Annotated in this window: 34 protein-coding genes and 1 other RNA gene (1 of these 35 running past the window's edge); 17 read left to right on the top strand and 18 right to left on the bottom strand. The window is 70.7% G+C overall.

Annotated features, from left to right (window positions below; all coding sequences use genetic code 11):
• Nucleotides 1-326: 326 nt before the first annotated feature.
• A complete protein-coding gene (ileS, locus tag MKK68_RS03200; protein ID WP_244028641.1) occupies nucleotides 327-3,302 on the bottom strand; it encodes an isoleucine--tRNA ligase in 2,976 nt (991 codons plus the stop codon).
• Nucleotides 3,303-3,702: 400 nt separating this feature from the next.
• On the opposite strand from ileS, the gene MKK68_RS03195 reads away from it, so the two are divergent.
• Nucleotides 3,703-3,975 carry a hypothetical protein gene (locus MKK68_RS03195; RefSeq protein WP_147841093.1) on the top strand — a complete coding sequence of 91 codons (273 nt, stop codon included), beginning with the start codon at nucleotides 3,703-3,705 and terminating at the stop codon, nucleotides 3,973-3,975.
• Nucleotides 3,976-4,161: 186 nt separating this feature from the next.
• A complete protein-coding gene (locus MKK68_RS03190; RefSeq protein WP_147841094.1) occupies nucleotides 4,162-4,434 on the top strand; it encodes a hypothetical protein in 273 nt (90 codons plus the stop codon).
• A 32-nt stretch (nucleotides 4,435-4,466) separates the two neighbouring features.
• Here MKK68_RS03190 and MKK68_RS03185 read toward each other — a convergent pair whose 3' ends face one another.
• On the bottom strand, nucleotides 4,467-5,423 hold the full coding sequence (locus MKK68_RS03185; RefSeq protein WP_244028665.1) for a DMT family transporter: 957 nt from the start codon (nucleotides 5,421-5,423) through the stop codon (nucleotides 4,467-4,469).
• 584 nt (nucleotides 5,424-6,007) lie between these two features.
• A complete protein-coding gene (locus MKK68_RS03180) occupies nucleotides 6,008-7,315 on the bottom strand; it encodes a murein L,D-transpeptidase (RefSeq protein ID WP_244028639.1) in 1,308 nt (435 codons plus the stop codon).
• Between the two features lie 232 nt (nucleotides 7,316-7,547).
• Between MKK68_RS03180 and MKK68_RS03175 the strand changes: the two genes are divergently transcribed.
• The 3 genes from MKK68_RS03175 (at nucleotide 7,548) to MKK68_RS03165 (ending at nucleotide 11,149) form a co-directional block, all read left to right on the top strand.
• Nucleotides 7,548-7,916: a hypothetical protein gene (locus MKK68_RS03175; protein WP_244028637.1), complete on the top strand. Its 369-nt coding sequence runs from the start codon at nucleotides 7,548-7,550 to the stop codon at nucleotides 7,914-7,916.
• 43 nt (nucleotides 7,917-7,959) lie between these two features.
• Entirely contained in the window at nucleotides 7,960-8,928 is a 969-nt protein-coding gene (locus tag MKK68_RS03170; RefSeq protein WP_244028635.1) for a DUF1775 domain-containing protein, read from the top strand.
• A gap of 118 nt (nucleotides 8,929-9,046) precedes the next feature.
• Nucleotides 9,047-11,149: a TonB-dependent receptor family protein gene (locus tag MKK68_RS03165; protein ID WP_244028633.1), complete on the top strand. Its 2,103-nt coding sequence runs from the start codon at nucleotides 9,047-9,049 to the stop codon at nucleotides 11,147-11,149.
• Between the two features lie 6 nt (nucleotides 11,150-11,155).
• On the opposite strand, the gene MKK68_RS03160 is transcribed toward MKK68_RS03165, so the two are convergent.
• A complete protein-coding gene (locus MKK68_RS03160) occupies nucleotides 11,156-11,554 on the bottom strand; it encodes a DUF2306 domain-containing protein (protein WP_244028631.1) in 399 nt (132 codons plus the stop codon).
• Between the two features lie 67 nt (nucleotides 11,555-11,621).
• Between MKK68_RS03160 and MKK68_RS03155 the strand changes: the two genes are divergently transcribed.
• Together MKK68_RS03155 and MKK68_RS03150 are read left to right on the top strand one after the other, a co-directional pair.
• Entirely contained in the window at nucleotides 11,622-12,194 is a 573-nt protein-coding gene (locus tag MKK68_RS03155; protein ID WP_244028629.1) for a TetR/AcrR family transcriptional regulator, read from the top strand.
• A gap of 148 nt (nucleotides 12,195-12,342) precedes the next feature.
• Entirely contained in the window at nucleotides 12,343-12,873 is a 531-nt protein-coding gene (locus MKK68_RS03150) for a DUF1465 family protein (RefSeq protein ID WP_147728573.1), read from the top strand.
• Nucleotides 12,874-12,969: 96 nt separating this feature from the next.
• On the opposite strand, the gene rpmE is transcribed toward MKK68_RS03150, so the two are convergent.
• Nucleotides 12,970-13,221 (bottom strand): 50S ribosomal protein L31, encoded by a 252-nt coding sequence (rpmE, locus tag MKK68_RS03145; protein ID WP_147728574.1) that lies wholly within the window; start codon nucleotides 13,219-13,221, stop codon nucleotides 12,970-12,972.
• 261 nt (nucleotides 13,222-13,482) lie between these two features.
• On the opposite strand from rpmE, the gene MKK68_RS03140 reads away from it, so the two are divergent.
• Both MKK68_RS03140 and MKK68_RS03135 read left to right on the top strand, forming a co-directional pair.
• Complete coding sequence (locus MKK68_RS03140; RefSeq protein WP_244028627.1) at nucleotides 13,483-15,327, top strand: ABC transporter transmembrane domain-containing protein; 1,845 nt, start codon at nucleotides 13,483-13,485, stop codon at nucleotides 15,325-15,327.
• A gap of 65 nt (nucleotides 15,328-15,392) precedes the next feature.
• Nucleotides 15,393-16,418: a D-cysteine desulfhydrase family protein gene (locus MKK68_RS03135; RefSeq protein WP_244028625.1), complete on the top strand. Its 1,026-nt coding sequence runs from the start codon at nucleotides 15,393-15,395 to the stop codon at nucleotides 16,416-16,418.
• Nucleotides 16,419-16,524: 106 nt separating this feature from the next.
• On the opposite strand, the gene MKK68_RS03130 is transcribed toward MKK68_RS03135, so the two are convergent.
• The 6 genes from MKK68_RS03130 to MKK68_RS03105 all read right to left on the bottom strand — a co-directional run bounded on the left by MKK68_RS03130 (nucleotide 16,525) and on the right by MKK68_RS03105 (nucleotide 21,808).
• The gene (locus tag MKK68_RS03130) at nucleotides 16,525-17,538 is read right to left on the bottom strand and encodes a peptidoglycan -binding protein (RefSeq protein ID WP_244028623.1); all 1,014 of its coding nucleotides are present in this window, start codon (nucleotides 17,536-17,538) and stop codon (nucleotides 16,525-16,527) included.
• Complete coding sequence (locus tag MKK68_RS03125; RefSeq protein ID WP_244028663.1) at nucleotides 17,538-18,446, bottom strand: MotA/TolQ/ExbB proton channel family protein; 909 nt, start codon at nucleotides 18,444-18,446, stop codon at nucleotides 17,538-17,540. The genes MKK68_RS03130 and MKK68_RS03125 overlap by 1 nt, the downstream gene beginning before the upstream one ends.
• 268 nt (nucleotides 18,447-18,714) lie before the next feature.
• On the bottom strand, nucleotides 18,715-19,533 hold the full coding sequence (locus MKK68_RS03120; protein ID WP_244028621.1) for a TIGR00282 family metallophosphoesterase: 819 nt from the start codon (nucleotides 19,531-19,533) through the stop codon (nucleotides 18,715-18,717).
• 2 nt (nucleotides 19,534-19,535) lie between these two features.
• Nucleotides 19,536-20,123, bottom strand: a complete 588-nt coding sequence (locus MKK68_RS03115; RefSeq protein WP_243983554.1) for a 5-formyltetrahydrofolate cyclo-ligase — start codon at nucleotides 20,121-20,123, stop codon at nucleotides 19,536-19,538.
• Nucleotides 20,113-20,269, bottom strand: a non-coding RNA gene (gene ssrS, locus MKK68_RS03110) — 6S RNA. The genes MKK68_RS03115 and ssrS overlap by 11 nt, the downstream gene beginning before the upstream one ends.
• 63 nt (nucleotides 20,270-20,332) lie before the next feature.
• Entirely contained in the window at nucleotides 20,333-21,808 is a 1,476-nt protein-coding gene (locus tag MKK68_RS03105; RefSeq protein ID WP_313899212.1) for a formyl transferase, read from the bottom strand.
• A 353-nt stretch (nucleotides 21,809-22,161) separates the two neighbouring features.
• Between MKK68_RS03105 and MKK68_RS03100 the strand changes: the two genes are divergently transcribed.
• Together MKK68_RS03100 and MKK68_RS03095 are read left to right on the top strand one after the other, a co-directional pair.
• Nucleotides 22,162-24,264, top strand: a complete 2,103-nt coding sequence (locus MKK68_RS03100; protein ID WP_244028618.1) for a GumC family protein — start codon at nucleotides 22,162-22,164, stop codon at nucleotides 24,262-24,264.
• A 10-nt stretch (nucleotides 24,265-24,274) separates the two neighbouring features.
• Complete coding sequence (locus tag MKK68_RS03095; RefSeq protein WP_244028615.1) at nucleotides 24,275-25,609, top strand: VpsF family polysaccharide biosynthesis protein; 1,335 nt, start codon at nucleotides 24,275-24,277, stop codon at nucleotides 25,607-25,609.
• On the opposite strand, the gene MKK68_RS03090 is transcribed toward MKK68_RS03095, so the two are convergent.
• Together MKK68_RS03090 and MKK68_RS03085 are read right to left on the bottom strand one after the other, a co-directional pair.
• Nucleotides 25,563-26,816 carry a glycoside hydrolase family 5 protein gene (locus tag MKK68_RS03090; protein WP_244028613.1) on the bottom strand — a complete coding sequence of 418 codons (1,254 nt, stop codon included), beginning with the start codon at nucleotides 26,814-26,816 and terminating at the stop codon, nucleotides 25,563-25,565. The two genes, MKK68_RS03095 and MKK68_RS03090, sit on opposite strands and share 47 nt — an antisense overlap.
• 2 nt (nucleotides 26,817-26,818) lie before the next feature.
• Nucleotides 26,819-28,042, bottom strand: a complete 1,224-nt coding sequence (locus MKK68_RS03085; protein WP_244028611.1) for a DUF1972 domain-containing protein — start codon at nucleotides 28,040-28,042, stop codon at nucleotides 26,819-26,821.
• Between the two features lie 223 nt (nucleotides 28,043-28,265).
• Here MKK68_RS03085 and MKK68_RS03080 point away from each other — a divergent pair, with 223 nt between their 5' ends.
• The 3 genes from MKK68_RS03080 to MKK68_RS03070 all read left to right on the top strand — a co-directional run bounded on the left by MKK68_RS03080 (nucleotide 28,266) and on the right by MKK68_RS03070 (nucleotide 31,934).
• A complete protein-coding gene (locus tag MKK68_RS03080; protein WP_409567148.1) occupies nucleotides 28,266-29,426 on the top strand; it encodes a glycosyltransferase family 4 protein in 1,161 nt (386 codons plus the stop codon).
• Nucleotides 29,427-29,814: 388 nt separating this feature from the next.
• Nucleotides 29,815-30,810, top strand: coding sequence for a sterol desaturase family protein (locus tag MKK68_RS03075; RefSeq protein ID WP_147841108.1), 996 nt, complete (start codon nucleotides 29,815-29,817; stop codon nucleotides 30,808-30,810).
• On the top strand, nucleotides 30,807-31,934 hold the full coding sequence (locus MKK68_RS03070; protein ID WP_244028609.1) for a GNAT family N-acetyltransferase: 1,128 nt from the start codon (nucleotides 30,807-30,809) through the stop codon (nucleotides 31,932-31,934). The genes MKK68_RS03075 and MKK68_RS03070 overlap by 4 nt, the downstream gene beginning before the upstream one ends.
• A gap of 21 nt (nucleotides 31,935-31,955) precedes the next feature.
• On the opposite strand, the gene MKK68_RS03065 is transcribed toward MKK68_RS03070, so the two are convergent.
• Together MKK68_RS03065 and MKK68_RS03060 are read right to left on the bottom strand one after the other, a co-directional pair.
• The gene (locus tag MKK68_RS03065) at nucleotides 31,956-33,266 is read right to left on the bottom strand and encodes a hypothetical protein (protein ID WP_244028607.1); all 1,311 of its coding nucleotides are present in this window, start codon (nucleotides 33,264-33,266) and stop codon (nucleotides 31,956-31,958) included.
• A 253-nt stretch (nucleotides 33,267-33,519) separates the two neighbouring features.
• A complete protein-coding gene (locus tag MKK68_RS03060; RefSeq protein WP_187274645.1) occupies nucleotides 33,520-33,693 on the bottom strand; it encodes a hypothetical protein in 174 nt (57 codons plus the stop codon).
• Between the two features lie 52 nt (nucleotides 33,694-33,745).
• On the opposite strand from MKK68_RS03060, the gene glp reads away from it, so the two are divergent.
• Together glp and MKK68_RS03050 are read left to right on the top strand one after the other, a co-directional pair.
• Nucleotides 33,746-34,996 carry a gephyrin-like molybdotransferase Glp gene (glp, locus tag MKK68_RS03055; protein ID WP_244028605.1) on the top strand — a complete coding sequence of 417 codons (1,251 nt, stop codon included), beginning with the start codon at nucleotides 33,746-33,748 and terminating at the stop codon, nucleotides 34,994-34,996.
• 110 nt (nucleotides 34,997-35,106) lie between these two features.
• On the top strand, nucleotides 35,107-36,381 hold the full coding sequence (locus MKK68_RS03050) for an efflux RND transporter periplasmic adaptor subunit (protein ID WP_147842863.1): 1,275 nt from the start codon (nucleotides 35,107-35,109) through the stop codon (nucleotides 36,379-36,381).
• A gap of 6 nt (nucleotides 36,382-36,387) precedes the next feature.
• On the opposite strand, the gene MKK68_RS03045 is transcribed toward MKK68_RS03050, so the two are convergent.
• Nucleotides 36,388-36,777 (bottom strand): plastocyanin, encoded by a 390-nt coding sequence (locus MKK68_RS03045; protein ID WP_313899211.1) that lies wholly within the window; start codon nucleotides 36,775-36,777, stop codon nucleotides 36,388-36,390.
• Nucleotides 36,778-37,057: 280 nt separating this feature from the next.
• On the opposite strand from MKK68_RS03045, the gene MKK68_RS03040 reads away from it, so the two are divergent.
• Entirely contained in the window at nucleotides 37,058-39,880 is a 2,823-nt protein-coding gene (locus MKK68_RS03040; RefSeq protein WP_244028603.1) for an EAL domain-containing protein, read from the top strand.
• Between the two features lie 59 nt (nucleotides 39,881-39,939).
• Here MKK68_RS03040 and MKK68_RS03035 read toward each other — a convergent pair whose 3' ends face one another.
• The gene (locus MKK68_RS03035; protein ID WP_147727864.1) at nucleotides 39,940-41,322 is read right to left on the bottom strand and encodes a class II 3-deoxy-7-phosphoheptulonate synthase; all 1,383 of its coding nucleotides are present in this window, start codon (nucleotides 41,320-41,322) and stop codon (nucleotides 39,940-39,942) included.
• Between the two features lie 172 nt (nucleotides 41,323-41,494).
• Nucleotides 41,495-41,714, bottom strand: the 3' portion of a protein-coding gene (locus MKK68_RS03030) for an RNA polymerase sigma factor region1.1 domain-containing protein (protein ID WP_244028601.1). Its footprint extends 164 nt past the window's final position; 220 of the gene's 384 nt are visible here — the last part of the coding sequence; its start codon lies off the right edge, out of view; the stop codon is at nucleotides 41,495-41,497.

Here is a 41,714-nt window from a genome sequence, read left to right as displayed (position 1 = left end):
AAGCCGGGGGAAGGATGAAGGAGAGCGAGGACAGCGGGAGTAGAGGCCAGCCCCGCGACGGGGCCGACCTTGTTGGGGCGGCTGCTGCCCGAGACCGAGATGCGCTTCGGGCGGGTCAAGGCCTGCCCGAACACGACCATGGCCTTGCCGGCCGAGGCGTTCTGAGGGTGTTCTACCCTCCCCCCCTCTGCGGGGGAGGGTGCGCCTCGCGTCAGCGAGGGTCGGGAGCGGGGAGCGACAGTGCCGGATGCGGCGCTCCCCTCTCCCGAAACGCTGCGCGGGCCACCCTCCCCCGCAGAGGGGGGAGAGAGACGGTTCCGATCCGCTCACGCCGCGCTCGCGGCCGCGTGCGCCGCGTCCCACTCCCGCAGGGCGCGGGCGTCGCGGGGCGTGACGTCGGGATAGTCCGGATCGTTGCCGACCTCCGGCGTGACGCGCCAGGATCGCGCGCATTTCCGGCCCTCGGCGCGCGACGGCACCACGGCGACGCCCTTGACCTCGTCGAGGCGGAACGCGTCGGCCTGTCCCTCCCCGGCCTCGACCCGGATCGCGGAGGTGATGCAGACGTCGGCGAAGTCGACGCCGTCGAGGGCGGCCAGAAGCTCCGGATCGGCGATGGAGACCACGGGGGCCGCCTCCAGGCTCGCGCCGATGCGCTTGGCGGCCCGCTCGATCTCCAGCGCGCCGGTCACGACCCGGCGGACGCGGCGGATCTTCTGCCAGCGCGCGGCCAGCCCGTCGTCGCGCCAGGCCTCGGGCGTCTCCGGCAGGGTCTGCAGGTGGACCGACCCGGTCTCCGACGGGAACCGGTCGAGCCAGGCCTCCTCGGCGGTGAAGGCGAGGACCGGGCTCAGCCAGATCACGACGCGGCGGAAGGCCTCGTCGATCACCTGAAGCGCGGCCCGGCGGGCGACCGACGAGGCCGGGTCGCAGTACAGGGCGTCCTTGCGCACGTCGAAGTAGAACGACGACAGGTCGCCGGTCAGGAAGTTGTTCAGGAGCGCGACCACCCGCTTGGTGTCGAAGGTGCGGTAGGCCTCGCGGATCTCGCCGTCGAGCTCGAGCAGCCGATGCAGCACGAAGCGCTCGAGTTCCGGCATCTCCGCCACCGGCACGTCGTCGCCCGCCACGCGGTGGGCGAGCGAGCCGAGCATCCAGCGCAGGCTGTTGCGCAGCTTCCGGTAGGTCTCGGCGAAGGTCTTGATGATCTCCGGGCCGATGCGCAGGTCGTCGGTGTAGTCCGACGCCGCGACCCACAGGCGCAGGATGTCGGCGCCGGAATCCTTGATGATGCTCTGCGGCGCGACGACGTTGCCCTTCGACTTCGACATCTTCAGCCCCTTGGCGTCGAGGACGAAGCCGTGGGTCAGCACCGTGTCGTAGGGCGCGCGGCCGCGCGTGCCGGCCGATTCGAGCAGCGAGGACTGGAACCAGCCGCGGTGCTGGTCCGATCCCTCCAGGTACATCACCGTGTCCTGCCCGCCGTCGCGCCGGCGCACGACGTTGGCGAGACCCGGGAACGCCTCCGGGTCGTCGAGGACGAAGGCGTGGGTCGAGCCGGAATCGAACCACACGTCGAGGACGTCGGTGACCTTCTCGTACGCCGCCGGGTCGTGGTCGGGAGCGAGGAAGCGGGCACCGTCGGCATCGGTGAACCACGCGTCCGCGCCTTCCGCCGCGAAGGCGGCGACGATGCGGGCGTTCACGCGCGCGTCGCGCAGCACCTCGCCGGTGCCCTTCCTGACGAACACGGTGATCGGCACGCCCCAGGCGCGCTGGCGGGAAACCACCCAGTCCGGCCGGTTGCCGACCATGCCGTTGATCCGGTTCTTGCCCTGCGGCGGCACCCACTGGGTGTCCTCGATCGCCTGCAGGGCCACCTCGCGCAGCGTCCGGTCGCCGAGCGACTCCACCGCCTTGTCCATGGCGATGAACCATTGCGGCGTGTTGCGGAAGATCACCGGCTTCTTCGAGCGCCAGGAATGCGGGTAGCTGTGCTTGAGCCGGCCCGACGCCACCAGCGTCCCCGCTTCCTGGAGCGCGGCCATCACGGCCCTGTTGGCGTCGCCCTTCTCGCCCTTGTCGGTGAGGACGCGCTTGCCCTCGAAACCCGGCGCATCCTTGGTCAGCGCGCCGTCGGCATCGACCGTGTAGGGGATCCGGGTCTCGATGCCGCGCTCGGCGAGCGCGCGGCCGTTGGCCATCCAGACCTCGAAATCCTCGCGGCCGTGGCCCGGCGCGGTGTGGACGAAGCCGGTGCCGGCCTCGTCGGTGACGTGGTCGCCGTCGAGCATCGGCACGGCGAAGTCGTAGCCGCGGCCGGCGAGCGGGTGGGACAGGGTGAGGCCGGCGAGCTCGGCCGGGCTCACGTCGCGCAGGCGCTCGTGGCCTGCGACGCGCGCGGCCTCGAAGACGCCCGCGGCAAGACCGTCCGCCAGCAGGTAGGTCTGGCCGACCTTGGCCCAGTTGTCCTCGGCGGCCTCGGTGACGCGATAGAGGCCGTAGGCGACGCGCTTGGAGTAGGCGACGGCGCGGTTGCCGGGCATGGTCCAGGGCGTCGTGGTCCAGATGACGACGCGGGCGTCGGTTAGGTCGGCGACGGCACCTTCGCGCACCGGGAAGGCGGCGAAGATGGTGTCGCTGACGTGGTCCTCGTACTCGACCTCGGCCTCGGCGAGCGCGGTCTTCTCGACCACCGACCACATCACCGGCTTCGAGCCGCGATAGAGCTGCCCGCTCATCGAGAACTTGATCAGCTCGGCGGCGATCGCCGCTTCCGCCGGATAGGCCATGGTGGCGTAGGGATGGTCCCAGTCGCCGGTGACGCCGAGGCGCTTGAACTCCGCGCGCTGCACGTCGAGCCAGTGGCCGGCGAAGGTCCGGCATTCCTGGCGGAACTCGATGACCGGCACGTCGTCCTTGTTGCGGCCCTTGGCGCGGTACTGCTCCTCGATCTTCCACTCGATCGGCAGGCCGTGGCAGTCCCAGCCCGGCACGTAGTTCGCGTCGAAGCCGAGGCCGCCCATGGAGCGGACGATCACGTCCTTGAGGATCTTGTTCAGCGCCGTGCCGATGTGGATGTTGCCGTTGGCGTAGGGCGGCCCGTCGTGCAGCACGAATTTCGGCCGTCCGGCGGCCTGCGCGCGAAGCTGGCCGTAGAGGTCGGTCGTGCTCCACCGCTCCAGCAGCAGCGGCTCGCGGGTCGGCAGGCCCGCCCGCATCGGAAAATCGGTCTGCGGCAGGTAGAGGGTCTTCGAATAGTCGCGGCCGGCCGGGGCTTCGGCTTGGGTCTCGTCGGTCATGGGGTCGGGCGTCCTGGATACGGGCGGCGCGCGTGCGGGCTCTGCGGAGGTCCGCGCCTGTCACGGCGCTAGGGGCGAAGGAAGCGGTGGCTCCCGTGACGATCCCGGCCTCCGCGCAGCCGCGCGGGCGCGGCGCTCACGCGGCGGCCGGGCCCATAATTCGAAGACGGAGACAGGCGTCGGCGCTGCGCATGGGCGGCGTTCTAGCAGCGGGCGCGAGCGGAGGCCAGCGGATGCGCGCGTGCCGCGAAGCGATGCCGATTCACCACATCGCCACGCCGCATCCCGAGCCGCTGCCACCAAATCGCGGCGCGTTCGTTGCCATCCCACGCGATCCGCCGCGCCGGCCTGCCCGGCGCAGGTCCGAGACGCGACGGACCATCAAGACAGGGTGCACGCCATGAGACATCTCCTGATCGCCGCGACGCTCGCCGTTTCCGCCTTCGCCATCGCCGGCCCCGCGCAGGCGCAGGGCCTCGTCGGCGGCGTGCAGCGCGGCTCGGCCGAGGGCAACCGCGTCGGCGGGCCGGTGGGCGGCGTGGTCGGCGGAGCGGTCGGCGGTGCCGTCGGAACGGTCAACGGCGCGCTCGGGATCGATCCCGGCCGGCGCGCCTACCGCACCGACCTGCGCTCGCGCCGCGCCGTCCGGCATCATCGCCGCCACCGCCGCTGAGACGTCGGGGTCCGGCCCGGACTGAAAGCGTCCGGCCCGGATTGAAAGCCGTTTCCGCCTCGATCCGGAGCCGGATCTAGGAAAATTGCGACCTTTCGCGGTTTCGCCCGTTGACCCGTCACGGACCCGGAGCCAGCCGATCGCGCGGCCGGGACATTCTCGAAACTCGATCAAGGATCCGACACCATGAAGACATTGCTGATCGCCACGACCCTCGTGCTCTCGCCGCTGGCCCTCTCCGCCACGGCGCAGGCCCAGGGCACCGTCCGCGGCGCCGAGCGCGGCGTCGAGGACGGCAACCGCGCGGCCGGCCCGATCGGCGGCGTGGTCGGCGGCGCCGTCGGTGCGGCCACCGGCACCGTGGGCGGCGTCCTCGGCGTCGATCCGGAGGCGGATCGCCGCGATCGCGAGGACCGCCGCGAGGAGCGGATGGAGCGTCGCGAGCGCATGGGCCGCTAAGCCCGACGCAGCGTCGTCTCGGAACGGGCCGGTCACCCTCGGGTGGCCGGCCCTTTTCGTTGCGCCATCGCGTCGTGGGCGAGCAGGTAGAGGCCCGAGCCGACGATGACCGCCGCGCCGAGCACGGTCCAGCGGTTCGGAACGTCGCCGAACAGCAGGTAGCCGAGCGTCAGCGACCAGAGCAGCTGCGTGTACAGGAACGGCGCGAGCACGTTGGCCGGCGCCCGCGCATGCGCGAGAATCAGCAGCCAGTGCCCCATCGTCCCGAACAGGCCGATGCCGACCAGCAGCGCCCACACCGTGAGGGAGGCCGGGCTGGTCCAGATCCACGGCAGCAGCGGCGTCATCAGCCCGAGGCCGGCCAAGCCGGAATAGACCATCGTCGTCGCGGTCGAATCATGCGCAGCGAGCTTGCGCGTCGCGAGGATGTAGAGCGCATAGCAGAGCATGTTGCCGAGGCTGAGCAGGACCGCCGGGTGAACCTGGCCGAGGCCGGGCCGCACGATCACCAGCACGCCGAGGAAGCCGACCGCAATCGCCGCCATGCGCCTGGGCGACGACCATTCGCCGAGCAGCGGGCCGGCGAGCAGCGCGACGGTGAGCGGTGCCGCGAACTGGATCGACAGGGTCTCGGCGAGCTGCAGGTGGCGGAGCGCGAAGAAGTTCAGCGCCGTCGATCCGAACAGCAACAGCGAGCGCACCACCTGCAGGCCGAGGCGGCGGCTGCGCATGACGGCCGGGGTCGTCACCGGGTTGAGGAACACCGAGATCAGCGCCACGCTCACGCCGTAGCGCATGAAGGTGGTGAGCAGCGGGTCGACGCCGGACCGGGCCAGCACCTTCGCCGATGCGTCGAGGCAGGCGAAGAACGCCAGCGTTCCGCACATCAGCGCGATGCCGACGAGGCGCCGCCTGTCCGGCCGCGTCCCGCGTTCGCCGGCGGGGCCGGCCGCCGCCTCGCGCGACGCGCAGACCGCGTCGGCTCGTATCGCCTTGCTGGAGGAAATCGCCTTGGACCTTCGGGCCGCCGAGTTCAGCGGATCCTAGCCGGTCGTCGCGTCGGCGGGCACCCGTCCGTCCGCACCCGCGCCGTGTCGCCGACGCGGGGCCGCCGGCGTCACCTGTCTTGCGCCCGCTGCCGACGCGGGGTCGGCTCGGTTCGATTCTGCTCGCGTGAGAACGGCAGGATCGTCGCGCTCGCGACCTGAGGTTCGGTGGGCTCGGCGGCCGAGCGGTTGCCCTTGGGCTTTCGATCGAGCCACAGGCGGACCCAGACCCGGTTTCTCCGGCTCCAGCCGCGACGGGCGACCCAGGCCGGAATCGATGCCGTATGCTGCATTCGACGTCTTCTCACTCATCATGCGGACGTAGCGCCTGATGAAAGTCCTAGAGTGAGCGTGGGCCTGCCCGCGATGGCTGTGCGTCCCGAATTTTTGTCTCTGCGTCCAGGCTCTCAGAATCATCGACCCACGTGGCAAACGAGAACGGCCCGCATCCGGTGGGATACGGGCCGCGCGTCGATCGTGTTCGCGGGTTTCGTTCGCGGGTCTTGCCGGCGCCCGAGGCGTCGGGGCTAGTTCTCCTCGTCGCCCGGCTCGAAGCTCTGCGGAGCGGTCGATTCGGCGCTGGCGACCGGCGTCGGCGCGCCGATCGTCGAGGGCACGTTCACGCCGTCGCGCTTGTAGATGTCGTCGCGGAACTGCACGAGGCCGTCCGGCGTCGCCCAGGCGGTGATGTAGGTCCAGTAGACCGGCACCGGCGAGGACAGCGTGGCGTCGACGCGCTTGCCGCTCTCGATCGCCTGCTCGACCTGCTCGCGACCCCAGCCGGGCGTGTCCTTCAACAGCCAGGTGATGTACTCGCGCACGTTCTGAACGCGGACGCAGCCTGAGGAGATGAAGCGGAAGTCGTCGCCGAACACGCCCTTGGTGTTCGTGTCGTGCATGAACACGCCGTATGGGTTCGGGATGTTGATGCGCACGATGCCCATCGAGTTGAAGTCGGCGCCCGAATCCTGGCGGTAGCGGTAGCGCGTGCCCTCGTCCGAGTTCCAGTTGACCTGGCTCGGCTGGATCTCGGCCTCGCCGGAGAAGATGCGGATCTTGTTGTCGGTGAGGTAGTTCGGATCCTTCTGCATCTTGGGGATGAGGTCCTTCTTCACGATGGAAGCCGGGACCGTCCAGAAGGGGTTGAAGTTGATCTGCGTCGCCTTGGTGTTCATGATCGGCGACTGGCGGTCGATCTTGCCGACGCCGGCGGCGTGCAGCGTCACGACCTGACCGTTCTCGACCGTCTGAACCAGGGCGGCCGGGATGTTGGTGATGACGAAGCGCTGCCCGAGGTTGCCCGAGTAGGAGCGCAGGCGCACCGCGTTGATCTCGAGCTGGCGCAGGCGGATGTCGGCCGGCACGTTCATGGCCTGCTGCGTCGCCATGCTCATCGTACCGGTCTGGCTCAGGCCGTGGCGGGCCTGGAAGCGCTTCACGCCGGCGGCGACGTAGGAATCGTACACGCCGGAATTGCCGGCCACCGGGTCGATGTCGCCGGTCACGATCAGGCGCTGGCGCACGGCCCCGACCACCGCGCCGCGGGCGCCGATGCGCAGGCGGTCGGCACCGGAGACCGGCTTCCAGCCGCCGCGGGAGACGATCTCCTTGTAGCGCTCGACCATCTGCTCGGTGGCCGCCACCGTCTGCGGCGACAGGATCGGCGTCGACGAGCGCTGGACCTGCATCGCGGCGGGCGAGGCGTAGTCCTGCGCCCACTCGGCCTGGGCATAGCCGGCGCCGGCCTGCTCGCGCGCCGAAGCCGGGGCGACGAGGGCGACGGTTCCGAGGAGCGCCAGTCCCAGGGTCGCGCGGGTGGTAGCCTGAATGAGCATCGTGGTGGCTCTGGTCCATGGATGGGCGAGGTGGAGCGGGCGCTGTGCCGCCGTTTCCCTTGGGCCCAAGGTGTCCGGGTACGGTTAAGACTCCATGGCGACCGGGCTTTATTGTGGCGTGCCGGTGCGTGCCCGCACATCACGGGTGCGTGCGTCCTCCGTGCCACAGCGGAGTCGGCCCAGCCGTGCCAAGGAATCGGAAGACGCGACGCGGTCGCCGGACAGGGTCGGCATGACGCCCGGGAGCCACAGGACGAGACCTCTGCGCGCGATCACCGCCGTGATCGCGCTCTACGCGTTCGTCCTGCAGGGCTTCCTCGGCGGCCTGATGCCGACGCCGATGGCCGGCGACGTCCATGCCCTGTGCCTATCGGGCGCTGCCGCCGCCGGCGATCCCTCGCCGGACACGCCTCACGTCCACGCCGATTGCTGCACCGCCGCCCACCACGTGGCCGACGCGTTGGCGCCTCGCGACACCGCCGCGACGATCATCTGGCCGCAAGGCCGCGTCGCCACCACCGCGTTCTGGCGGGCCGCCGCGAACGGCCCGCGTGCGCCGCCCCGCGCCATCGCCCATCCGCGAGGTCCGCCCGTCGCCTGAACCGATCGCCGCCCGATCCCTTCAGCCAGACGGTAGCTTTGCCATGTCCCGAATCACGCGTGCCGGCCTCTGCGTCGCGCTCGGCTTCGTCCTGCCCGGCCCGGGCGCGTTCGCCCACGCCACCCTCGACCGCAAGGAGGCCAGCCCCAACGCGGCCTATCGCGGCGTCGTGCAGATCAACCACGGCTGCGACGGCCGGCTCACCACGCGGGTCAGGGTCACCATCCCGGAGGGGATGGTCGGCGCCAAGCCGATGCCGAAGCCCGGCTGGCAAGTGACGACGACGCGGGGCGCCTACGCCAAGCCCTACCAGTCCTTCCACGGGATGGTGTCCGAGGGCGTCACGGCGATCACCTGGACCGGCGGCGCCCTGCCGGACGACCAGATCGACGAGTTCACCTTCTTCGCCCGGGTCTCCGACACCTTCGCGCCGGGCGCGACCGCGTACTTTCCGGTCGAGCAGGATTGCGATGGCGGCGGCTACCGCTGGAGCGAGATCCCCGGTCCCGGCCAGACCGCCCGGGACCTGAAGTCGCCGGCGCCGTCGGTGCGGATCGTCGCGGCGGCCCAGCCCGACGCGGCGCCGGCCGCGATCAAGGCCGGCGACCTCACCATCGCCACGCCCTGGCTGCGCGCGACGCCCGCCGGCGCCACCGTCGCCGGCGGCTACGTCAGCATCGCCAACGCCGGCACCGTGCCCGACACCCTGACGGCGGCCGCGATCCCGCTCGCGCGGCGCGGCACGATCCACAGCATGTCGATGGACGGCGGCGTGATGCGCATGGCGCCGGTCGAAGGCGGCCTGACGATCAGGCCCGGCGAGACCGGGACGCTGGCCCCCGGCGGCCTGCACCTGATGTTCGAAGATCTGACCGCGAGCCCGAAGGTCGGCGAGACGGTCGCCGGCACGTTGACCTTCGCGCGCGCCGGCACCGTGCCGGTGACGTTCACGGTCGCGCCGATCGGCGCCCAGGCGCCCGCCGCACCGCCGGCGGGTCACGCCCACCACTGATCCGCGCCGACGCCGCGCGCATCCGCTCGGGATCCGCGTCGGCGTCGCCCTCTCCATCCAGTCCGGACGTGCCTGCCCGCGCCGACGCGCGCCCGGCGGCCGTCGGAAGGTGTCTCGCATGTCCCGTCCCTTCGAAACGGGCGCCCTGGCGCTCGCCGTCCTGCTGTCCGCCGCCCTGCCCTCCCGGGGGCAGGAGCCGTCGGATGCCGTCGTGCTGCCCGAGCTTTCGGTCAGCGGTGCCGCGGCGGGTTCGGTCACCGTCCCGAGCGTCGCCGAGCAGCGCGCGGCTCTGAACGCGACGGTCGGGTCGGTGGCCTTCGTCGACGCGGCGAGCTTCCAGGACCGCTACGCCAACACCCTGCGCGACGTGCTCAAGGACACGCCCGGCGTCGCGGTCCAGGAGCGCTACGGGCAGGAACTTCGTCTGTCGGTGCGCGGGTCGGGCATCGCGCGCGGGTTCCACCTGCGCGGCATCGAGCTTCTGCAGGACGGCATCCCGTTCAACCTCGCCGACGGAAGCGGCGACTTCTACCAGATCGATCCGTTGGCGCTGCGTTCGGTCGAGGTCTACAAGGGCGGAAACGCCCTCACCTTCGGCGCGACGACGCTGGGCGGTGCGATTAACGCCGTGACGCCGACCGCCTACACCGCATTCGCGCCCAACATCGTCCGGATCGACGGCGGCAGCTTCGGCACGATCCGCGAGAACTTCCAGGCCTCGCGGATCTCGGGCCCGGTCGATGTGCTGGTGAACGGCACCATCACCAATGCCGACGGCTTCCGCGACCACGAGACCCAGCGGACGCAGAACTTCAACGCCAACCTCGGCTACCAGCTGGCGCCGGGCGTCGAGACGCGGTTCTACGCCGGCATCTACCTGACCGACCAGAAGCTGCCCGGCACGCTGAGCCTGTCCGACGCGCTGAACAATCCGACGATGGCCAACGCCGCCGCGATCGCCGGAAACCAGTCGCGCAAGGTCGAGACCGAGCGCATCGCCAACCGCACCAGCTTCGTCCTCGACGTGGGAAAGCTCGACGTCGACACCTGGGCGATCCACAAATCGCTCTACCATCCGATCTTCCAGGCGATCGACCAGGACGGCTGGACCTACGGCATCAGCCCGCACTGGGCCGGCACGTTCGACCTCGGCGGCTTCCGCAACGACACGATCCTGGGCCTGCGTGCCTTCGCCGGGCAGAACTCGGCGCTGCAATTCGTCAACGTCCAGGGCCAGCGCGGCGCGCAGACGCTCAACGCCCTGCAGAGCGCCTCGAACCTCGAGGCCTATGGCGAGAACCGGTTCTGGTTCCTGCCGGACGTGGCCCTGATGACCGGCGCCAAGGCGTTCTCGTCCAACCGCACCTACAGCAACAAGGGCGGCCTGGCGGCGAGCCCGAACGTGCAGTTCGCCGACGAGACCTACGAGGGGGTGAACCCGAAGCTCGGCCTGCTGTGGCAGCCGTTGCCCGAGATCCAGGTGTTCGGCGACGTTACGCGCTCGCGCGACGTGCCGGATTTCGGCGACCTCGTGCAGACCAACATCTTGCGCACCACCTTCGTCCCCCTCCAGGCCCAGCGCGCCTGGACCTACGAGGCCGGCTCTCGCGGACGGATCGACCGCCTGACCTGGGACGTGACCCTGTACCGTGCCGACATCCGGGACGAGCTGATCAACTTCAACACCGCGCTCGGCGCGGCGATCAACCTGCCGGCGGCGACCTTCAACGCGCCACGCACCCGGCACCAGGGCGTCGAGGCCGCCTTCGGCCTCGACCTCGCCCGCGACCTGTCGGGCGTCGGCGACCGGCTGAGCCTGTCCCAGATCTGGACGCACAACGACTTCCGCTTCGTCGGCGATCCCGTCTACGGCAACAACCGCATCGCCGGCCTGCCCCAGGACGTGCTGCGCACGGTGGTGAGCTACGTCCACCCGAGCGGCTTCCACATTGCCCCGTCGGTCGACTGGGTGCCTCAGGGCGCGTTCGCCGACCACGCCAACACCTTGAAGGCGCCGGGATACGCCTTGCTCAACGTGCAGGCCGGGATCGACTTCGCGAACGGCGTCTCGCTGTTCGTCGACGCCCGCAACCTGCTCGATGCCCGCTACGTCTCCGACATCACCGTGGTCGCGAACGCCGGTGCCGTGGCCGGCGGCCCGGTGGCGTTCTATCCGGGGGCCGGGCGGTCGGTGTTCGGCGGCGTGCGCGCGGCGTTCTGAGGTTTCTCAACCGTCGAAGAGCACGGCGTGCATCAGCCGGCCCGGAACCAGGGTGAACAGGCCGGTGATCAGGAGGGCGCCGGCGAACAGGCCGATCATTGTCCAACGATGGGCGAAGATGCGCCCGGCGTGCGCATGCTGGACCCCGACGACCAGCATGACCAGGGTGAAGACGGACAGTCCGTGGATCCAGCTCCACGGGTCGAACTCGCGCATGCCGTGGATGCCGAACGAGCTGAGGGCCGCGGCGGCCAGCAGCGCGACCCAGGCGCGCCCGAGCCGTCGATGCCGGCGATCTCCCTTCGGCAGGATGAATTGCGCCGACCCGAGGACGATCGCGAGCAGCGCCGCGAGCGTGTGCGCCTGAACCACGAGACCGGCCGACGCGAGCGGTGCCACGTTCATCACCATCACCCCCGGCCGAAGGCGTGCGTCGGACGACGCCGACGTGACGCGATGATCTGACACGCCTATGTTGGCGATAGCAACATCATGGGAAAATGTGTTGGCAATGTCAACATCTCCGCCTTCAGGCGCTTATCATCACGGCGATCTCCATCGCGCGCTGCTCGCGGCGGCGGCGCGGCTGCTGATGGCGAACGGCGCGGCCGAACTCACCCTGCGCGAGGTCGCACGGGCGGCCGGCGTGTCCCACAATGCGCCCTATCGGCATTTCGCCAGCCGACAGGCGCTGCTGGCCGAGCTCGCGACCGAGGGCTTCGATCGCCTGCGTCGCCGCCTCGACGACGTCGCGCCGCTGACGGAGGAGCGCGTGCGCGCACTCGGCCGCGCCTACCTGAGGTTTGCCGTCGAGGAACGGCCGTATTTCCTGCTGATGTTCGGCGGCGAGAGCGAGAAGTCAGCTTTCCCCGCGCTGGCGGACGCGGCCCTGGCTGCGTACGCGATCCTCGAAGGCGCGGTGGAGGCCGAGGGCGGGCGCGACCCGGGCGAGGCGTTGCGAGCTTGGGCCTTGGTTCACGGCTTGGCCCACCTCGTGGTCGAGCGGCAGATCCCTCCCGAAGCGGCGTTCGCAGCTCTGGGGTGAGCCGAGCGACGAGCGGCGTTAAGGTTACCTTTCGGTTGTCGCGGCGGGACCTCCGTTCGGCGCTAGGATTGCGGCAAGGGTCGCGGACAGGCCGGGAGCGTTCCAAGACGGAACGACGACGGGCCCCGGCAGCGACGCAGGAGGCAGGATGAACGGGTACGACGTCACGTTCCGGGACGAACGGGATTGGGTCGATTTCGGACGGACCTACGTCACGTCCGACGCCTTCCGGACGCTCTTCCACGACGGCATGGCGCTGGTGGAGGAGACCGCGGCGTATCTCGACGGCGAGGGCCGCGACGAGTCGCGCCTGATCTCGCGGGACGCAACCCTGTCCTACGCCTCGGAGAGCATGCGGCTCACCACCCTGCTGATGCAGATCGCGTCCTGGCTGCTGGTGCAGCGCGCGGTGTCCGAGGGCGAGCTCACCGCGAGCCAGGCCTTGCAGGAGAAGAACCGGGTGCGGCTCGCCGCGACCGAGGCGCCGAAGGCCGAGAGCTTCACGCTCCTGCCGGTCCGGCTGCAGAACCTGATCCTGCGCGCCCGCCGGCTGCACGCCCGCATCCTGCACCTCGACGGCCTGATCTCCGACGACCGCCCGACGCCGGCCGCCGTCGAGAGCCCGGTCGCCGTCCAGCAGAACCGCCTGCGCTCGGCATTTCCCGGTCTCCAGGCCTGAGCGGAACGCCCAGAACGCAAGAAGGGCGGCACCGCGGTGCCGCCCTTCTTGCGTTGATCCGGCCCCGGCAGCACGCCGAGGCCGGGATCGAAACCCTTACTTGCGGCCGACGAGGTTGCCGAAGCGCGAGGTGAAGCGCGAAACGCGGCCGCCGCGATCAAGCATCTTCTGCTCGCCGCCGGTCCAGGCCGGGTGGGTCAGCGGATCGATGTCGAGGTTCAGGGTGTCGCCTTCGCTGCCGTAGGTCGAGCGCGTCCGGTACTCGGTGCCGTCGGTCATCACGACCTTGATGAAGTGGTATTCGGGGTGCTCGGTCCCCTTGGCCTTGTCGGCCGCGCTCTTTGCCATGACGTCTCGTCCTCGACGGTGCACGAACTCCGGGAGCGCGGAGGGCGCGGCCCGTAAGATCCGTGGGTTGAAACTCTGTGATCGGACCGTTGCCACGAACCTCACGTTCGTGCGAACCGCTCATGCGAAGCCGACGGCCCGTCTTGGCGGCCCGCGGCCATTGCACACGCGCAATCGGAAGAAGGCGCGCGTATACCGCAGGCTCCGGCCGCTCACAAGCATGCTTGTCGCGCGGACGAGGGACGAAACACCAGAGGCGTGATGGCCCGCAAGAAGAACCCGCCCGCCGAAGGTCGCGACAAGGCCCCGCTGAGCTCGCTGCGGCCGCTGATCCCCTTCGCGGCGGCCTATCGCGGGCGGATCGTCGCCGCCTTCCTGTCGCTGCTGGCGGCCTCGGCCGCGACGCTGACGGTGCCGATCGCCATGCGCCGGGTGATCGATCACGGCTTCTCGCCCGAGGGCGAGAGCATGATCAACGCCTACTTCCTGGCGCTGCTCGGCGTCGTCGCGGTGCTCGCCCTGTCGAGCGCCGCCCGGTACTACACGGTGGTGACGCTGGGCGAGCGCGTGGTGGCCAACCTCCGCAGCGCCGTCTTCCGGCAGCTGACGCTGCTCGATCCCGCCTTCTTCGACAAGACGCAGTCGGGCGAGATCGTCTCGCGGCTCACCGCCGACGCGACCCAGGTCAAGGCGGTGTTCGGCGTCTCGATCTCGATCCTGCTGCGCAACCTGTTCCTGTTCGTCGGCGCCGTCGCGATGATGGTGATCACCAGCCCGAGGCTGTCGGTGCTGGTGCTGGTCGCGATCCCGCTGATCGTGTTCCCGCTGATCGTCTCCGGCCGCGGCGTCCGACGCCGCTCGCGCGCGGCGCAGGACCGCCTCGCCGACGCCTCCGCTTACGCGGCGGAAGCGGTCGGCGCGGTCCGCACGATGCAGGCCTTCGGCATGGGCCGGGCCACCGCCGACCGCTTCGCGCAGGCCTCCGAGAACGCCTATTTGGCCGCCGGCGAATCGATCCGCGCCCGCGCGCTGCTTACCGGCGTGGCGATCTTCCTGATCTCGGCCTCCGTCGTCGGGGTGATGTGGTACGGCGCGCAAGGGGTGCTCGCCCACACCATGAGCGCCGGGCAGCTGTCGCAGTTCGTGCTCTACGCCGTCTTCGGCGCCAGCGCGCTCGGGCAGCTCTCGGAGGTCTACGGCGAGCTCGCCCAGGCCGCGGGCGCGGCCGAGCGCCTCGGCGAGATCCTAGCCGCCGTGCCCGCGATCAAGCCGCCGGCCGATCCGGTGCCGATGCCGGTGCCGGCCCGCGGCGCCGTCGCGTTCGAGGCGGTGCGCTTCGCCTACCCGACCCGGGACATGACGGCCGCCCTCGACGGCATCGCCTTCACCGCGGCGCCCGGCGAGCGCATCGCCATCGTCGGCCCCTCGGGCGCCGGCAAGAGCACGGTGCTGCAGCTGCTGCTGCGCTTCTACGATCCGCAATCGGGCCGGGTACTCGTCGACGGGGTCGACGTCGCGCGCGTCGACCCGGAGGCCCTGCGCGCCCGCATGTCGCTGGTGCCGCAGGACCCGACCGTGTTCTCGGGCTCGGTCGCCGAGAACATCCGCTACGGCCGGCCGCAGGCGAGCGACGCGGAGGTGCAGCGCGCGGCCGAGCTGGCCCATGCCGACGGCTTCATCCGCGCCCTGCCCCAGGGCTACGCCACGCCGGTGGGCGAGCGCGGCGTCACCCTGTCCGGCGGCCAGCGCCAGCGCGTCGCCATCGCCCGCGCGATCCTGAAGGACGCGCCGATCCTGCTCCTCGACGAGGCGACCTCGGCGCTCGATGCCGAGAGCGAGCGCGCAGTGCAGTCGGCGCTCGACGGGCTGATGCGCGGGCGCACGACCCTGGTCATCGCCCATCGCCTCGCCACCATCCGCGCCGCCGACCGCATCCTCGTCCTCGACGACGGCCGCATCGTCGAGGACGGCACCCACGAGAGCCTGCTGGCACAGGGCGCGCTCTACGCGCAGCTCGCCGCCCTGCAGTTCACCGATGCCCTCGACGAGACCGCGCGGGGCAAGGAGCCGCGCCTGCGCGGGGTGAGCGTCTCCGCCGCGGAGTAGCGTCGCGATCGCGCAATCGGAGGTTGCCGGTTCAACCCGGCAGCGCGACGCAGTAGACCCGTAGCATGAGTCGTCTCGACCTTGCCCGCTTCCCCCGTCTCGCGCTCCTCGAGCGTCCGACGCCGATCCAGCCGCTCGACCGGCTCTCGGCGGCCCTGGGCCCGGCGCTAAACGGGGTCCGCCTGTTCGTGAAGCGCGACGACCTGGCGCCGATCGGCGGGGGCGGCAACAAGCTCAGGAAGCTCGAGTTCCTGCTCGGGGCGGCCCGCGCCGAGAACGCCGATACCGTGATCACGGTCGGCGCGCTGCAATCGAACCATGCGCGCCTCACCGCCGCTGCCGCCGCGCGCGAGAACTTCGCTTGCGAACTCTTCCTGACCCGGAGCGTGCCGCGCACCGACCCGGACTACGTCGGCAACGGCAACCGCTTCCTCGACGACCTGTTCGGCGCCCGCGTCCACGAATTGCCGGCCGACGCCGACTCGCTCGCCGCCGCCGAGGTCCGCGCGAACGCGCTGCGGGCCGAGGGGCGGCGGGTCTACGTGTTCCCGTCCGGCGGTTCGAGCCCGGTTGGCAGCCTCGGCTACGCCGCCTGCGCCGAGGAGATCGCCGGGCAGGCCGAGGCGATGGGCGTGACCTTCGCCCACATCCTCACCGCCAACGGCAGCGCCGGCACCCATGCCGGCCTCGCCGCCGGGCTATTCGCGATCGGTCGCGATCCGAGGCTCGCGAAGTCCTACGCGGTGCTCGCGGCGCAAGACCACGCCGAGGCCGAGACGCTGGCCAAGGCCAATGCGACCCTGGGGCTGCTGAAGCCCGACGCGGCGCTGTCCGCTTCCGACATCGTGATCGACGGAAATCATCGCGGCCCGGGCTACGGCATCCCGACCGATGCGATGCGCGAGGCCGTGCGCCTGATGGCCCGCAGCGAAGGCGTGCTGCTCGATCCGGTCTACAGCGGCAAGGCCTTCGCCGGCCTGCTGCACGACGTCCGCGCCGGCCGCTACCGGCCGGGCGAGGCGGTGCTGTTCCTGATGACCGGCGGGGTGCCGGGGCTGTTCGCGTATCGAAGCGCGTTCGCCGAAGCGTAAGCCCCTGGAGCATTTCCCTGATCCCCAGGTCACGGAAAATGCTCTATCGTGTCGTGGGATCGCATTGTCTTCCCGCGAGCCGGGATCAACCTCGCTCGACAATGCTCTAGCGCTCGGTCAGCTTCAGCTCGATCCGGCGGTTCTTCGCGTAGGCCTCGTCGGTGGTGCCGGCGTCGAGCGGCTGGAACTCTCCGAACGCGCCGGCGAGCAGCCGCTGCGGCGGCAGGCCCTTGCTCGCGAGGTACTGCACGACGGCGATGGCGCGCGCCGCAGAGAGCGACCAGTTCGACGGGAACTGCGCGCTGGCGATCGGGCGCGAATCGGTATGGCCGTCGACCCGCAGCACCCAGGGCAGGTCCGCCGGGATCTGCTTGGCGAGGTCGAGGATCGCCCCCGCGATCCGGTCGAGCTCCGGGCCGGCCTCGGCCTTCAGCGAGGCGGAGCCTGCCGGGAACAGCACCTCGGATTGCAGCACGAAGCGGTCGCCGACGACGCGGATGTCGGTGCGATTGCCGAGGATCTGCCGCAGGCGGCCGAAGAAGTCGGAGCGGTATCGGGCAAGCTCCTGCACCTTCTGCGCAAGTGCGACGTTGAGGCGGCTGCCGAGGTCGGCGATGCGGGCCTGGCTCTCGCGGTCGCGGCTCTCGGAAGCCGCGAGCGCATCCTCGAGCGCCGCGAGCTGGCGCTGCATCGCGCCGATCTGGTCGTTGAGCATGTCGATCTGCGACTGCGCCCGGCCGGCCGCGCCGCGCTCGGCCTGGAGCTGCCTGTCGAGGTCGCTTGCCTGGCCCTTGCTCGAGGCCGTCGCCGCGGCCTCGGCGCGGGCCCGGTCGCGCTCGGCCTCGGTCGCGAGCAGGGTGTTGCGGAGCGCCTGCGCCGTCTCCTCCTGCCCGCGCCGGTTCGAGCGCTCGAGCGCCAGCAGGTCGGTGAGGTCGACGATCTGGCGGTTGAGCTTGGCCAGCACCGTGTCGCGCCCGGTCAGCTCCTGCGACAGGAAGAACTGGCCGACGACGAAGATCGTCAGCAGGAACACCACCGACAGGAGCAGCGTCGCCAGCGCGTCGACGTAGCCCGGCCAGACGTTGACGCCGCGGTCGCGGCGGACGAGGCGGGAGGCCATCAGACCCGCTCGCGGCCGAGCCGGTCGAGCACCTGCTTCATCTCGCGCTCGCGGCCGGCTTGGGCCTCGACCCAGTCGCGGATCATCTGCTGCTCGGCGCGCATGTGCTGGACGAGCCCCTGGATGCCCTCGGCGAGGTTGGTCATCGCCAGCGTCGCCGCCCGCCCGTTGGCGCCTTCCGACACGACGGTGGTCAGGCGGTCGACGGCTTCCTGCAGCGCCTCGACCGCGACCGGCTCCTGCCGCGCCTGAACCGGCGCGGGCGCGGCCGCCTCCTCGCCCGAGACCAGCCAGTCCTCCAGCTCGTTGTGGAAGCGGGCATGGGCCTGGCTCGCCTGCAGGTCGAGGAAGCCGGTGATGAGCGAGCTCGCCAAGCCGAACAGCGACGCCGAGAACGCCAGGCCGATGCCGCCGAGCGGCACGGCCAGCCCGTTCTTCAGCTCGTCGAACATCACGCTGGCCTCGCCGCCGCCACGCATCGACTTGATCACCGAGCCGACCGCCGAGAGCGTGTCGATGAGGCCCCAGAACGTGCCGAGCAGGCCGAGCAGGATCAGGATGCCGGCGATGTAGCGCAGGGTGTCGCGGCCCTCGTCGAGGCGCGCGGCGACGGTGTCGAGGAAGGCCCGCACCCCCGGCAGCGTCGTGCCGTCGCGCCGGGCCTGGATCGCCGGCACCAGCGGGACGACGAGGCGCGGCGGGCGCTTGGCCGCCTCCCCCGAGGCGACCGCGTTGACGTAGGACGCCTCGCGGTAGAGCCGGATCACCTGCCCGAAGGCCAGCAGCACCGCGATGAGGAGCACGCCGAGGATCAGGCCGTTGAGCCCCGGATTGGCCTGGAAGGCGGGCGTGATCTGGCGAAACAGGATGAAGGCGAGGAACCCGACCAGGATCAGGAAGACCAGCATCCGGACGAGGTAGATGCCCGGCTTCGCGATCGGTCTCCTAGCCGCCGGAATCTTGCCTGCCGGACTCTTGCCGATCGGCCTGTCCGCACTCGGCTGTGCGGGAAACGCGGTGTCGGAACGGGCGGCCATCGGTCGCGACTCTTCGGAAGGTGGCGCGAGGTCGTCTTCCGAAGATGATCGGCGGCCTCGATCGAGCAGGCCGGCACTGTGGCGTCAGCCTCCGATGCGATCAAGCCGCACCGCGCGCGTTCACATCGTTCAGTGCGGACTAATCCCAATCCCGCGGCCAGGTCTCCTCGAGATGAGGCCCGAGGCGAACCGCCGAGACCGCGACGGCGAGGCCGTCCGCATTGGTCTCGACGGCGATGCCGCACAGGGTGCCCTCCCCTTGCGCCGCTTCGAGGCGGGCGCCCGGCGTCTTCTGCAGGAAACGCCGCAGCGGCTCCTCCTTCTGCATGCCGAGCACCGAGTCGTAATCGCCGCACATCCCGGCATCCGTCAGGTAGGCCGTGCCGCCGGGCAGGATGCGGTGATCGCCGGTCGGGACGTGGGTGTGGGTGCCGACGACGAGGCTGGCGCGGCCGTCGAGGAACACGCCGAAGGCCTGCTTCTCGCTGGTCGCCTCGGCATGGACGTCGACGACGACCGCATCGGCGGCCTCGCCCAGCGGGCAGGCGGACAGCTCGCGCTCGACCGCGGCGAAGGGGTCGTCCAGCGCGTCGATGAACAGCCGACCCATCACGTTGACGACCAGGACGCGGGCGCCGGCCCGGGTCTCGACGATGGTGGCGCCCCGGCCCGGCGTGCCGGGCGGGTAGTTCGCCGGCCGGACCAGCTTCGGCTGGCGGGCGATGAAGACCAGCGCCTCGCGCTGATCGAAGGAGTGGTTGCCGAGCGTCACCGCGTCGGCGCCGGCTCCGAGGATCTCGTCGCAGATCGACTCGGTGATGCCGAACCCGCCGGCCGCGTTCTCGCCGTTCACGACCACGCAATCGAGCCGCCAGCGCTCGCGCAAGGCGGGAAGCCGGTCGGTGACGGCCTTTCGGCCGGGACGCCCGACCACGTCGCCGAGAAAGAGAAGCCGCATCGTCAGAGGTCTTTGGTGAGGGGAACGAACCCGGCCTCGGTCACGAGGTGGTCGAGGGGGCGATCGTGCGGCTCGGCCGGGACCCGCTGGATCTCCTGGACCGAGAAGGCGATGCCGATGGTCAGCACCGGGCCGCTGCGCGACAGTCGGCTGATCGCCTGGTCGTAGTAGCCGCGGCCGTAGCCGATGCGCTGGCCGCGCCGGTCGAAGGCGGCGAGCGGCACGATCAGGGCGGTCGGGTCGAGGGCCGGCAGGTCGTCGCGCGGCTCGCTGAGGCCGAAGCGGCCGGCGACCAGCGTCTCGCCCGCGCGCCACTCGCGGAACACCAGGCCGTCCGGCGTGACCTTCGGCAGCGCGACGCGCTGGCCGCGGGCGAACAGGCGCTCGATCAGCGGGCGCGGGTCGGCCTCGCTGCGGATCGGCCAGAAGGCGCCGACGAGGGCGGCCTCGGCGAGGCCCGCGACCGTGAGGGCATGCTCGGCGATCGCCAGCGATCCGGCGCGCCGGATCTCCGGGTCGAGGGCGTCGCGCCGTGCGAGCGCGTCGCTTCGCAGGGCGGCCTTGTCGGAGGAGGTCGAGTGCGGAGCCACGTGAGCCGTTGGAGGATCGATCCCGGGAAACCTACAGTGTAGGTGGGCGCCGTGTTGGCCAAGTCCAGGGACGAGGCCAGGGACAGCTCCCGGGGGAGTCGATAAGGCCCCGGGGAAAGTGCTCCTGACGGACTCTGCAGCCCCGCCCGACACATGTAGCGGTGCGCCCCCGTCCGCGCCAGGGGGCGCGAGCGCCGAGCGTCGCGAAATCAGCGGCCGAGCAGGGTGCGCAGGCGGGGCGAGCGCGCCGACCCGTCGATGCATTCGAGCGTCGCCGACCGGTTGAGGGTGTGGAGGCGGGTGCCGGGCCAGGACGGCCCGGCGGTCAGCCTCGTCTCGACGGTCTGCGCGTAGCCCTCCGCGTCGAGGCGGTCGATCCGGGCGAGCGCCAGCGCCCGGCCGTAGCCCTCGGTGCAATCCTGGATCGGGCGGATCAGGGCTCCGTCGCGCGCGACGATGCGTCCGGCCGGCCGCGCCGAGGCGACGTCGACCAGCACCGGGTTGTGGGCATGCGGCGTCCAGGGCCCGCGAAAATCCGGTGCCGACCAGAGATGGAGCGCATCCGAGTACGAGCCGCTGCCGAGCGCCGCGCCGAGCGGCGCATCACGGACGGTCGCGAACATCCACCACAGGCCGCCATGCTCGACCAGGGTCGCGTCGCTGGCGACGACGTCGGAGACCAGCGTCGCCTCCTTCACCCAGCCGCCCGGAAAGGCGGTGGCGCGGTAGAGGTCGATCGTGCCGGCGCTGCCGGTCTCGGGCACCATCCAGGCCTCGCCCGCGCGCTCGAACACGAACGGATAGGAGAGGTGATGGGCCTCCTCCAGTACCGGAACCGGCACGCCGATCGGGCCGTCGGCCGAGAACCGTACCGCCGAGACGATGCCCTTGGCCGTCGCGTGGACGAAATCCTCGACGAACAGCCAGGTCTCGCCGCGATGATCGAGGGGGAACGGGTCGGCGTAGAAGCGCCGGCCGTCGTCGGGCAGGGTGGTCCAGCCGGTGTCGGGGTGCCGGCGAAGGTCGATCACGTCCGGCCCGTCGAGCCGGCGCCAGCCGACCCGCCAGTGCGGGGCATGGTAGCACAAGTGGTAGAGCCGCTGCGCGACGGCGTGGGCGAGGATGCGCCCGGTGCGTGACAGGATCTGGGGGGCCGTGAGCTCGGCCGGTGGTGCCGCGATCCCGGGGCGTCCCGTCGCGGGGCCGCCCTCGTGGCGCCCGGCGAGCGCTGCCGCCAGCAGGGACACCGTGCGGATCAGCGCGTCGTCGAAGGAGGTCAGCATCACCCCGCGGCGTTCGGTGCCCGCGCGACCCGATGCGACGAGCCGGCTCCCGTCGGCGAGCGCCATCATCGGGGCCCGCCCGGCCAGGAGGCTCGCGAGCAGGCCGGCCTCGCCCGGCCGGCCGTCGTAGGACAACCGCCAGATCGAGCCGGCCTCCGCGGCGGCGACGTCGCCGCAGAGGTCGACGATCAGATCCGGCCGTGCATGCCCGGTCGGCCGCCACGCGGACAGGTCGCGATCCTGCGCCGGCGACGAGGCGCCCGATCGCGGCAGGCGGTGGATCAGCGTCTCGAGCGAGAACAGCAGGTCGGCGTTGGCCGGCCACGCGTCCGGCCCGGGGCGCGCATCGATCTCGATCGCGTCGACGCCCGGCAGGACGGCGATCCGACGGAGCAGGTGCACGTGCCAAAGGCGCGGCCTCCGACCGTCGAGACGCAACCTGAGACGCATGCCGCCGACCGATCCCTCTCGAACGTCCCGGCGAACGCCGCGTCCCCGCCCGTCGCATTCGGCGCCAGGAACCGGGATACCCGGTGCAATCCGTCGTTGCGATCTATCACCAATTTCGTGACCGAGAAGATAACCTTGAAGACAGAGGCCGCCGACCGATCGACATTAACCCTTACCCGAAGAAGCGATGTCCGAACCCGGGGTGCTACGCAGTCTTGAGGGATTTTCATTCAGTTGCGCGCACCTTGCAGTATCCGGTCAGGCGTCTGTAAAACTGACCCAATTTGACACGACGGTGGCCCACGGTGGCACAGCTGAACAGAAACCTTGCCGTTTCGGCCTGGATCGAGCCGGTCGCGCCCGAGCGCGTGGTCACATCCAAGCCCGAGACCACGGCCGAGCTCGGCGACCTGTGGCGCATCCTGTTCCGGCGCTGGAAGCTGATCCTCGGCACGGCGAGCGTGCTGGGCTTGGCGGCCCTGGCCTACGCCGTCCTCACGCCGTCCCTCTACACGGCGACCGCGCAACTCCTGATCGATCCGCGCGACCGCGTCGTCGTGAACAACGACGTCAATCCCGGAGCGCTGTCGCCCGACGGCGGCGTGACGCAGGTCGAGAGCCAGGTCCGCGTGATCGAATCGGACACCGTGCTGTCGCGCGCCATCGCCGAGACCGGGCTGGACAAGGATCCCGAGTTCGGTGCGGCGAGCACCGGCATCGTCGGGCGCGCCGTGCGCTCACTCCGCGAGATGATCGCCGGGCCGCAGCCGGACAAGGTCGTCGACGCACGCGGGCAGTCCCTCGACCGGCTTCGGCGCAAGCTCGCGGTGAAGCGTGCCGACAAGGTCTTCGTCGTCGACGTGATCGTCACCACCACCGATCCGGACAAGTCGGCGCGGATCGTCAACGCCATCGCCAAATCCTACCTGTCCGACCAGACCGAGGCCCGGGCCGAGGGCGCCATGCGCGCATCGGGCGAGCTGCGCGCCCGCCTCGACGACCTGCGCAACGCCGTGAACCAGGCCGACCTGCGGCTGGAGGACTACAAGGCGAAGAACGGCCTGATCGCGTCCAGCGGGCGCCTCGTCGGCGAGCAGCAGCTCACCGACAGCAACGCCCGCGTGGTGGCGGCCCGAACCCGCACGGCCGAGGCGCGCGCCCGCCTCCAGGGCGTCAAGGACGCGCGCGGCCGGCCCTTCGCCGCCGGCGCGACGCCCGAGGCGATCCAATCCTCGGTGATCGACCGCCTGCGCGGCCAGTACGCCGAGCTGGCGAGCAAGGAGGCGGACCTGCGCACCAATCTCGGCGAGCGGCACCCGTACATCGCCGCGACGCGGGCGCAGATGCAAGACGTGAAGCAGCTGATCGACGGCGAGCTCGGCCGCATCGCCCAGGCCGCGGAGTCTGAATATCAGCGGGCGCAGGCCAACGAGCGCACGCTCACCGCCGACCTCGAGAAGCTCCAGAAGCAATCCGCGGTCAGCGCCCAGTCGAGCATCCGCCTGCGCGAGCTGGAGCGCGACGTCGACGCGAGCCGCACCGTCTACAACAACTTCCTCGTGCGCTCACGCGAGCTGAAGGAGCAGACCGGGATCGACAGCACGAACGCCCGCGTCATCACCTGGGCGCGCCCGCCGGCGGACGCCTCTTGGCCGCCGCGGCTGTTCCTGGTGCTTGCGGCCTCGCTCGCCGGCCTCGGCCTCGGCACCGGCTTCGCCCTGGTTCGGGAATATGCCGAGCCGACGGTGCTGTCGCAGCGCCAGCTCGAGCGCCTGTCGAACGCGCCGGTCGTCGCGACCCTGCCGCGCCTGCGCCGCCGGAGCGACGGCGCCAGCGCGTCGGCGGCGGGCTTCACCCTCGACCACCTTCACGAATCGACCGATGGCGGCCGCTCGATCAGCATCCTCGTCACCTCCGGCGAGGCGGACGACGCCGACCGCAAGGCGGTGATCGACCTGCTCGCCTCCGTCGCGGTGGCGCGCGGCGAGCGGGTGCTGATCGTCGACGCCGACATGCGGATCGACGATTCGAGCGTCGGCGGCCTCCTCGACGTGCTCCGCGGCGAGCAGAGCCTGAACGCCGTCACCCGCCTCGACCCCGCGACGGGCGCGCGTCGGATGGGCATGGGCGACGCGCAGAAGCCGGTGCGCCACGCGTTCCTGCGCACCAACGTCGAGCGCTTCCTCGCCGGGGTGAAGGGGCGCTACGAGCTGGTCATCCTCGACGGCGGCGTCTTGTCCGAGAACCTGCGGATCGGGCCGGTCGCGGCGGCCGCCGACCGCCTGCTGCTGATCGTGCGCAACGGCGCCACCCGCCAGCGCGACCTCCTCAGCCTCGTCGGCACCTCGGAGGCCCTGGGCCGGCCGGTCTCCGGCTCGCTGCTGCTCGACGCGCGCGCGGCGAGCTGAGGAACCGATCGTGACGCAGGCGTACCGCCCGACGACGCCGGCGCACGCGGCCCGGCGGCAGCCGCAGGCGTTTCCGCTGCCCTCCCTCGCGCGCTTCGAGTCCTGGGCCCTGGTCGTGCTCGCTCTGATCACCTGCGGCCTGTCGGGCGGCATGCTCTGGGCCGTGGGCATCAACTACGACGGCATCACCGGCTCGGCGGCGCAGAAGGTCCATCCAGCGACCTACCTCGCGGTGTTCCTGTTCGGCTGGACGATGCTGCGGGCCGGCAACCCGGTGATCCCGATGGCGGCGGCGGCCGAGCGGCGTCCCGCGAGCGTGCTGCTCTGCCTCGTCGGCTTCGGGCTGCTTGCCTTCATCGCCTCGCGGAACGGGACCGGGCTCGCCGGCTCGCTCGACACCTACGTGCTCACCGGCCTCGTCGTGATCCTGATGGCCGACCGGGACGCGATCACCATGCGGCACGTGGAGATCGTGGTGCACGCGGTCATGGTCGCCAACGCCGCGCTCGGCCTCGTCGAGTTCGTGAGCGGCCAGCGCTTCTTTCCGTTCCGCATGGACGGGCAGGCCTTCGACACCGACACGCGCTCCGCGGCGCTGCAGGGCCATCCGCTGGCCAACGCGACGTTGACCGCCTGCTACATCCTCGCCCTGTTCAACGGCGGCGGCCAGCTCCGTCCGATCACCCGCGCCGGCTTCATCACCCTGCAGCTGGTGGCGCTGATCACCTTCGGCGGACGCTCGGCGACGGTGGTGACGCTGTGCTTCGGCAGCGTCTTCGCGGTGGTCGCCCTTAACCGGGCGCTCCGCACCGGGCGCGTGCCGCTGCTCGGGGCGGCGATCGCCGTGCTGATGCTGACGATGGTGCCGATCGTCGTCGGCGGGCTCGCCGTCGGCGGCTTCTTCGACGCGCTGCTCGAGCGCTTCGTCTCGGACGGCGGCAGCGCCAATGCCCGCGTCGAGATGCTGGCGATCTTCGATGCGATCCCGTTCCGCGATCTCCTGGTCGGGCCCGATCCGTCGATCGTCGACACCCTGCGTCGGATGTACGGCCTCGAATGGGGCATCGAGAACCCGATCGTGCGCAGCCTGCTCTACAACGGCGTCGCGATGACAGTTCTGCTGATCGTCGCGATCGCGCTGTTCCTCTACGAGGTGGCGCGGCAGTGCCGGCACGGCGTGTTCCTGCCGATCCTCGCCTTCGTCGTGCTGATCAACACCTTCGAGAGCATCGGCGGGAAGACGACCCTCCTCGCCAAGTTCGCGCTGATGCTGCTGGTGCTGTACCCGCGCCGCCCGCTCAGCGCCTCGCCGTCCCCGGCATCGTCAGGCCCAGCGCGGCGATGATCGCGGGATCGATGCGGTGGGCGTCGTCCATCAGGCCGAGCCCGTCGAACAGGTTCCAGAACGCCCAGGCGAAGCCCGCGGCCTCCGCCGCCTCGCGGACGTCGCGGATGTAGCGGGCGCGATCGGGGGCGCGCGACGCGACGTAGCGCGCATCGCTCCTCAGGGCGCCGAACTCCCCCATCAGGATCCGTCGCGGCGCGACGCCGTAGAGGTCGGCCCAGGTTCGGATGTCGGCGAAATTGCGATCGAGGTAGCCGCGGTCCGGGGCGGCAGCGAAGTACTCCTTCATCTTCGTCTCGGTGACGGCGTAGGCCGCCGCCTTGTCCGCGTCGGAGGTCGCGGTGTCGGCGCGCATGCGGGCGCGGACCGCCGCCAGCGTCGCGTCGAGCGTGCCCGCGCGCGCCGGCCACGGCACGTCGTTGAGCGCCCGATAGATCGGCTCGTCCTTCATCCAGGGCGCGCCCTGGTGCGAGAACAGGTAGGGCTCGTAGAAGTGGAAGGTGAAGAGCACCGGAGCGAGGGCGGCGAAGGAGGCGGGGTCGAGGGCGGTGAGGCCCGAGCCCATGCCGCCGCAGGCGCCGGTCGCGACCAGCGTCATGGCGGGCGCCGCCTTCCGCGCCGCGCCGAGGAGCGCCGCCTGCACCCGGTTCCAGGCCACCGCCCCGCAGGCCTGCGGCGGCTCGTTGACCGGTTCCAGGGCGATGCGGCCGGGCGCCCGCCCGCCGAAGCGCCGGGCGAGCTCGACGACGACGTCGCGGTAGGCGGGAAGCAGCGGCGCCGTCGCCGTCCCGTAGAACCGATCGGGGTTGTAGTAATGGGTCGCGGCGTTGGCCTGGACGTTCAGCACCAACGACAGCCGGCTCGCGAGGATCAGGTCGACCGCCTCGGACAGCATCGCGAACAGCCGCTCCCGCTGCGCGCCGGCGAAGGCGGCGAACGGGCCGGGATCGATCGGCAGGCGCACGAAATCGAACCCGGCCTCCGCCAGGTGCCGCAGGTCGCCGGCATTCGGCACCGGGCGGTCGGGCTGGAACGGCGGCCAGGCGTAGTCGGTGCGCGGCGCGGGATATTCCCGGGTCAGCGAGAACCACGGCCACAGGCTGATGCCACGGCGCAGCACCACCGGCTCGGGCGTCGCGGCTGCGACCGGCCCGGCGAGCGTCATGGCGAGCGCGCCGCCGATCACCGTACGGCGGTCCGTCGCCATCGTCAGGCGACCGGATCCGCCGCGGCGCCGGCCGTCCGGCGGAGCGGCAGGCCGCCCGCACCCGGGCGCATCGCCGGCACATCGTCCGTGATCGGCTCGGACATCGGCGGATATCCGCCGAGCCGGCGCGCCTCGCGCTCGTAGGCGGCCAGGATGTCGTTCCACGAAAAGGCGGCGGACCTCCGCCGGGCCGCTGCACGGGCGGCCGCGACGGCCGCGTCGTCGCCGAGAACGGTCTCGATCGCCCGCTCGCATCCGTCCACGTCGGAGAAGTAGAACTGGCCGTCGCCCGCAGTGCCGCGATTGAAGGCGTTGTCGTGCGCGATCACCGCATTGCCGGCCCACAGGGCCTCGACCAGCGAAGGGTTGGTGCCGCCGACCGTGTGCCCGTGCAGGTAGGCGCGGGCATGGTGGCGCAGCGCCTGGACCGTCTCGGCCTCGTAGATCGCGCCTGGGAACACCACGCCCTCCCCTGCCGCTCGCCGCAACGCCCGGTGGTAGGCGTTGCTCGGGTCGAACGTGCCGAGCACCACCAGCTTGGCAGAGCGCGGCTTCCTTGAGAACGCCTCGACGAAGGCCAGCACGTTGTTGTCGGGCTCGATCCGCGCGATCGAGACTAGGAATCGATCGGGTTCGAGCCCGAGCGTCCGGATCGGCGCTTCCTTCGGCGCGCGGATCGGGTCGCCGCCGTAGGGGATCGTCGCGATCGCCCGGTGCGGACGGCGGGTCGCGAGATGGTCGGCGATCGTCGGGTGGTCGGCGATCAGCCGGTGCGAGCTCCAGGCCGCGATCCACTCGCTCACCCAGAAGAACGCCCGCACCGCCAAGGACCATTTCGGGCGCCGCCACTCGATGCCGTCCATGTTGGTCAGGATCTTGGCGCCGCGCAGCCTGAGATACGGCAGGAAGATCGCCCCGTTGTAGCCGAGCACGAGGCAGACGCCGCCGCGCGTCACCGCGTCGTGCGCGCAGAACGCGTCGAAGGCCAACGTCGCCGCCGGGCCGGTCGCGGCGACCTCCACGGTGATCAGCTCGATCCCCCGCCACATCGTGGTGGAGACGCGCCGCCCGACCCGCTCGACATCCCGCTCGCAGTAGACGCCGACGCGCCAGCCGCGCGCGGCGAGATGCAGCGCGAGCCGTTCCGCGAACGTCTCGAACCCGCCATGCGACGCAGGGATGCCGCGCGTCCCAAGAATTAGGAGCGCCGGCGCAAGTTCCCGCATACGCGAACCCCTTCCGATTTCAGTCAACTTCCGGTATGCGAGAAGACTTACTAACGAAGCGTCTCCGGAATACAACCATTAGTTGTTGTGTCAGTGGTTAATTCAACTTATGCGTGCTGATCCAATACTTCGGACCGGGTATTCTTTCACGGACGGGAATGTTCGGGCGCCGGGCGGGTTCCTCGCCGCGCGGGACGGACGCGCCGTCCGCCGCATCACCTGCGTGCATCAGGGCTACGAGCTCTACGGATCGGATCGCAGCTTCTGCGAGACGGTGCGGACGATCCGTGAGGCCTATCCGCAGGCCTGGATCGACGTGGTGCTGCCCAAGGCCGGCCCGATCGTCGCGATGCTGGAGGACGCCGCGTCGCGGATCGTGATCGAGCCGATCTGGGTGCTGCGCCGGCGCAACCTGCTGCGGCTGGCGACGCTCGGCATGGCGGCCCTGCCCTTCGCCGTCGCCCGCGCGCTCCGGCGCATCCGGGCCAGCGATCTCGTCTACGTGAACACCACCGTCGTGGCGGACTACCTGCTGGCCGCGCGGCTCCTGCCCGGCCGAACCGTCGTCCATGTCCATGAGATTCCGGAGGGGGCGACCCTGACGGTGCTGCGCAACCTGATCCGCTGGAGCCGGGCGAACATCATCTTCAACTCGCGGGCGACGCAGGCCGCCTTCGCGATGCCGAAGGATGCGACCGCGCGTGTGGTCTACAACGGCATCGCCGGCCCGGCCCTGCCCAACACCGCGCGCTACGACGGCAGCCGTCCGCTGCGCCTGCTGATGCTCGGCCGGATCAGCCGCATCAAGGGCCAGGAGGTCCTGGTCGAGGCGATCCGGCGGCTGCCGGAGCCGATCCGGTCGCGCATCGAGCTGAAGATCGTCGGCAGCGCCTTCGAGGACGACGCCCGCGAGGCGGCGCTGGCCGCACAGGTCGCCGAGGCCGGACTGTCGGGGCAGGTCACCTGCTCGCCGTTCGTAGCCGACCCCGCTTCGCTCTACCGCTGGGCGGACGTGGTCACGGTGCCGTCGCAGCTTCCCGAGTCGCTCGGACGCGTCGCGATCGAGGCGCTGGCCTACGGCATCCCGCCGTTGGTCTCCGGCATCGGCGGCCTCACCGAGATCGTCGAGGATCGCGCGACCGGATGGGTCGTGCCCCCCGGCAACGTCGAGGCCTTGTCGCGGGCGCTCGCCGAGATCGTCACCCGCCCGGACCTGTGGACGGGGTATCCGGCGGCGGCGCGCGCCCGCTACGAGCGCATCTTCGACGAGAAGCTCGCGGCCGAGGGGATCGCGGCGATGCTGCGCCTGACCTTCCAGGGCGAGCCCGCCCGTGCGCCCGGCACCCGCACGCCGGCGAACGCCCCGTCGAACTCCGCCGGCTGACGGGGGCGGTCCGCCCGACCGCCGGACCTGCGAAGCCCGCCGGCATCGGCCCTCTTGTGCGTGCTCTGCGCAACGCTCCGTTAGCGAAGACCGAAGCCGGTCGCCGGCATGCTCGACCCGGCCCGGAACCGGTTTCGAAACGAAGTCTTGACGATACGGTCGAGCTTACAGCCTCCGGTGATCGCTTCGTAAGTATTCTCCTGCGATCGTTTCGGCGGACGTTGTTCCATCGTTCGACCGCACGCGGTATTGCTGTTCCTCATCCACTGCACATCGCGCCTGCGGTTGCGACACTCACACGATCTCGCCGGATCGCGTTCGCGCTCCGGTCTTCCGTGCTTCGACCCGCTTTCGGCCCCATGGCCGGCACGGGCATGAGAGATGGGATATGATCAGCACCTTCATCGAGCAGATCCTCGATCGGATCTCGGCCGCCAACCTCCTCGCCGCCGGCCTCCTGCTCGCGACCGCCCTCGGTTGCGCCGTGATCGCCTATTGGCGGACCGTCGAGGAGAAGTCTTTCGCAGAGTTCTTCGAGTTCCTGCTGCCGCACGAGGTGATCACTCACCCGTCCGCGCGCGCCGACCTGCTGTTCTACATCACCCGCAAGGCGATCATGCCGTTCCTGCTGATCCCGGCGGGCGTGACCTTCGTCGTCGCGGTCGGCTACGCGACCAACAAGATCGTCGGCACGATGTTCGGCATCGATGCGCCGCTGATGGGCGGGTCGCCGGGCCCGATCACGGTGATCGTCTTCACCGTGACCATGCTGCTCGCCTACGACATCTCCTACTACCTGTATCACACCGCCCAGCACCGGTTCCCGTTCCTGTGGGAGCTGCACAAGGTCCACCATTCGGCCGAGGTGATGGTCGGCATCACCAAGGATCGCGTCCACCCGCTCGACGAGCTGATGAACCGCGCCTGGGACGGCGTCATCCCCGGCATCTGCTTCGGGTTGTGGACCTTGATCGCACTTAACCCGGTGGAGGTCACGGTGTTCGGCGTCAACGTCTACATCATGCGCAACATCCTGATGATGGACTTCGTCCGGCACACGCACTTCAAGATCTCGTTCGGCAAGCTCAACAACCTGATCCTGTGCCCGCACTGGCACCAGCTGCACCACAGCACCAACCCGCGCCACTACGACAAGAACTTCGGGCTGCTGTTCTCGTTCTGGGATCGGGTCTTCGGAACCCTGTGCGTTCCCGAGCCGAACGAGAGCTTCAAGTTCGGCCTCGTCGACCGCGACGTGCGCGACTACCAGTCGCTGAACGGCCTCTACATCCTGCCGCTCAAGAAGATGTGGCGGGTCGTCAAGCGCCGCTTGAAGCCGCGTCGCGCCGCCCCGATCCAGGCCCGGGAAGGGTCGCAGCCGTGAGCGCGGAGCGTTTCGAGATCGTCCGCACGGGCGAGCGGCTCGCCGAGGTCGGCCCGGCCTGGACCGCCCTGTGGCGTGAATCCGGTGCGCTGGTGTTCCAGAGCCAGGCCTGGATCGCCGCATGGTGGGCGACGGTGCCGGATCGGGAGCGGCGCGCCTTGCAGATCGTGCTGGCCTGGCGCGGCGACGCCCTGGTCGCGGTGCTGCCGATGGCGACCTGCCGGCGGAAGGGGCTGCGCCTGCTCGAATGGGCGGCCAAGGACCACACCGATTACGGCGACGCCCTCCTGGCCGGCGACGATCCCGGGCTCGTGCGGCGGATGTGGGGGCATCTCTCGGCCGCCGGCGGGTTCGACCTGGTCTACCTGAACCGCCTGCTTCCGGGTGCGAAGGCACGGGCGCTGCTCGATCCGAGCCAGGCGGCCGGCGTGCGCCTGCGACCGAACCATCGCAGCGAGGTCAGCTTCCGCGTCGCCGGCGATTGGCCGACGGGCGAGGCCTGGGTCGCGGCGCAATCGAAGAAGACCCGCCAGAATTATCGTCGCGGCCAGAAGTTCATCGGCGAATCCGGTCCGTTGCGCTTCCGCCTGCTGCCGCCCGACGCGCCGATGGAGCCGGTGCTGCTGCGGCTCGCCGACCTGAAGCGCAAATGGCTCGCCGGCAACCAGCTCGAATCGAACCTCTACGACGAGGGGTCGCCGGCGCTCTCCGCCCTGGTGCGGGTGCTGGCCGAGACCGGCCTGCTGCGCGCCTTCGTGCTCGAATGCGACGGCGTCATCGTCGCGGTGTCGATCAACTTCGTCCAGGCCGGCACGATGATGGCCTTCGTCACCACCTACGATCCGGCGTTCGAGCGCGGCTCGCCCGGCATGGTGCTGATGATGGACTACATCCAGTGGTCGATCGACCAGGCGCTGCACACCGTCGACTTCCTCTGCGGGGCTGAGGCGTTCAAGAGCCGCTTCGCCACCACCAGCGTCACGCTCGACGCCTTCATGGGCCGCAGGACGCTGCCGGGCGCCGCCGCGATGATGCTCGATTCCTGGAACCTCGTGGTCCGCGAGATGCGCCGCCGCAGCGGCACGCCGCCGCCGCAGGTTGCAGCGGCGAGCGAAGCCGCCTGAACCCAGAACGCCGGCGTCCGTTCAGGCGGCGGCCGCCGGTGCCGACGTGCCGGCCGCGAAGCGGTCGGCGGCCTCGCGCAGCCGCCCGTCGGGATGGCGGGACCGGTCGCGGAACGCCTTCGCCGACCACAACGCGGTGACGCATTCCGACACCGCGAGGCCGATCAGCGCGAAGGGCGGCGCCAGGGTGAGCAGCAGCGGCACCATGATCAGGAAGCCGATGCCGGCGCTGACCAAGGCGCCTGCGGCGATCACCCGGAACGCGGCCGACGCTTCGAGGAACGCCCGCGGGATGGCGTAGAGCAGCGCGATCGTCACCACGCACCAGACGCCGAAACCGATCGCGGCCATCGGCTCGCTTGCGAAGCGCCCGTTGAACAGGTGCCGCTCGATGATCGGCAGCGCCGTCCACATCGCGACCCCGTAGGCGAGGCAGGCGAGGCCGATCAGGGCCGTGCTGCGCACGACGAGGCGCCGCGCCTCGCGCCGGCGGCCCGCGGCGAGCAACGCCGAGATCTCCGGCAGGACCATGTTGTTGAGGGCGTTGGTCGGGATCCGCAGCGGCGCGAACAGCACCAAAGTCGCGGCGATCGGCGCATAGGCCGCGGGCCCGGCCAGCAGCGCGAACAGCAGCGTCAGCCCCTGGCCCTGGACGGTCGTGCCGGTGACGCCCAGCAGCGACCAGGCCAGCGTGCGCCAGATCTCCAGGTAGCGCCGCCGCACGCTGGCACGGAACGAGACCCGGACCGGTCGCCCGATCGCCGCCAACGCCACGGCGATCCCGGCCGCGTGCGCGGCCGCGATGCCGAGGAAGGCGTGCTCGAGCAGAGCGTCGTCGCCGGCATGGAGGAAGACGACGAGCGCCAGCCCGCAGGCCGAATAGACCATGTCGCTCGCGCCCGCGACCCAGGGCGCGCGGCGCGCCAGCAGCACGATCCGCAGGTAGCTGCGGAAGGCGTAGAGCCCGACGAAGGCGCCGCCGGCGAGCGCCGTGACCCCGAGCACCGGCGCGAGCCCGACCGACACAGCGGCGGCCATCAGCAGCGCGACGGCGGTCGCTCCGGAGCCGAACACCATGTCGTGGCCGCGTTCCGCCGGGCGGCCGAGACTGCGCGCGAGAAAGAGCGTCGCCGGCACTGCGACGAGGGCCCGGATGTACGTGACGCCGACGGCGCCGATCGTGAACACGATCGCGAACAGGCCGTACCCGTGGGCGCCGAGTTCCCGCACGAGCACGATGTTCAGGACGAAGTGGAACAGGCTCTGGATCAGTTCGCCGGACAGGATCACGGCGAAGCGCCGGCCGAAGCGTCCGATGTTCGGAAGCCTCATGCGCCGCGTCCCCGACCGTCCGAGAGCGCGCTGCACCGTGCAGCAATCACGCGCGCGACGCGAGTCCGTGTCTGAATGTTTCCGTGTCCGGCCATGATATCGATCTGACGAGGTGAAGGTGTCTTCGAGACGAACGATCGCCCTGTGCGATATCCGAATCAACGAATGATCACGTGTTTGCCTAGGACGAATCTCGCATATCTTTTTGCAACGCACCATGCGGTCGCGGGTTACGTAGATCGTCGCCGGCCGACTACGCATGCGGATCGTCCTGCCCGCGAAACGTCATGCGCCCGGCTCGCGGTTCCCCTACGTTGGGAACGCCGTTTGGTTTCAGCGGGGCTTGATCGGCCGGCCGCGATGCCGCAAGCCCGACACCCATCGATCCATCGGCCGCCCGTGACGCCTCGCGCAGCACCTGCTTCATCCGCACGATCCGGTTCGGCACCGCCAGAGGGGCGGCACGGGCGCGGCGCACGATGACGCGCCTCAGCGACGACTGCTTCGATCCGTCGGTGCCGGTGATGACCGTCGCCGAGGCGACGGCGATGATCCTGTCGCGGCTCCCCGTGGTGGCCGGCGTGGAATCCGTTCCGCTGTTGCAGGCCGACGGCCGCATCGCCGCCGAGGATGTTTCGGCGGCGATCGACGTCCCGCCCTTCGACAATTCGGCGGTCGACGGTTACGCGGTGCGCTTCTCCGACCTGTCCGAGACCGGATCGACGCTGCTGCCGGTCCGCGGGCGCCTGCCGGCCGGCGCCGCGCCGTCGGCGCTTTCCGCGCGCGCCGCCGACCGGATCTTCACCGGCGCGGCGATGCCGGATGGTGCCGACACGGTGGTCATGCAGGAGGACGTCGAGGTCACGCCCGCGGGCGTCGTGCTGCCGTCCGGCATCGTCCGCGGCGCCAATCGTCGCCCGGCGGGCGAGGACATCGCGCGAGGCAGCGTCGCGATCCCCGCCGGTCGTCGGCTGCGACCGCAGGATCTGGCGCTCGCCGCCGCGATCGGACGCGACGCCATTCCCGTGCGGCGAGCGTTGCGCGTCGCGGTGTTCTCCACGGGAAACGAGCTGACGGAGCCCGGCGGCGCGCGCGCGGCGTCCGGCATCCACGACAGCAACCGCGTGATGCTGATCGCGCTGCTGCGGCGGCTCGGGGCCGATGCCCGCGACCTCGGCATCCTGCGCGACGACCCGGATGTGCTCGCCGCACGCCTGCGCGAGGCGGCGCAGGGGCACGACCTGATCCTCACCTCGGGCGGCGTCTCGGTCGGCGAGGAGGATCACGTGAAGAACGCGGTCGCCGCCGCGGGATCGCTCGCCTTCTGGCGGCTGGCGATCAAGCCCGGACGCCCGGTCGCCATGGGGGTGGTCGCCGGCACGCCGTTCGTCGGGTTGCCCGGCAATCCGGTCGCGGCCTTCGTCACCCTCGCCTTCGTCGTCCGGCCGCTTCTCGATCGCCTCGGCGGCGCGGTCCATACGGAGCCCAGGGGCATGCCCGTGCGGGCCGCCTTCGCGCTGTCGCGAAAGCCGGGTCGGCGCGAGTTCCTGCGCGTCTGCGTGCATCGAGCCGCCGACGGGGCCTGCGAGGCGAGGCTGTTCCCGCGACGCGGTTCGGGCACCATCACCTCGCTCACCGGCAGCGACGGCTTCGCCGACGTGCCCGACCATCTCGACCGGATCGATCCGGGAGACGTTCTAGCATTCCATGCCTTTGCCGCGATGTGGTGAGGGCGTGATCGTCGGCGATGCGGCACCGCAACCGCTAGGCTCCAAGCGCGATGCCGGCTATCGTCGAGGTCGCATCGGCATCGTTGCTGCCGGTTGAAGGCGAGCGCATCATGAAGCCCCACGCCGCGGTCAGCGACGTTCCCCCGCCGCCGGGCAAGCGCCCGTTCGTCCTCGTCGGCCTGGTGGCGGCCGGCCTGTTCGGTTGGGGCGGCTACGGGCACTGGAAGCAGTCCGCCGCCGCCACGGAGACGCAGCGCAAGGTGCGGGAGACCGTGCCGGCCGTGCGCGTCGCCGCGGTCGAGCGCAGCGACAAGCCGGTCGACCTGACCCTGCCCGGCGATACCCAGGCCTTCGCCCGCGCCGCGATCTTCGCCCGCGCGACCGGCTACATCGCCGAACGCCGCGTCGACATCGGGTCGCGGGTCAAGGCCGGCGACATCCTGCTGCGGATCGCGGCGCCCGAGCTCGACCAGCAGCTCGCTCAGGCCGAGGCGCAGGCCGGGCAGATGCGGGCGCAATTGCTTCAGGCGAAGGCGCAGGTCGATCAGGCGCGCGCCAACGTCAATCTCGCCAACCTCACCAACAACCGCACCTCGACGCTGGCGACGCAGGGCTGGGCCTCGCGCCAGAACGCGGACAACTCGCAGGCGGGCGTGCTGAGCCAGGGCGCCTCCCTCGCGGCCGCGGAAGCCGGGGTGAAGGTCGCCGAGGCCAACATCAAGGCGCAGGACGCGACCGTCGATCGCCTCAAGGCGCTCACCAGCTTCAAGGACGTGGTCGCCCCCTTCGACGGGGTCGTCACCACCCGCAGCGTCGACGTCGGCGACCTGGTCAAGGCCGACGGAAGCGGCACGGCGCTGCTCGGCATGGATCGCGACGACATCCTGCGCATCAGCGTGAACGTGCCGCAGAACGCGGCGATCGGCGTCAGGAAGGGCGTCGTCGCCACGATCAAGGTGCCGCAGATTCCGGACCGCACCTTCTCGGGCCGGGTCGAGCGCAGCTCGGTGGCGCTGCTGACCGCGTCGCGCACCCTGACGACGGAAGTCGACGTGCCGAACCCCGACGGGACGCTGCGCGCCGGCCTCTACGTCTACGTGACCCTGCAGATTCCGCGTCCTGAGCCGGCGGTGATCGTTCCCGCCGAGGGCCTGGTGTTCAACCAGGGGGGCACCCAGGTCGCGGTCGTCGGAGACGACGACAGGGCCGAGTGGCGCTCGGTGCATATCCGGCGCGATTTCGGGACGACGATCGAGATCGACCAGGGCCTGACCGGGCAGGAGCGGATCGTGCTCGGGCCGCCGGCCGACCTTCGCGACGGCCAGCGGATCAAGCGCGATGGCGGCCCCGGCGAGGCCAAGCCGGTCCAGGCGGCGGCGCGCTGAGGGCGCTCAGTTCACCCGGACGATGAGCTTCATCTTCGGGTGGATGCCGCACAGCACGAGGAAGGTGCCGTTCTTCTCGAACGTCACCGGCGTGCGGCTGCCCGGGACCTGATCGCCGGAATCGAAGTTGAAGGCGTCCGACTCGATGTAGATGTGGTGGAGCAGGTCGCTGTCGTCGTTGACGATGGTGATCGTGTCGCCGCGGGTGACGACGAGGCTGTTGGGCTGGAACGCCCGGCCCTTCTGCGACACGAGGTGACCGCTCGCTTCCAATCGGCCGACGAAGGCCATGCCTGCCAGAACGCCCGCGATCAGCGCCGCCGCCGTGCCGGCGACGGAGCGTGGGGCCGAGCGTGGGCTCGCGCGGCCGATCACCGATTCCCTGAGGTTGGGCATGGCGTCCTCGAAGATAACGCCTCATGGGTGCGCGGCCGTGGTTAAGATTCTGCTGATGTCGACGGCGGCTTTCGCGTGCTCCACAACGTAACTGCAGCGTTGCATCGGGCTTCGGTACGAGCCTCGGTGCCCGATCCAGCCGCCGATACGCGGCGCACCAGCTAATGGCGCCTTAACATTTCGCATTTAACTTGGCCGAGCGCGGGCAGAAAGAAGCTACGTCTCGATGCGATGGAATGGGACCGGACCGAATAGGAGGCCACGCTCGGCAACGAGCGGGATGCCGCGCATGGTGGATGCGCGGGTGACCATCCGTGGCCGGATCCTCCTGGCGTTCCTGACCATGAGCCTGATCACCGGCGCGCTCGGTCTCTACGCAATCCGGGGCCTTCAGGATGCGGGCGAGCTCGTCAACCGCACCTACGACGAATCGCTGATGTCGATCAATTACGCGCGGGCCGCGGCAGCGGACTTCGCCAAGATGCGCTCGGCCTTCGCCCGGCGCATGGTGACCGGCGATCCGGCGGCCGCCTCCAAGCTCGATGCCGAGATCAACGAGCTCGCCGCGACGCTCTCCGACGACCTCGGGATCGCCGTCGAGCGCTCGCAATCCGACCGTGTGATCCGTTCGGCCAAGGCCGTCCAGGAGGGCGTGGAGCTCTGGGAGTCGATGCGCCACGGCCTCGACGGATCGACCGGCAAGAGCGCCGCCTGGGACGCCCTCGACCGCCAGGCCGGCATCGTCGACGGGCAGATCGAGCTTCTGGTCAACTATACCGCCGGCGACGGTTTCGTCTTCCGCCAGACCGCCCGGACCGTCGTCGCGCAGGAGATCCGCTTCAACGTGATCGCGATGGCGGTGGCGCTGATCCTGTCCGGCTTCGTCGCCTACCTGCTGAACCGCCGGATCATCGGCCCGCTCGCCTCGGCCTCGGCGGTCGCAGAGCGGATCGCGGCCGGCCGCCTCGACGACGCGGTGCCGACCGGCGGCCGCGACGAGCTGGGTGCGCTCCTGCGGGCCATGGCGACCATGCGCGACAACATCCAGGCGATGATGGAGCGCGAGGTCAGCCAGCGCCGCTCCGCCGAGGCCCTTCTGGCCGACGCGCTCCAAAGCTCGCGCGAAGGCGTCGTGGTCGTCGACGCCCACGGGCGGATCGCTCTGGCCAACGCCCAGGCGCTGGAGTTCTTCAGCGGCCTGCGCTCGGCCGTCGAGGTCGGATCGTCGGTGATCGCGCTCGCCAACGGCGAGATCGACGCGCCGGCCCCGATGATCGACTGCGCGCGGACCCTGTCGCGCGACGGCGAGGTCCTGCTCGCCGACGGCCGCTGGTTGCGCGTCAGCCGCAGCGCCACGCAGGAGGGCGGGTTCGTCGCCGTGTGCAGCGACATCAGCGTCCTGAAGGAGCAGGAGGCCGGGCTGACGCAGACGAACCTGCGCCTCGACGCGGCGCTCGACAACATGAGCCAGGGCCTGTGCCTGTACGATGCCGACCACCGCCTGATGGTGGTGAACCGGCGCTACGCCGAGATCTACAACCTGCCGCCCGGTTCGGTCGTGCCGGGCATGTCGGCCGAAGCGGTGCTCCAATGCAGCCTCGGCGCCGGCCACCATCCGGGCTCGACCCTCGCCGATATGCTGCGCGAGGCCGCCTGCATCTTCGGGACGAGCCGCCAGCGCACCCATTTCCAGGAACTCGCCAACGGCCGGGTCGTCGCCATCGAGCAGCGGATGACCGCCGATGGCGGCTTCGTCGCGACCTACGACGACGTGACCGAGCGGCGCCAGGCCGAGGCGCGGATCGCCTATCTCGCCCACCACGACACCCTCACCGGCCTGCCGAACCGGATCCTGTTCAGCGAGCAGGTCGACGCCGCGATCGCGCAGGCCGGGCGCGGCACCGGCTTTGCCGTGTTCTGCCTCGATCTCGACGATTTCCGTCCGGTGAACGACACCCTCGGCCACGTGGTCGGCGACGAGCTGCTGCAGGCGGCGGCCAACCGGATCGGCGCCTGCATCCGCGAGATCGACAGCTGCGCCCGCCTCGGCAGCGACGAGTTCGCGATCCTGCAGCGCGGGATCGACACCGCCGAGGATGCCGCCGTGCTCGCCCGCCGCCTCGTCGAGGTGCTGGGCGCGCCCTTCGTCCTGTCGAGCCACACGGTGACCCTCGGCGTCACCCTCGGGATCACCCTGGCGCCGCACGACGGTACGAGCTGCGAGAAGCTCCTGATGAACGCCGACGTCGCGCTGGCGCGGTCGAAGGTCGACGCCCGCGGATCGTTCCGGTTCTTCGAGCCGGAGATGGATGCGCGCCTGCAGGCACGCCGGCTGTTCGAGGTCGACCTGCGCGAGGCGGTCGCCAACGAAGCCTTCGAGGTCCACTACCAGCCGATCTACTGCCTCAACGCCGAGCGGATCTGCGGCTTCGAGGCGCTGCTGCGCTGGAACCACCCGGTGCGCGGATGGGTGTCGCCGGTCGAGTTCATCCCCGTCGCCGAGGAGCTCGGCCTGATCGTGCCGCTGGGCGAATGGGTGCTGCACCGCGCCTGCGAGGAGGCCGCCCGCTGGCCCGAGGGCCTGAAGGTCGCCGTGAACGTCTCGGCGGTGCAATTCACCTCCGCGAGCCTGATCACCGCCGTGCGCGAGGCCCTGCAGCGCACCGGCCTGCCCGGCCAGCGCCTCGAATTGGAGATCACCGAATCGGTGCTGGTCGCCAACCCGGGCGCGACGACGGCGATCCTGCACAATCTCAAGATGCTCGGCGCCCGCGTCTCGATGGACGATTTCGGCACCGGCTACTCGAGCTTGAGCTACCTGCGCAGCTTCCCCTTCGACAAGATCAAGATCGACCAGTCCTTCGTGCGCGACCTGTGCGCCGAGAACGGGACGGAGTTCATCGTCCGTGCGGTGATCGGCCTGGGCGCCAGCCTGCGGATGACCACGACGGCCGAGGGCGTCGAGACCGAGGCGCAGCTGTCCAAGCTGCGGGCCGAGGGCTGCGACGAGGTGCAGGGCTACCTGTTCAGCCGACCGGTTCCCTCGGTCGAGCTGCCCGCCCTGATCACCCGCTGGAACGGCGCGGCGCGGGCGATCGCCTGATCCGCGCCGGCCGGTTCGGCCGACGCGGATTCGATCGGTCGAGTCGCGGACCGGCGGTCCTACTCCGCCGCGTCGAGGCGCGGGCGTTCGATCACCGTGCGGCCGCGCTTGACCAGCTCGGCCGTGCGGAACGCCACTTCCAGGGCCTGCTCCGCGTTGAGGCGCGGGTCGCAGTAGGTGTGATAGCGATCCTGGAGGTCGTCGGCCGTCAGCGCGCGGGCGCCGCCCGTGCATTCGGTCACGTCCTTGCCGGTCATCTCCAGGTGGATGCCGCCCGGGATGGTGCCTTCGGCGGAATGGACGCCGAAGAAGCCCTCGATCTCCTGCATCACCCGCTCGAACGGGCGCGTCTTGTAGCGGCCGGCCGAGATCGTGTTGCCGTGCATCGGATCGCAGACCCACACGACGCTGCGCCCCTCGCGCTCGATCGCGCGAACCAGGCGCGGAAGATGCTCGCCGACCTTGTCCGCCCCGAACCGGCAGATCAGGCTGAGCCGACCGGCCTCGTTGCCGGGATTCAGCTTGTCAACGAGCCGGATCAGGCCGTCGGCCTCCATCGACGGCCCGCACTTCAGGCCGATCGGGTTGCAGATGCCGCGGGCGTACTCGACGTGGGCGTGATCGGGCTGGCGCGTCCGGTCGCCGATCCACAGCATGTGGCCAGACGTGGCGTACCAATCGCCGGTCGTCGAATCGACGCGGGTCATCGCCTCCTCGTAGCCGAGCAGCAGCGCCTCGTGGCTGGTATAGAAGTCGGTGGTCCGCACCTCCTGGTGCGTCTCGGGATTGATCCCGATGGCGCGCATGAAGTCGAGCGCCTCCGTCATCCGCTCGGCGACGTCGGCGTAGCGAGACGATTGCGGGCTGTCCTTGACGAAGCCCAGCATCCAGCGATGGGAGTTCTCGAGGTTGGCGTAGCCGCCGGTCGCGAAGGCGCGCAGCAAGTTGAGCGTCGCCGCCGACTGGCGGTACGCCTCGAGCTGCCGGCGCGGGTCCGGGATGCGCGCCTCGTCCGTGAAGGTCAGGCCGTTGACGATGTCGCCGCGGTAGCTCGGCAGGCTCACGCCGTCGAGCGTCTCGGTCGGCGAGGAGCGCGGCTTGGCGAACTGCCCGGCGATGCGCCCGACCTTCACCACCGGCGACGCGCCGGCGAAAGTCAGCACCAGCGCCATCTGCAGGAACACGCGGAAGAAATCGCGGATGTTGTCGGCCGAATGCTCGTCGAAGCTCTCGGCGCAATCGCCGCCCTGAAGCAGGAAGGCCTGCCCGGTGGAGACGCGCGCGAGCGCCGTCTTGAGCTTGCGCGCCTCGCCGGCGAAGACCAGGGGCGGGAAGCTCGCGAGCTGGGCCTCGACCGCTTCGAGGGCGGCCGGATCCGGATAGGCCGGCACCTGCTGAATCGGCAGGTCACGCCATGTCTTCGGTGTCCAACGCTCGCCCATCACACAACTCCCCCGCACCGTGCGGCGATCTTTCCTCCACGCCGAATCCTGGCGCGAAGCGCGGCTTATAGAGTGCTTTTTTCCGGGGAGCGAGATGAGGCCGGCGCAGGCCAGGGCGGATCGAGGGTCAGGGCGGATCGGGGGTCAGGTCCCGTATCCGCCTCCGCGAAGATCAGCCTTCGCCGTCCTCGACCTCGATGCCGTGCTCGGCCAGGATCCAGAAGATCGCTTCCAGGTCTTCCGCCGAGACGTCCCGGGGCGGAAGCGCCTCCTCCAGGTCCTCGTAGGTCAGGCAGCGGCTGCGCCGGGCCGCCGCCTTCGTCAGCAGCGCCTCGATCGCGCCCTGGATGTCGGGCGCCAGCGCGTCCCGGCTCGGCAGGGTGGTGGTGAAG

Source organism: Methylobacterium sp. E-016 (assembly GCF_022829745.1).
Taxonomy (GTDB): Bacteria; Pseudomonadota; Alphaproteobacteria; order Rhizobiales; family Beijerinckiaceae; genus Methylobacterium.
This window is presented reverse-complemented; position numbering and strand designations above follow the sequence as displayed.

Bases quoted from the DNA above. Each gene is read 5' to 3' on its own strand.
- ileS (WP_244028641.1), bottom strand. From the start codon at position 3,302: ATGACCGACGAGACCCAAGCCGAAGCCCCGGCCGGCCGCGACTATTCG.
- MKK68_RS03195 (WP_147841093.1), top strand. From the start codon at position 3,703: ATGAGACATCTCCTGATCGCCGCGACGCTCGCCGTTTCCGCCTTCGCC.
- MKK68_RS03190 (WP_147841094.1), top strand. From the start codon at position 4,162: ATGAAGACATTGCTGATCGCCACGACCCTCGTGCTCTCGCCGCTGGCC.
- MKK68_RS03180 (WP_244028639.1), bottom strand. From the start codon at position 7,315: ATGCTCATTCAGGCTACCACCCGCGCGACCCTGGGACTGGCGCTCCTC.
- MKK68_RS03175 (WP_244028637.1), top strand. From the start codon at position 7,548: ATGACGCCCGGGAGCCACAGGACGAGACCTCTGCGCGCGATCACCGCC.
- MKK68_RS03170 (WP_244028635.1), top strand. From the start codon at position 7,960: ATGTCCCGAATCACGCGTGCCGGCCTCTGCGTCGCGCTCGGCTTCGTC.
- MKK68_RS03165 (WP_244028633.1), top strand. From the start codon at position 9,047: ATGTCCCGTCCCTTCGAAACGGGCGCCCTGGCGCTCGCCGTCCTGCTG.
- MKK68_RS03160 (WP_244028631.1), bottom strand. From the start codon at position 11,554: ATGAACGTGGCACCGCTCGCGTCGGCCGGTCTCGTGGTTCAGGCGCAC.
- MKK68_RS03155 (WP_244028629.1), top strand. From the start codon at position 11,622: ATGTTGGCGATAGCAACATCATGGGAAAATGTGTTGGCAATGTCAACA.
- MKK68_RS03150 (WP_147728573.1), top strand. From the start codon at position 12,343: ATGAACGGGTACGACGTCACGTTCCGGGACGAACGGGATTGGGTCGAT.
- rpmE (WP_147728574.1), bottom strand. From the start codon at position 13,221: ATGGCAAAGAGCGCGGCCGACAAGGCCAAGGGGACCGAGCACCCCGAA.
- MKK68_RS03140 (WP_244028627.1), top strand. From the start codon at position 13,483: ATGGCCCGCAAGAAGAACCCGCCCGCCGAAGGTCGCGACAAGGCCCCG.
- MKK68_RS03135 (WP_244028625.1), top strand. From the start codon at position 15,393: ATGAGTCGTCTCGACCTTGCCCGCTTCCCCCGTCTCGCGCTCCTCGAG.
- MKK68_RS03130 (WP_244028623.1), bottom strand. From the start codon at position 17,538: ATGGCCTCCCGCCTCGTCCGCCGCGACCGCGGCGTCAACGTCTGGCCG.
- MKK68_RS03125 (WP_244028663.1), bottom strand. From the start codon at position 18,446: ATGCTGGTCTTCCTGATCCTGGTCGGGTTCCTCGCCTTCATCCTGTTT.
- MKK68_RS03120 (WP_244028621.1), bottom strand. From the start codon at position 19,533: ATGCGGCTTCTCTTTCTCGGCGACGTGGTCGGGCGTCCCGGCCGAAAG.
- MKK68_RS03090 (WP_244028613.1), bottom strand. From the start codon at position 26,816: ATGGCGACGGACCGCCGTACGGTGATCGGCGGCGCGCTCGCCATGACG.
- MKK68_RS03085 (WP_244028611.1), bottom strand. From the start codon at position 28,042: ATGCGGGAACTTGCGCCGGCGCTCCTAATTCTTGGGACGCGCGGCATC.
- MKK68_RS03075 (WP_147841108.1), top strand. From the start codon at position 29,815: ATGATCAGCACCTTCATCGAGCAGATCCTCGATCGGATCTCGGCCGCC.
- MKK68_RS03065 (WP_244028607.1), bottom strand. From the start codon at position 33,266: ATGAGGCTTCCGAACATCGGACGCTTCGGCCGGCGCTTCGCCGTGATC.
- MKK68_RS03060 (WP_187274645.1), bottom strand. From the start codon at position 33,693: ATGAAGCAGGTGCTGCGCGAGGCGTCACGGGCGGCCGATGGATCGATG.
- glp (WP_244028605.1), top strand. From the start codon at position 33,746: ATGACGCGCCTCAGCGACGACTGCTTCGATCCGTCGGTGCCGGTGATG.
- MKK68_RS03050 (WP_147842863.1), top strand. From the start codon at position 35,107: ATGAAGCCCCACGCCGCGGTCAGCGACGTTCCCCCGCCGCCGGGCAAG.
- MKK68_RS03045 (WP_313899211.1), bottom strand. From the start codon at position 36,777: ATGCCCAACCTCAGGGAATCGGTGATCGGCCGCGCGAGCCCACGCTCG.
- MKK68_RS03040 (WP_244028603.1), top strand. From the start codon at position 37,058: ATGCCGCGCATGGTGGATGCGCGGGTGACCATCCGTGGCCGGATCCTC.
- MKK68_RS03035 (WP_147727864.1), bottom strand. From the start codon at position 41,322: ATGGGCGAGCGTTGGACACCGAAGACATGGCGTGACCTGCCGATTCAG.